At 43.9% G+C, this 40,580-nt stretch carries 31 protein-coding genes and 1 pseudogene (1 of these 32 only partly in view); 19 read left to right on the forward strand and 13 right to left on the reverse strand.

The features are described from left to right. The 5 genes from D3H35_RS25120 to D3H35_RS25140 form a co-directional block, all read left to right on the forward strand. Positions 1–342, forward strand: the final stretch of a protein-coding gene (locus D3H35_RS25120; protein WP_119151874.1) for a LacI family DNA-binding transcriptional regulator. It extends 636 nt beyond the left edge of the window; the window shows 342 of its 978 coding nt (coding positions 637–978); the start codon falls outside the window, past its left edge; it ends in the stop codon at positions 340–342. Positions 343–378: 36 nt separating this feature from the next. Next, the gene (locus D3H35_RS25125; protein WP_119151875.1) at positions 379–2,118 is read left to right on the forward strand and encodes a glycoside hydrolase family 13 protein; all 1,740 of its coding nucleotides are present in this window, start codon (positions 379–381) and stop codon (positions 2,116–2,118) included. Between the two features lie 12 nt (positions 2,119–2,130). Next, complete coding sequence (locus tag D3H35_RS25130; protein ID WP_119151876.1) at positions 2,131–3,423, forward strand: extracellular solute-binding protein; 1,293 nt, start codon at positions 2,131–2,133, stop codon at positions 3,421–3,423. Between the two features lie 64 nt (positions 3,424–3,487). Then, positions 3,488–4,357, forward strand: coding sequence for a carbohydrate ABC transporter permease (locus D3H35_RS25135; RefSeq protein ID WP_119151877.1), 870 nt, complete (start codon positions 3,488–3,490; stop codon positions 4,355–4,357). Positions 4,358–4,371: 14 nt separating this feature from the next. Then, positions 4,372–5,196 (forward strand): carbohydrate ABC transporter permease, encoded by an 825-nt coding sequence (locus D3H35_RS25140; RefSeq protein WP_233568131.1) that lies wholly within the window; start codon positions 4,372–4,374, stop codon positions 5,194–5,196. 698 nt (positions 5,197–5,894) lie between these two features. Here D3H35_RS25140 and rbsK read toward each other — a convergent pair. Further along, the gene (rbsK, locus tag D3H35_RS25150) at positions 5,895–6,824 is read right to left on the reverse strand and encodes a ribokinase (protein ID WP_119151879.1); all 930 of its coding nucleotides are present in this window, start codon (positions 6,822–6,824) and stop codon (positions 5,895–5,897) included. A 14-nt stretch (positions 6,825–6,838) separates the two neighbouring features. After that, positions 6,839–7,504, reverse strand: a complete 666-nt coding sequence (rpe, locus tag D3H35_RS25155; RefSeq protein ID WP_119151880.1) for a ribulose-phosphate 3-epimerase — start codon at positions 7,502–7,504, stop codon at positions 6,839–6,841. Positions 7,505–7,763: 259 nt separating this feature from the next. On the opposite strand from rpe, the gene D3H35_RS25160 reads away from it, so the two are divergent. From D3H35_RS25160 to D3H35_RS25190, 7 genes and pseudogenes are all read left to right on the forward strand, one after another. Then, positions 7,764–9,533, forward strand: coding sequence for a sensor histidine kinase (locus D3H35_RS25160; RefSeq protein WP_119151881.1), 1,770 nt, complete (start codon positions 7,764–7,766; stop codon positions 9,531–9,533). A 5-nt stretch (positions 9,534–9,538) separates the two neighbouring features. Continuing rightward, positions 9,539–10,993: a response regulator transcription factor gene (locus tag D3H35_RS30945; protein WP_158594259.1), complete on the forward strand. Its 1,455-nt coding sequence runs from the start codon at positions 9,539–9,541 to the stop codon at positions 10,991–10,993. 132 nt (positions 10,994–11,125) lie between these two features. Further along, positions 11,126–12,445 carry an ABC transporter substrate-binding protein gene (locus tag D3H35_RS25170; protein WP_233568132.1) on the forward strand — a complete coding sequence of 440 codons (1,320 nt, stop codon included), beginning with the start codon at positions 11,126–11,128 and terminating at the stop codon, positions 12,443–12,445. Positions 12,446–12,510: 65 nt separating this feature from the next. After that, entirely contained in the window at positions 12,511–13,395 is an 885-nt protein-coding gene (locus D3H35_RS25175; protein ID WP_119151883.1) for a carbohydrate ABC transporter permease, read from the forward strand. Positions 13,396–13,408: 13 nt separating this feature from the next. Continuing rightward, positions 13,409–14,221 carry a carbohydrate ABC transporter permease gene (locus D3H35_RS25180; protein WP_119151884.1) on the forward strand — a complete coding sequence of 271 codons (813 nt, stop codon included), beginning with the start codon at positions 13,409–13,411 and terminating at the stop codon, positions 14,219–14,221. A gap of 42 nt (positions 14,222–14,263) precedes the next feature. Beyond that, a pseudogene (locus tag D3H35_RS25185) lies at positions 14,264–16,502 on the forward strand (FAD-dependent oxidoreductase). Positions 16,503–16,525: 23 nt separating this feature from the next. Continuing rightward, complete coding sequence (locus tag D3H35_RS25190) at positions 16,526–17,596, forward strand: NAD(P)-dependent alcohol dehydrogenase (protein ID WP_119151885.1); 1,071 nt, start codon at positions 16,526–16,528, stop codon at positions 17,594–17,596. 389 nt (positions 17,597–17,985) lie between these two features. Here D3H35_RS25190 and D3H35_RS32910 read toward each other — a convergent pair whose 3' ends face one another. From D3H35_RS32910 to D3H35_RS32930, 5 genes are all read right to left on the reverse strand, one after another. Continuing rightward, positions 17,986–20,508 carry a DUF3320 domain-containing protein gene (locus tag D3H35_RS32910; protein WP_233568133.1) on the reverse strand — a complete coding sequence of 841 codons (2,523 nt, stop codon included), beginning with the start codon at positions 20,506–20,508 and terminating at the stop codon, positions 17,986–17,988. 136 nt (positions 20,509–20,644) lie between these two features. Continuing rightward, positions 20,645–21,265, reverse strand: a complete 621-nt coding sequence (locus tag D3H35_RS32915) for a hypothetical protein (RefSeq protein ID WP_233568134.1) — start codon at positions 21,263–21,265, stop codon at positions 20,645–20,647. Next, a complete protein-coding gene (locus tag D3H35_RS32920) occupies positions 21,265–22,113 on the reverse strand; it encodes a hypothetical protein (RefSeq protein WP_233568135.1) in 849 nt (282 codons plus the stop codon). Before D3H35_RS32920 ends, D3H35_RS32915 begins: the two co-directional genes overlap by 1 nt. A gap of 157 nt (positions 22,114–22,270) precedes the next feature. Further along, complete coding sequence (locus D3H35_RS32925; protein WP_233568136.1) at positions 22,271–22,759, reverse strand: AAA domain-containing protein; 489 nt, start codon at positions 22,757–22,759, stop codon at positions 22,271–22,273. A gap of 69 nt (positions 22,760–22,828) precedes the next feature. Next, complete coding sequence (locus tag D3H35_RS32930) at positions 22,829–23,392, reverse strand: DUF4011 domain-containing protein (protein ID WP_233568137.1); 564 nt, start codon at positions 23,390–23,392, stop codon at positions 22,829–22,831. Positions 23,393–23,751: 359 nt separating this feature from the next. Between D3H35_RS32930 and D3H35_RS25200 the strand changes: the two genes are divergently transcribed. After that, entirely contained in the window at positions 23,752–24,183 is a 432-nt protein-coding gene (locus tag D3H35_RS25200) for a GNAT family N-acetyltransferase (RefSeq protein WP_119149761.1), read from the forward strand. Between the two features lie 136 nt (positions 24,184–24,319). Here the strand turns inward: D3H35_RS25200 and D3H35_RS25205 are convergent, their stop codons facing one another. Beyond that, positions 24,320–25,324 carry an efflux RND transporter permease subunit gene (locus tag D3H35_RS25205; protein ID WP_119151886.1) on the reverse strand — a complete coding sequence of 335 codons (1,005 nt, stop codon included), beginning with the start codon at positions 25,322–25,324 and terminating at the stop codon, positions 24,320–24,322. Then, a complete protein-coding gene (locus D3H35_RS25210; RefSeq protein ID WP_119151887.1) occupies positions 25,324–25,680 on the reverse strand; it encodes an efflux RND transporter permease subunit in 357 nt (118 codons plus the stop codon). Before D3H35_RS25210 ends, D3H35_RS25205 begins: the two co-directional genes overlap by 1 nt. A gap of 66 nt (positions 25,681–25,746) precedes the next feature. Between D3H35_RS25210 and D3H35_RS25215 the strand changes: the two genes are divergently transcribed. Continuing rightward, complete coding sequence (locus D3H35_RS25215) at positions 25,747–25,992, forward strand: hypothetical protein (protein ID WP_119151888.1); 246 nt, start codon at positions 25,747–25,749, stop codon at positions 25,990–25,992. Positions 25,993–26,266: 274 nt separating this feature from the next. Then, positions 26,267–27,076, forward strand: a complete 810-nt coding sequence (locus D3H35_RS25220) for an efflux RND transporter permease subunit (RefSeq protein ID WP_158594260.1) — start codon at positions 26,267–26,269, stop codon at positions 27,074–27,076. A gap of 136 nt (positions 27,077–27,212) precedes the next feature. On the opposite strand, the gene D3H35_RS25225 is transcribed toward D3H35_RS25220, so the two are convergent. Next, entirely contained in the window at positions 27,213–27,644 is a 432-nt protein-coding gene (locus D3H35_RS25225; protein WP_119149761.1) for a GNAT family N-acetyltransferase, read from the reverse strand. A gap of 281 nt (positions 27,645–27,925) precedes the next feature. Between D3H35_RS25225 and D3H35_RS25230 the strand changes: the two genes are divergently transcribed. From D3H35_RS25230 to D3H35_RS32940, 3 genes are all read left to right on the forward strand, one after another. Beyond that, on the forward strand, positions 27,926–28,570 hold the full coding sequence (locus D3H35_RS25230; RefSeq protein WP_158594261.1) for a DUF4011 domain-containing protein: 645 nt from the start codon (positions 27,926–27,928) through the stop codon (positions 28,568–28,570). Further along, positions 28,563–31,739, forward strand: coding sequence for an AAA domain-containing protein (locus D3H35_RS25235; protein ID WP_233568139.1), 3,177 nt, complete (start codon positions 28,563–28,565; stop codon positions 31,737–31,739). The genes D3H35_RS25230 and D3H35_RS25235 overlap by 8 nt, the downstream gene beginning before the upstream one ends. Before the next feature lie 202 nt (positions 31,740–31,941). After that, positions 31,942–32,325 (forward strand): AAA domain-containing protein, encoded by a 384-nt coding sequence (locus D3H35_RS32940; RefSeq protein ID WP_233568140.1) that lies wholly within the window; start codon positions 31,942–31,944, stop codon positions 32,323–32,325. Between the two features lie 652 nt (positions 32,326–32,977). On the opposite strand, the gene D3H35_RS25240 is transcribed toward D3H35_RS32940, so the two are convergent. Further along, the gene (locus tag D3H35_RS25240) at positions 32,978–37,303 is read right to left on the reverse strand and encodes a DUF4011 domain-containing protein (protein WP_233568141.1); all 4,326 of its coding nucleotides are present in this window, start codon (positions 37,301–37,303) and stop codon (positions 32,978–32,980) included. A 235-nt stretch (positions 37,304–37,538) separates the two neighbouring features. Between D3H35_RS25240 and D3H35_RS25245 the strand changes: the two genes are divergently transcribed. Beyond that, positions 37,539–37,970, forward strand: coding sequence for a GNAT family N-acetyltransferase (locus D3H35_RS25245; RefSeq protein ID WP_119149761.1), 432 nt, complete (start codon positions 37,539–37,541; stop codon positions 37,968–37,970). 136 nt (positions 37,971–38,106) lie between these two features. Here D3H35_RS25245 and D3H35_RS25250 read toward each other — a convergent pair whose 3' ends face one another. Further along, positions 38,107–40,185 (reverse strand): efflux RND transporter permease subunit, encoded by a 2,079-nt coding sequence (locus D3H35_RS25250; RefSeq protein ID WP_325050155.1) that lies wholly within the window; start codon positions 40,183–40,185, stop codon positions 38,107–38,109. Continuing rightward, entirely contained in the window at positions 40,122–40,391 is a 270-nt protein-coding gene (locus D3H35_RS25255) for an efflux RND transporter permease subunit (RefSeq protein ID WP_119151892.1), read from the reverse strand. The genes D3H35_RS25250 and D3H35_RS25255 overlap by 64 nt, the downstream gene beginning before the upstream one ends. Between the last annotated feature and the right edge of the window lie 189 nt (positions 40,392–40,580).

Genomic DNA, 40,580 nt, shown 5'->3' on the forward strand with positions numbered 1-40,580 from the left:
ATGGCTGGACACGGACTCCCTTCATTCGTAGTATCCAGGCTTGAAAGTTTGCTAACGAAGGAAAGCGGTATCAACGACAATTCTTTGCTCCCCGACGCCGTAATCTGTTGCACGCACGATCAGCTTTTTTCCATTCTCGACGAAGAGAAGAAGGAAGGCTCGCCGGCCGAATTCGAACTGGCCACATTTGACGACAACCCGTTGTTTCAATATCTCAGCAAAACCGTCCATTACATCTCGATCGATCTGGAGCAGATGGGCGAGCAAGCCGCAACGCTTTTATTTAAGAAAATCAATCAAGAAGAGGACATACCGGATATGATCCGGATACCGACTTCCTAACGGTATTCCTTGAGATTAAACCGAAGGACAGATGATATGATATCGAATTTTTATCACGACCCCGCGTTGGATACCCGCTTAAGCTCCAGCAAGGAGCTGGACATTCGTCTTAAATTGCCCAAAGAGGCGACGCAGGCGGAGCTTTGGATCTGGAACAAAGTGAAGTGGGAACAGCTTGGCATCGAACAAATTCCTCTAACCCGTTGGGCGGAAACAGAGGAGCTGGCGTATTATCGGACTGTCTGGATGAGTATGGAACCTCGCGTTCGATACCTTCAGTATACATTCAAGTTCCAGCTAGGGGGTCGAATACAGTGGCTGAATGCCGACGGCTTGCATGATACGCCGGAACGGCCGGTCAAAGGGGCTTTCGAATTTCCTTATGGAGGTGATCGAGACGCGGTTCATGTTCCCGACTGGATAAAGGATCGAGTGTGGTATCAAATTTTCCCCGAACGGTTTTGTAACGGAGATCGCGAGAACGATCCTGTGGATACGGTGCCATGGGGGACGCCCCCTACACGAGACAACACCATGGGCGGGGATCTGCAAGGCATCATCGATAAGCTGGACTACTTGAGTCAGCTTGGGATTAATGCGATCTATTTGAACCCGATTTTCAAGGCGAAATCGAACCACAAGTACGACACGCTGGATTACTTCGCGATCGATCCGCAGTTCGGCTCAATTGAGGATCTTAGGCGCTTGACCGAGCTTTGCCATCGACGCGGGATAAGGGTCGTGCTGGATTTGGTCATCAACCATTGCGGGTATGACCATCCCTATTTTCAAGACGTGGTTCAGAACGGGGAGAAGTCGCCTTACCGAGACTGGTTCTACGTACACGAGTATCCGGTTGCTCTGAGCGACTCGAAGTACGATTCGGTTTGGTATTACCAATGGATGCCCAAAATAAAAACATCGAACCCCCAAGTGAAGCAATACGTCTTTGACATCGTTTCCTTTTGGCAGAAAGAAACGGGCATAGACGGATGGAGGGTCGATGTCGCTGATGAGGTGGAGCTCAGTTTCTTGCGGGAACTGAACTCCCATGTGAAGCAAATCAATCACAACGCTATTATTATTGCAGAAATCTGGCACGATGCCAAGAGCTTGATCATGTCGGGCGGCGTAGACAGCGCGATGAACTACGACATGCGTTCGATCATGTTCGATTACGTGCTGGATCAGTCCATTACGATTGAGCAGTTTCATGCACGCTTAACGCGTTATGCCCATCGGTATGCCGCGGCGGAGCTGAACCAAATGTACAATTTGCTCGGAAGCCACGATACTGAGCGCATTATGACTCGCAGCGGCGACAGGGTGGATCATCTTTTGCTTCTGATTGCCATGCAGTATATGCTGCCCGGCAATCCGGCTCTGTACTATGGGGACGAGCTAGGTTTTGTCGGCGAGAACGATCCCGGTTGCCGCGCCTGCATGAAATGGGATGACCGCTATGAGTATCAGCCTCTGTGGGTCTATCTGCGCAACTGGAATCGCATGAAAACGTCAAACGCCGCTTTGCAAAAAGGACGGTTGGAGCTGCAATTGGCGGCTTCCGAGAATTTGTATGCGATCAAGCGGATTGATGGCGAGCGGCAGGCTGTTGCCGTGTTCAATTTCTCGAATGAAGCGAAAGAGCTTTCACTGATCGGGACCGTATTCGGCCTAAGCATCGAACAATTTCAAAAGGCAAGCTTCCCCTATCAAATCCCGGAAGATCGAATTGCGGCAGGACACTTTGTGCTGCTCCTAAACGATCCCTTATAAGGAGAATGTACCATGAGCGCTAATTCAAAATGGAAACCATTTGCTTTATTGGTTGCTTCAATGATGATCGCATCTTTAGTAGGCTGTGGCAATAATTCGGATGCAACATCAACGCCATCCGCTTCGTCAAGCGCACCCGCCAAAGAAGTGAAGTTGACGTTCTGGCACAACTACAGCACGGCTTCTCCGGAAGAAAAGACGCTGACCGAGACGCTGATTCCGAAATTCGAAGCCGATCACCCCGGTATCAAAGTGAAAGCGGTTGCGTTTCCTTGGGACGAGCTTCACAAGAAAATTCAAATCGGCGGCAATGCGGGCGAGCTCCCGGACGTATCGCGTCTGGACATTATCTGGGTACCGGAATTCCAAAAGTCCGATTTGCTCGTTCCGCTCGATGAGCAATTCCAGGATTTCAACGACGTATCGAAACAATATTTGACCGGACCGCTGTCCACCGCCAAAGTGGGAGATCATTACTACGGGCTTCCGCTCAATACGAATACGAAGGTTCTGTTTTGGAACAAGGACCTGTTCGAGAAAAGCGGCCTGAGCGCTGCGCCGGCCACGACGGACGAATTTTTCGCGAATCTGGACAAGCTGAAAGCATCCAACGCCAAAGGATGGGGCTTCGGCGAGCCTGCGCTGCAAGGCTGGAACATGCTGCCTTGGCTGTGGAGCAATGGCGCTGACGTTCTGTCGCCGAACTTCGATACAGCTCAAGGTTATATCAACTCGTCTGCATCCATCGACATTATTACCAAATACCGCGACGCTTTCAAGAAAGGTCTCTGGTCCGGCTTCAAGCAAGGCGATATTCCGGTAACGGAAGGCCACGCGAACGGCACTTATGCCATGATGGCGGAAGGTCCGTGGGCTTTCGCGCAGTTCCAATCGCAGTTCCCGAACTTTAAAGCGATGTCCGCGCAGTTCCCGGCAGGCTCGACAGGCTCCGTTCAGGTGCTTGGCGGCGAAGATATCGGCGTGTTCAAAGGCGATCATCAGCAAGAAGCTTGGGAGTTCGCCAAGTTCATGACGTCGGAAGAAGTGCAAGTAGAGATGGGGAAAGTCGGCCAAATTCCCGTCAACTTGAAAGCTCTCGACAACGCGGACATTAAGAAGATCGAATATTTTGCACCGTTCCTGGAGCAATTAAAGACGGCAAAAGCACGTCCGCCGATTCCGCAATGGCCGCAAATCGATACGATTCTAAGCGACACCATGAACGCCATCTTCCTGACCGATCGCGACGTGAAAACTCAACTCGACGCAGCGGCGGATAAAATCGATGCTCTCTTAAAACAATAATCATTTCATTCGCAGAGTACCTTGCCTTAAGGTTGAGGTACTCTGTCCTATCATAGGAGGGCCTATGGGACGGCTTAACAAACGGGACGGATATTACTTTGTCTTGCCTGGATTTTTATTCTTCTCCTTATTTCTGGTGTACCCGCTCTGTCGCAATTTCTTTTACAGCTTTTATGATTTCAAGCTTTCGAATCTGAGCGCCAAGCATTTCGTCGGATTCGACAATTATAGTCGCGTTTTTCACGATCCCGTGTTTGGGGTTTCCTTGAAAAACATCTTGATCTACGGCGTTATTTCCGTGCCGGGACAGATGCTTCTCGGCTTTGCCGTCGCGTTCGCGCTGAATAACTCTTCGGCTGTAACAAAGATATTTCGAACGTTATACTTTTTGCCGGTAATTACTTCCTGGGTCGTCGCTTCGCTTGTGTTTAAGTTCATCTTTATCGATCAAGGCTTGCTGAACTACGTCATCAGCGATGTGTTCCATTGGACGAATGCTCCGATCAGTTGGTTAAGCGAACCCAAGAAAGCGATCGGGGTGCTCAGCCTGCTGGGCATATGGAAAGGCGTTGGCTGGACGATGGTTATGTACTTGGCCGCTCTGCAAAACGTACCGAAGGAGCTCTATGAGTCTGCGGAGCTGGATGGCTGCAACGTCTGGAAAAAAATCATCCACATCACGCTCCCCTCGATTCAAAAAACGACGCTTTTCGTTCAGATTATGCTCATTATCGGGGCCTTCAACGTATTTACTTCGGTATTCTTAATCACGAAGGGCGGACCTATTCATCAGACGGAAGTTATGCTCAGTTGGATGTACCAAAAAGCGTTTTCCGACTACGATCTGGGTTATGCCTCGGCACTCTCTTATATGTTTGCGGTTATTATTGCGATGTTTACCTGGATTCAATTCAAAGTTAGCAATCGAGAATAGAAGGGGGAGGGGATGTGTCGAAGTTGAACAAGCTGCTGCTTTTTATTTTGCTGTTGGCAGGAGCTGTCGTCTCCGTTTATCCTTTGTTTTTCATGCTGATGACCGCTTTGCAGCCGGCGACGTTTCTGTTCGAATACCCGCCTAAGCTGATTCCGTCACATATGACCTTAAGCAACTTCGTCCAAGCATGGACGAGTCAGAACTTCTCTGTCTATTTGGGGAATAGCGTGTTTGTCACGATGATGAGCTTTATTGTGATCTTTTTTCTTTCGTCCATGATGGCGTTCGCTTATTCGCGATACCGATTTGCATTCAAGGGAGCCAGCTTCGCGATCCTGATGGGAACGCTTGTCATTCCAAGCTTGACGCTGATCATTCCTCAGTTTCTGCTAATCAATCAGTTGAGGCTGTTCGATTCCTACTGGGGACTCGTTACGGTTTACGCGGCAAGCGGAATCCCGTTTACGACCTTTATGCTAAAAGGGTTTTTCGATTCCATTTCGAGGGACATAGACGAATCCGTTGCGATCGACGGCGGAAGCTCGTTTCGGCTATTTATATCCGTCATATTGCCGCTGTCCAAGCCCGCGTTCGTGCCGGTCACGATCTTTAACGCTTTGACCATTTGGGAGGAGTTCCCTTGGGCGCTGACGATCATCAATAATCCGTTGAAGCGCACGCTTCCGATCGCGTTAGCCAACTTCCAGGGGCAGTATACTACCCAATGGGGCGTTGTTTTTGCAGGGGCGTTCATTGCGGTTATACCCGTAATCCTATTGTTCCTAATTATGCAAAGATACTTTATTTCCGGCATTACGGCGGGGGCTGTAAAAGGATAAAAGGGAACAAGAAAGCCAGCTTCTTTTAGAGAAGCTGGCTTTTTTGTTCTTCTGTCAGCAGCGGGCGCAGACTGTACTAGTTGACGGGTGTTCCCACCTGCTTGATTCACCTTCGCTACGCCGCACTCCACGCCGAATGTATGGGATCTCGTCCTACTGATGCGAGCACGCTCACACTTTTGGACGGAAGCACGGCGGAATAAGGCCCCCACAGTTACTATGACGGGCCAACGGACGGAAGAGCGTCGGAATAAGGCACTCACAGTTACTATGACGGGCAAATGGTCGGAAGCACGTCGGAATAAGGCCCCCACAGTTACTATGACGGGCAAATGGTCGGAAGCACGTCGGAATAAGGCCCCCACAGTTACTATGACGGGCCAACGGACGGAAGAGCGGCGGAATAAGGCCCCCACAGTTACTATGACGGGCCAATGGTCGGAAGCGCGGCGGAATAAGGCACTCACAGTTACTATGGCGGGCCAATGGACGGGAGTGCGGCGAAATAAGGTACCTACAGTTACTATGACGGACGAATGGTCGGAAGAGCGGCGAAATAAGGCACTCACAGTTACTATGACGGGCCGCCGAATGTATGGGATCTCGTCCTACTGATGCGCCCGCGCCCACACTACAAAGAGGCTATCCCGCTGGTCCTTGCAGACCTGCCGGGACAGCCTCTATTCCCGTTAAGGTTATCAATCCGTAGTCAGATTGCGGGCAAGACAGAACGCTTTGACTTCATCCATAGAAGGGATACCGTCTTGGGCGCCGTACTTCGTGACTTTAAGCGCGCTGACTATGGACGCGAATTTAGCGGCATCCGGCAGGGTTTTGCCGTCAGCCAAAGCATATGCCAAGGCTCCCGCATAGCAATCGCCTGCTCCAACTGTATCTACGGCCTGGACAGAAACGGCTTGGATATGCTCATAAGCTCCGTCCTGATACACAAGGGATCCTAGTCCGCCCATCTTGATGATGGATCGGGCTATTCCATATTGCCGATGCAGATAGCTGGCCGCTTCTACGGCGGTAGGGATATCGTGAACTTCAATATCGGTTAGAAACTTTGCCTCTTGTTGGTTCGGGACAATAATATCCGCATATTGAAGAGACGGGATATGGATGCCATCGGCCGGCGCGGGATCCAATATAATCGTAACCCCATGCCTTTTGGCTGCTAACATGGCTTGCGTAGTAACTTCCCCGCTTATTTCCATTTGAACAAGCAAAATTTTACTTTTTCCGATAATCTCCTCACAGGAATGAATATCCTCAACCGTTAGGCTCTCGTTTGCCCCTTTAATGACGAGTATGGTATTCTCCGCGGACGAATCCACCGTTACATGCGCGGTTCCTGTTCGAGCATCGTTTACTGTTTTCATGAAATCAATATTTACGTTGTTGCTTTGCAAATTGAGAAGCATGGTTTGTCCGAAAGAATCGTCGCCGACACAGCCGATCAAGTAGGTTTCGACGCCTAGCTTGGCGCAAGCAGTCGCTTGATTTGCTCCCTTTCCTCCGGGCGAGTACCTAATATCCTTGCCGAACACGGTATCCCCGCGTTTTGGATAATGTTCGGTGGTAAAAACAATATCCATGATGGTGCTCCCGACAACTGTAATCATCACCTTTATACCTCCTACCTCTGGTTAATGAGCTGTTTGACTTGTGCAACCGAATACTCCAGAGGTTCTTTCGGTATAAAAATGCTTGATGTGCCGCATACCAACATATCAGCGCCATTCTTGATGACCTCGGGGATAATAGCGTTACTGATATTTCCGTCCACCTCTATAGAGATGTCCAGACCCTCTTGCTCGAACTTCGCCTTTAAATCTTTGATTTTACGCAGCGTGCGAGGGATGAACTTCTGCCCGGCGAATCCAGGGTTAACGGTCATTAAACAGACGTAATCGAGGGAATCCATAATGTAGTCCAGCTCGCATAATGGAGTCGAGGGATTAAGTGCTACACCGGCTTTAAGGCCATGGCTTCTAATTTGCTGAAGCGCTCTTTCCAGATGAACCTTGGATTCCGCGTGGACGGAAATCATATTCGCTCCTGCTTTGGCAATCGGATCTATGAATCTTTCAGGCTCCTCAACCATTAGATGAGCATCGAACGGTTTGTTGGAATACGGACGCAACGACCTTATGAGATCGGGTCCTAATGTAATATTAGGAACAAAGTTGCCATCCATAATATCGAAATGATAAAAGTCTACTTCCGCCGAATCTAGCTGATGGATATTCTCGATTAATCTGCCCAGATCTGCGCACATTAATGAAGGACCAATGGTAACCACTATGCACTCTCCCCTTCTATATCCAGTTCAAATCACAAAGCATTAATTTATAATTTAACTATATAAATCAACGCACCCAAAAAGAATGAACATATCCAATAAGTCATTTGAACAAAGATAAGCGTGCACAGAAGCCAGCCATCAAGGGGAATCAGTGATTTGTGCTATGAAGAGATAAGGTTTGTTCCATGCAGCAGCGTTCTGAAATCTATAAACTAGGTATAACCCGGATTAAAAGACACAACGGAAGGGAATTCGTATGAACATGAAGACCATCTATCACAGAATGAAGCCGAAGAGATTAAAGGGGAAGCTCTTTTTATCTATGCTCGTATTCATTATTTTTCCTTTGATATTGCTGAATATTTATTTATTCAACGAATTTGAAGTGGCGTTGCAGGACAAAATCGTGGCGCAAAGCTCTAAAGGCTTGGATCAGTTGAAGCAATCGACCGAGGATCTTATGAGCCTGGTCTATAAAACCTTGGTAATGGTTCAGAACGATAACGCGATTCATAATGTATTGACGGAGCCTGAGAAATATACCGTACTGGATCGAATACATCGTACAGAGCATGTACTAAAAAACATTGATAACAGCATTTTTTTATTCAATTCGCAAATCGTCTATTATACGTTGCTTGATTTAAATGGAAACGTTTACACTTCGTTTCAGCCTCAAGAAATGTTGAATTACGATACTCTTAAATCCGAAAGCTGGGCGCAGCAATTAAACGCTGACCGTCCTTATATGTGGATTGCCAACGATCCTAACTATGTTTCGCGAGACATTACGAGCAGCAAGTATCTGCTGACGCTAAGCTCGACGATGAGAGATACCAATAAGACCCCGTTTAGTTTGGCAAGAATCAGTATCGATTATGAAGCATGGTTCAAAGCATCCGTGCAAAGCAATGAGGAGCATCAATATTACATTATCAATCATGCAGGAATGCTGGTCTCTTCATTTAATAGCGAACAAGCGCTTGATTCTCGCATCCTTTCTTTCTTTAGCGAAAATACGGAAAAAAGCGGGTTTTATTTCGATCAAAGCACGGATTCCCTCATTAACTATCGAAGCATTCCTCAGCTTGACTGGTACTTTGTTGATGTTATTCCCAGGAAGGTGCTATTCAATGAAGTACGGCTATTAAAGATTAAGTTTTTTAGCATCTTTTTTGCCTTTATTGTTCTGTTTATAGGCATCAATATGTTTATTTCGTATAAATTCACTAAGCCATTGACGGTGCTGGAGAAGAAAATGAGCAGTATTGTCAATCAAAACTTAAAATTAACCATTTCCGAGAAGAACTACACAGGTGAAATTCTTCAATTAATCCGTTCGTTCAACCAGATGTCGACGGATATGAATAAGATGGTGAAATTATTGAAGGATGAGCAAAAGCAACGGGAAATGGTTCATTTTCAGATGTTATTGTCACAGATCAATCCCCATTTCTTGTTGAATACGCTAAATACGATCAAGTGGCTTGCCATTCGAAAAGGCGATAAGGATATCCCCGATATTTGCGTGTCGCTAGGCCACATTCTGGAGACGAGCTTACATTCAGAGGTGGAGCTCATCTTCCTCAAAGACGAGCTTAAGCTGATCGAGGATTACTTGCTCATTCATGAATTGCGCTTCAACGATCAGTTGAACGTTCAATATGAATATAGCTCGGGAATGGATTACGCGCTGGTGCCTAAGCTGAGCATTCAGCCCTTAATAGAAAATTCGATTATTCATGGGATTGCCCCGCTAAAAGGCCAAGGGATGATTACCGTCCGTATTTTCACTCAAAATAAGCTTCTTTATATTGAAATCGAAGACAATGGGGTCGGAATCAAGGAGCAAAATAGGCAACAAAGAGAGAGAAGCCGCAAAGGCATAGGCTTGCAAAATTTAAAGGAGAGGCTGCATATTTTGTTCAAGGAAGACGGCCTATTGGAAGTGGTACCGTTAGAGCAAGGGACATTAGTTCGTATGCAGCTGCCGTATTTGCTCTCAAGTCCATATGAAAGGGGCTGACATCTATGTGGAAAGTGCTTCTTGTTGAGGATGAGATGTTCGTCAGAGAATCCATAAAGATGATCGTCAATTGGGAGGAGCTGGGCTTCACCATATTAGGAGAAGCGAATAACGGAGAAGAAGCTCTGCAACTGCTGAAAGACAAGCACTTTGATCTCGTCATTACGGATATCAAAATGCCGGTCATGGATGGAGTCGAGTTGCTGAAGCAAGCTAGAGAGCTGGATTTGAATTGCAAATTCATTATGCTAAGCTGCCTGAATGAATTTGAATATGTGAGACAAGCATTGGAGTTTGGTGCTTCGAATTACATTCTGAAGCTCTCCATGAGCATAACCAGCTTGGTGGAGTCATTAACCAAGATTAAAGCGGAGCTTGAGGAGCATTCCCAGTACTCCGACCAGAAGATTAATCTATTCTACCAGCAGATTTGGGGCAAGATAACGGATGCGGATCATGATGAGCATGAGGTTGTACCCTTCATAATACACGAGCTTCAGCATTTTAATCTCACGATTATTTCCGTTATTCGAGGAGAAGAACGTTGGAATTCCAAGGATCATATGAAGAGGCTGCCTTTTATTGATTTTAGCCGTGCAGAAGCGACCCACTTGTATCACGGCGAGGGTCTAACCACCGTGTTTATTTGGCATAAGCCAGAGGTGATCTTAATAGATGTTTTGGCGGACAACCATGAATATTCGGCAGTATATGCAACGAACATTCACTATTCGCAATTGCATATGCAATGGAAAAGAATTATTCAACAGCTGGGCTTTGCTTGGTATGAAGGGATGAAAGGCGCATCTTCGATAGACGAAATCGAATACAAGGAAGCTACGCTTTATTTTGCATGGAGGAAAAAACGGGAGCTTGTTTCAAGCTTTGAAAAGCTGGAAGAGAAACAATGCGATGAACGAATCGATGAGATCTGGAACGATATGCGGAACAGTCATTTATCAATGGTGAAAGTAAAGAAGATAGCGGCGGATATCGATTATACGTTGTATTCGATGGTTCAGAAGGGAAACAGCAACCAAAGCGTGCTGTTCGATGCAAGAAGCCATGAGGAATTAAAGAAAGCGATTACGCATAAATTGCACACTTACTTGAATGAATACAAACAAACTCAGCCTACGATTATGACAGACCATCCGGAAGTGAATAAGGTGATCGCCTATATTAATGATAATTTCCATAAAGATATCTCGGTGAAAAGCATGGCTACTATGATTTCAATGGACGAAAACTATTTCAGCAGCTTATTCAAAGCGAAAACAAAGGAAAGCCTGATTACGTATGTGCATCATCTTCGCATCAACAAGGCGATGTTTTATTTGACGCAGACCGATCTTACCATTAATCAAATTTCAGAGAACGTAGGATTCAAAAACATTAATTATTTTAATCGAATCTTCAAACGGATTACAGGCGCAACACCCTCGCAATGCAGAGAATGAGGGGCAGACGCAGTCTATGATTTCCCGATGGTTTTGTTCTATGCGGTTAATGGATATGTTCATTCTTTTCTTTTTCATTCCTCTATAAGATAGACACCGTAAGACAAAAACACATATGGAGGTCAAATGAAGATGAAAAAGATCGGAATGGTTTTACTTTCTGTTTTGTTTACTTTATCTGTTCTTTCCGCTTGCTCAAGCAACGACAATAATAACAAGGAATCAAGCGGGCAAGCTAGCTCATCGAATGGATCCTCGAAGGATGTCGTTAAACTGACGTTCTGGGGAGGAGTTCCGGCCGAGTCGGGTCCGCAAGAAATTGTGGATACGTGGAACAAAGAGCATCCTAACATTCAAGTGACCTACGTTCGATACGTCAATGATGACAGCGGTAATTTGAAATTAGATACGGCGCTCGCCTCGGGCCAGAGCGTAGACATATTTGCCAACTATACAAAGCCCTTGCTGACGAAGCGGGCATCCTCCGGCTCGGCCCTCGATCTAAGCCAATTCAATGACTATAACATCGACGAGAAGATGGGGCCGGGCGCGAAGGAATGGGCAGTGGACGATAAATACTATGCGCTTCCTACAAAGAGAAACCTGCATTTCGTTTGGTTGAATAAGGATGCGCTCGATAAGGCAGGGCTGCCCGTTCCGACCGATTGGACATTAGCCGACGTTGAGCAATACGCCAAGGCGTTGAAAACCGATACGAGATGGGGGTACTCGACGTTCCCGTTCTGGAGAGACATCGTTACATTCGACGGATCGTTGGCGGTACAGGGATATGTCAAAGAGGACGGTACATCTAACCTTGGCGTTCCTATCGTAAGGGACGCTCTGAAGCTTAATTACGATATGATGCATACCTCCAAAGTGAGCCCTCCAATCAGCTTGATCGAGACGACTAAAATGAATTTGATCGCGGAGTTTCTGGGCAATAAGCTGGCGATGTTGAATGCGGGCGAATGGGTTTTCCGGGACGCCAATAATTTGAAGGATTATCCGCGCGACTTCAAAGTCGCATTTGCTCCGCTGCCAAGAGTTACAAAGGAGCAGGACGATTTCAGATATTTGGGCGGCTTGGGCGATGCAATCGCTATTAACGCTAAATCGGAATACAAGGAAGAAGCATGGGAATTCTTGAAGTGGTACGCTGACGGCGGCATGCTTCCACAGGCATCGGGAGGCCGCATACCGGCATCGAAGGATGCGGATCAAGCAAAGGCGATTGAGCTATTGCTCGGCGATTTGAAGGATAAATACGATGTAGAGTCTTTGGAAAGAATTCTGTCGAACGATCTCCCTACATTCCAGGTTACACTTCCGCAAGAGGTCATTGATTTAAGAGGCGATGAATTCGATAAGTACTACATTAATGCCCAGTCCTTGGACGATACGATTAACAATGTCGTCAAGAGACACAATGAGTATCTGAAGAGACACTGACACTGAATAGCGTACGGGGTGAGAGCATTGGCGAATGCTTCTCACCCTATTAGGAGGGTTGCAATATGAAGCTTAACTGGGCGAGACGGCAACAGCTGATTGGGTATATGTTTATAGCGCCTAATATGATCGGCGTTTCTTGTTTCATTATTATTCCTGCCCTATTTTCTATAGTCCTGGCATTTACGAATTGGGAGTTTCCGCAGTTAACAGCCGATTTCGTTGGATTGAGTAATTTCTCCAGACTTGTTCATGACGATGTTTTCTATCATTCTTTAAAAAATACGTTGATCTTTCTAGGATCAGTTCCTATATCTGTAGGCCTCGGATTTTTAACGGCACTTGTATTAAACAAAAGCGTGTATTTAAAAAATGTCCTTCGTACGATGTTTTTTCTACCGTACATTACAACGGGAATCGCCATTGCTTTCGTGTGGATGTTGATTTTCCAACCTGTTAACGGTCCCGTTAATTCCTTGCTAATGAGTATTGGAATCGATCATCCGCCAGGCTGGCTTTCCTCGACATCATCGGCCATATTCGTATTCGACATCATCTGGATCTGGTTCTTGCTTGGATACAACGTCATTATTTATTTGGCGGCTCTACAGGAGGTATCCGGGGAGCTGCTTGAAGCCTCCAAGATTGATGGCGCTCGCATGCTGCATACGATTAGGTATATTATCTGGCCCTTGGTTAGCCCGACCACGCTATTCTTGCTGATGACGGGATTTATCGTATCGATCAAACAGATGGGAATCTTCCAAGCCATAACGGATGGCGGCCCTGGAGACAGCACGACCGTGTTATCCTTATACATCTATAAGACAGCCTTTAGGTATTACGATATGGGGTACGCTTCCGCGATTTCGGTCTGTCTTCTGCTTATTATTATCATCATTACAGCTATCCAATGGATTGCGCAAAAAAAATGGGTTCATTATTCATGAAAGGATAGAACGTATGCGTAAACTTATATCTACCATCGTCATGTTCATGTTTGCACTGCTCATGATCTATCCGTTTCTTTGGATGATTAGCACGTCCTTTAAGCAACCGTTCGAAGTGTTCCAGTATCCGTTCCAATGGATATCCGATCACCCCACGTTGAAATATCACGAGAATGTGTGGACGGGGCCGGCCAGCTTCATTAAATATTATCTGAATTCATTGAAAATATCGACAATTAGCACGATCGGAGCCGTATTTTTTGCTGCGGTTGCCGCCTATGGATTTTCAAGAATCGAATTTAAAGGCAGAGATACGTTGTTCTTAATCTATCTCGTAGCCATGATGGTTCCGAATCAAATCATTTTTGTTCCCAAATTCATTCTATTTAACGCAATCGGAATCTATAACACGCATTTGGCTTTAATATTGCCCGGTATATTTACCGTGCTTGGCGTGTTCATGCTTCGGCAATTTTTCATTGCCGTACCGAAGGATATTTCAGAATCGGCTATGCTCGACGGTGCGGGCCATATGAGGATCTTTCTCCGAATCATGCTGCCGATGGCCAAGCCTTCGTTAGCTACGCTCGCGATTATCGATTTCTCGTGGCACTGGAACGATTTTGAGAATGCCCTTATTTTCCTGTTGGATGAAAAGCTGTATACGGTCTCGCTCGGCTTACAAAATTTTGTTCTTGAGAACAGCGTAGATTACAACGGAATGATGGCGGCGGCTACAGCCGGGATGCTTCCGATGATTATCGTATTTTTGATCGGCCAGAAATTTATAGTAGAGGGGCTAGCGAGCTCCGCTGTTAAAGGATAACGAGAAACCAGTTCAACCAGATCACGGAAGGGGTAAGTGAAAATGAGATTTGAATCGGTGAAATCGGATGTTACGGTGATCGGCGGCGGGCTGTCGGGAGTGTGTGCCGCCGTGGCGGCTGCAAGAAACGGAAAAACGGTAGCGCTGGTACAGAATAGGCCGATGCTAGGCGGAAATTCAAGCAGTGAAATTAGAGTATGGGTAGTTGGCGCCACAGGGCACGGAGTCAACAGATACGCGCGGGAAACCGGAATTATGGGGGAGATGTTTCTTAAGAATCAATATGTAAACCCGGACGGCAATCCGTATTTGTGGGATATGGTCGTTCTGGAGACGGTTAGAAACGAAGCGAACATTCAATTGTTTCTAAACACGGACGTTCATGAGATCGAAGCCGACGGGCCGCAGAGCGACAGGGTCATCCATTCGGTGACGGGTTGGATGATGGGCTCCGAGCGCAAGATCAGGTTTGAGAGTCCCGTGTTTCTGGATTGCACAGGCGATGGACTTGTCGGCTTCTTGGCCGGAGCGAAATACCGGATCGGACGGGAAGCCCATGCCGAATTTCTGGAGAGGTGGGCGCCGGAAGAAGCGGATGATATTACGCTCGGCAGTACGCTGCTGTTCTATACGAAAGAAGTGGATCATCCCGTAACTTACATCGCGCCAAGCTTTGCGAAGGATATTACCCAAACTCCGATTCCGATCAAAAGAGTGCTTAGAAGCGGTGATTCCGGATGTCATTATTGGTGGATAGAGTGGGGCGGAGAAATCGACACGCTTCACGATAATGAACGTATTCGGGACGAGCTATGGTCCGTTATTTACGGAATTTGGGACTACATTAAAAACTCGGGTAAATTCGACGCAGAGCGGATGACGCTGGAATGGGTGGGCAGTATACCCGGCAAAAGAGAATACCGGCGTTTCATCGGCGATTACGTCCTGAATCAAAATGACCTCGAAGTCCAAACGGTATTCGACGATTGCGTGACTTTCGGAGGCTGGTCTATCGATTTGCATCAGAAGGAAGGCATGTATGCCGTAGATCACTTGTCTATGCACTTCCATAGCGACGGCATATTCCAAATTCCATATCGCTCCTTATATTCGACTAACGTCAGCAATCTGCTTTTTGCAGGCAGAAATATTAGCGCTACTCACATAGCGTTCGGCGCTACCCGAGTAATGGGTACGTGCGCAACCATCGGCGAGGCCGCCGGAACCGCTGCGGCGCTATGCGTTGAGCATGGAGTTACCCCGCGGGTTATATCGGAATCATATCAAGGAGCTTCAGCAAGCCTTATTATGGCAGGACGCTTCGATTATTGGTCTAAAGCATGAGGATGTTAAAGATTTGGCGCAGCAAGCGAGCGTATCCGCATCCAGCTATACCTCGATCATCAACATCGATTCTCCGGACGAGAAGCATCAATTGGTTGCGGATGCAGGCATTCTTATACCGGTTGACCCGAGTATGGCTAACATTGAGATTCTAATGGACGTGACTGAAGCGACTACCGTGGAGGTCGAGCTTTGGAGCACAGGCAGACCGGAAAATTATATTCCCGTCGAGCTGCAGGTTAAGGATGCTGCAGTGGTTCAAGCAGGCGAGCTGCAATGGGTATCGTTCCATCTGCCATGGAGTCCGGCTGCAGCCGAGAACGCATTTATCATTGTAAAAGAGAATGACAGCGTTCATATGCATTTGTCTCACAAGCCTTGGAGCGGCGTTCTTTCCTTCATTAGGGAAAAGACATTGAACGCAGCCAGAGGATTGGAAGGGCTGGATCCGAATCAGTTGGTGGTTCAATGGAACATGAGGCGTTCGGTACGGAAGCCTTTCTGTATCAGGGTGCAAGAGTCGATGGAAGCCTATCATCCATCGAAAGTGACCGACGGCTATATGAGGCCTTATGGCGGTCCGCACATGTGGTCTGCCGAGATGACCGATCGGCCGGAGTGGCTGCACTTGAAGTGGAAGGAACCCGTGACGGCGAACGAGGTGCATATTACTTTTAATGACGACGTGAATGAAGATTTAATCAATCTGCATCATCATCGTACGCCATTCGAGGTCATACCTGAATTGGTAAAGAGCTACAGGATTGAAGTCCGTCGTAATGAGGAATGGACGGCAGTCGCAGAAGTGAATAACAACCGACAACGCAAGCAGGTTCATTATTTTGAGGAATCGCTGTCTATGGAAGAAATGCGGATCGTATGTACGGAGACGAACGGTCATTCGCAATTCGAAATAGCGGGAGTACAAATTCGATAGATGAGGAAGCGGGTGAACGGGGCATGGGGAACGTAATGATGAATGCAGCGATTATGAAGGATAAATTACTCATCGAAGTGGAACAGATCGAACGGCCTGCGCCGGGGCCTAATGAAGCGTTAATAAAGGTACAATGCATTGGCGTCTGCGGCTCGGATATTCATTATTATGAGCATGGCAGAATCGGGAGATACGTGGTTGAAAAACCGCTGATTCTAGGGCATGAAGTAGCGGGTACGGTTGTGGAAGTCGGCTCTAACGTAAGCAACGTGAAAATCGGGGACAGGGTTGCAATCGAACCGGGAGTGCCGTGCGGTCAATGCGATTATTGCAAAGGCGGCAGATATAACCTGTGCGCGGACGTGTTTTTTCTGGCTACCCCGCCCGATAATGGAGCATGGGCCGACTACATTGTCATGCGCAGCGATGCGCTGTTTACGCTGCCGGATACAATGAGCTTCGAGGAAGGAGCCTTGTTGGAGCCCCTGTCGGTTGGATACCATGCCATGAATCGCGCTAATGTTAAACCTAGCGATAAAGTGTTTATTACAGGTCTGGGTCCTATTGGTTTGTTAGCTATTCAAGCCGCTAAGCTGTTCGGCGTCAAAGAGATTTATGCAAGCGATGTGGTTGCGTTTCGCCGGGAATTCGCGCTGAAAATGGGGGCGACGGCGGTCTTTAACCCGCTTGAGGACTCGATTGCCGAGGAGCTCTCCGTACTAACCAACAACACGGGAATTGACGTTGTCATTGAATCCTCGGGCAATCGAAGCTCCATCTCAAGCACGATGAGTTTGGTTAGAAGAGGCGGAAGAGTCGTATTTGTAGGCTTGCCTCCCGAGAATGAAGTTCTGCTCAATGTGGATAAAATCATTGATTCCGAATTAAATCTATATGGAGTCTTTCGATATGCCAACACCTATGCGGCGGCCATTCAGGCCTATGCTAAGAGCGGGCTCAATATTAGCGAAGTGATTACGCATCGATTCGAGCTGCAGGAGATTAACGCGGCTTTGCATCTAGCTAGAACGCAGAAGGATAAAGCGGTAAAAATTATGATTTATCCCGAATCTGAAGCGGCGCCGTCAAGGTAGACAGGATGTTATATTAGGTTATTTGCTAGGCATGAGCTCGGTACTGTACCGGGCTCATGCCTTCTGTTTTTTTCTTAAGCTCGGCTATGGATGATGTGCAAACTCGACGAGGGACTGGAAGCCAAGCTGACGCTGATCCCCGCGTCAGCTTGACTATGGGAAAACGACAGTGCTAAGCGAATGGGCTAAAAAAGGCAAACCCCTCTTTAGGCTGCAAGCACAAATCCTGTGTCGTGATTCGCCTTAATTCACGTTTTGCCAGAAGATAGGTCTTCAACGGAGGTTTTTAAGTCCTCAATATCAGAGTTCATTGAGTAGATACCGTCCCTGATTTCTTGCAATACTTCGATCAATTCTTCCAAAATAAACACTCTAAGATTTGTTTTTTATTATCCGTTCTTACAGACGATCTTACCACTATTATTTTTTACAATTCCCATACCTATAAGATACTCGCATGCTTGCTGCATAGCATTATTGATATTGCCTCCGGCTCTATTGAATCCGAATGCCCTTGCAGTAACCAAACAAAGGTCGGTTGATGTAATTCCAATACTCTTACTGACGATTTGGAACATGGCTTCCGCGATCTCTTCTTTGGGGATGTGAGCAATTGTTCTTATTCCAACATTATTGGACAATGGAATGCGGGCAGATATGTTTTCGGCCCCCTTTATCCACATAAAATCACCTTTTCGATCCAGCCTATCTGCAAGATATGTATCGATAATATAGTTAACGGAATCTCTAACTTTTACTGTAACCTTCTGATTTCCAAGCAATCCTGCTACTCTCTTACATAACAGTTCGAAATGTATGGGGGATTCTTTTTGTACTACATGGCTTATTACATCTTTTAAATATGACGCATCATCGGATAATCGTTTAACCTCATAGACATTCGCTTCTTCGTAATAATCAAATAAATACGGGTTATCGTATGAGTGCTCATTAAAATCTATGAGATTCTCTACAGTCTCGATACCAATTGTTTGCTGTAGTAGTTCATATTGAAGCTTTTGCATCGCTCCAGAATTAACGTTGCTTTCTGTATACCCGCTAATGGCCTTGTTTACAGCATCCAGTAACTTACGACCTTCTGTTAAAGGATCTTTTATCCAGTCGGTGGACCATATGCGATATATTTTCCAACCGATATCCTCTAAGACGGTTTGACGCAGCCTGTCACGTTCTCTAGCCGTTCTAGCTGAGTGGTACGTGGCCCCATCGCACTCTATTCCGAGGACGAATCTACCGTTTAACGTTGGGTGTTTAACGGCAAGATCGATTCGATATCCAGAGCAACCAACTTGAGTAGCAACCATAAACTCATTTTTTACTAAGAAGTCATACACAGACTCTTCAAAGGGGGATTCAACGTTAACCGTATCGGAATATGTTAGTTCATTAAATATTGCGTCAGGCCCATTTATTGCGAATTCAATGTATGACCGCAGCATTTTTACACCGTCAGCATTCGTGCTATCCAACTTGATATCTGTTGGCCGAATCGAGCCTACAAGCTTAACATTATGTTTAGCTCTGGTTATAGCAACATTCAACCTACGATAGCCACCAGATCTGCTTAATGGCCCGAAGTTCATATACATAATGCCATTTGGATCTTTTGCATAACCAATACTGAAGATAATGGTATCGCGTTCGTCGCCCTGTACGTTCTCAAGGTTTTTGATGAAAAAAGCTTCTTCTTTCTTTTCATTGAAGAACTTCTCGTATTCTTGATTTTGTAGACGCAATTGCCGAATCGCTGTTTCCACAGCCTGTTGTTGGGCTTCGCTAAAAGTTACAACCCCTAAGGATCTTTCAGGATAGTTGCGGAAATGCTCGTAAACTAGCTCAGCCACACGAGAGGCCTCTTGTACGTTGCATTTCTTACCGCCACGATCATAAATTCCATTCTCAATATAAATATACTCGACTCCGTGGTTAGGCACCTTATCAATGTGAGAAGGAAACGTGATTAAAGTATGATTGTAAATTTTTGCATTTGAGAAAGCAATCAGATGTTCATGACGACTCCGATAATGCCATCGTAGTGTTCGCTCCGTCAGAACAGTAAGCGATTCATCAAGAATAGACTCAAACGCATCGGCATCATCGAAATCTTCGTCATCTTCCCCATCTACGTCAAAGTCTCCATCTGAAGTACTCGCTGCAAAGAAATTGGTAGGTGGCAATTGTTTATTATCACCAGCAATAATGACTTGCCTTCCTCTCATAATTGCTCCTATAGCATCTTCAGTACAAACCTGTGATGCCTCGTCGAAGATAATCACATCAAAATTGTAGTTCTCTGCATCAAGAAATAAGCTTACGGAGAGGGGAGACATCATCAAACACGGTTTTAGAGTAAGTAATAAATTAGGTATTGCCTTGAATAGTTTCCGTAGAGGAAGTATTTTGCGTTGTTTGCCTAGCTCGCGTTTTAATATTCCAACCTCATCCACAGCCATTGTAGCTATGTTTAAATCCGGCAACCTTGAGACAAGCCGTTCTTTAGTCCTTGTTCGTGCCAATGAAAGTTGAGTTAAATCGAGACGATTAAATTCTTGAATGATCTCATCGTGACTGCGACTACGGAATGAATTAACTGATGGAAACTTTAAGATCACAGAGTCTACCCACAGTCGATAAAAACGCTTAAGGAACGAACCGACTATCTGATCTTTGTCGATTTTGAGTTCCTCAACCTTCTGAACATATTCCGATAGTCCATCTTTATTGCACTCATCCCTGCTGCTACGAAAATCAATCCATTCTTCCAGAGAAAATATGTTATTCAGACAATTGCTAATTTTTAAAGAAACAACTCTTACGTCTGTTCGATGTAACTCCTCTTTATTGTTAAAGAGGCTTGCAAACCATCGCCATTCCTTCTGTATTTGATTCAAGTTGTCCTTAAGAATTTTATTGTAAGAAGAGACCTCTGTGACGTATGAGAAATCGGAACAAATACGAGCAATAAAACTCTGCGGCAATGAATACTTTTCATAATTTTTTTAAAATCTCCAGCCCAAGATAAAGATCCTAAGATGGAGTTCCAATCGTTTGGATACTACCGTTGAAGAAGTTATGATAGTTCTCTTTCAGGTTGTCGCTCTCCATATTGATTGTGCGATCAATAATCTGAATAATCTCTAACTTGGAGAGATCATTCATAACCTCGTCATATGAAAGTTCTTTTTGACTATGCTTTGTTATCTCTGTAAATAATCCGTTCAATACCTGAAGTGATTTCATTACCCCGGCAACCATTTCAAGAAGTACTTGTAGATCCAAAACTCTATAATCGGATGTTGATGGAAAAATCTTTTGAAGAGTAAGAATCAGATCGGAGTCTTTTATGATACCAAGCTTCTGATGTCGTGTTTTAATGTCCTGATAATTCGTTCCTCCTTGAACGAGAAAGTCTTTAACGCTAACAGGAATATTTTCGCCTGAGAAACAGTTGATAATGTTTGAAAATTGTTCGAGCGATTGCTCGAAGAGCCCCCAGTCCGTCATTTTTCCCAAGTAATGGCTCCCGAGTAATTGGGCGAGTATTTGTTCATTTTCAATTAACCACGAATGCTTTTCCCCGAGTTCTTTTAATTCGTTTAATACTGCAATGATGGTTTGGTCATCGAGCTTTAAAGAACTGTCTCTCATCAAAGCACGAATTTGTTTTTTATCTGTTCTATAGCTCTTCTTAATGGTCTTGAACCAAGATGTGTATTCAACTTTAAAACGTTTGAGCATAGACGAGTAATCAATGTCAAAAATCTCATTATCGAAACGGCTGCTAATGAAAGTCGTGAGATCGTTGATCTCGTTGTACTTATTCTTTGCTTCTTCTGACAATTTCTTAATTGCATTATACTTACTGGATCAAACCATGCCTCAGTAGGTCTTGGATTTAGAAGTATGAGGCCCAATAATGTATGAAGAGTTTCTAAACCTGAAATGGATCTCTTATAAGGGATTTTTAATATTTCAAAAATACTCTCTGCTGCAGTTGAAGTATCTTCTATTTTTCCACAAAAAGAAGTCAGTTCATTAATGATTGATTTTGCGAACTTCAAAATATCATTTTCACTTGAAAAACTATCCGCATTTAATGAAGGCTTAATCGAAGTAACACTTGATGAGAGTAGTGATTTCGTATTTTCTGCTGGCAGAATAAAGTATTCTTTGTCATAAATATTGACTAACTCTGACTGGTAAACTTCATATTCCTTTTTCATTGCAAGAAATTTCTCAGCTTGCTGAATCAGTGGAGTAATATTTTCAGTAGTTATCCAATGAATCGGAATTCCCGGCGACTTTTCCGATATGTCGAGAATCTCAATGAATTCCTCTGCAGTAGCTAGCGTTAAATCTCTGTTCAGTTCAAGGTTCGAATAGATTTTATTATAGTTCTCAACAAGTATATGGAAAGCGGGGGTCAGCTTTCTTAAGTTTGTTTCAATATCGTGCCGTAGTTCATGCGAAACATTGGAACTGTGCAGTTCCTCCAAGGGTTGAGCGCGTAATCCTCAGTCATTTTTCCAATGGTTTTGGAGAATTCATTCAAAAGGTAAATATATCTATTCAACTTCTCTGGAGTCGTTTCGCCGATATTGTCAATGGAGAAAATAACATCCGGGGTTTCGTATAACTTAGCTAATTTCCCATTTATTCTGTATAGTGTTTGATTGAGAGCTGAATGGTCGTGTGAAGTTCAGTAATATATTGATTTAGTTTATCCCTTTGCTTTTCAAGTAGTTCTAGTTGGGATATTGCCTCATCATGAACTTTAAATCTATTAAGAGCCAATGTATTACCAAGATCGTTTAGGACTTCCTTCTTATTAGCTCTATGGCTATGTAGGGTTAGACAAAAATCTGATAAGCCTGCTTGTGTCAATCGTTTGTGTACAACCTCAAGTGCTGCCATTTTCTCCGAAACAAATAGCACTCGCTTTCCCTCAGCAAGACTCTCGGCGATAATGTTTGTAATCGTTTGGCTTTTTCCAGTACCAGGAGGCCCTTGCAGCACAAAGCTGACACCTTTCTTTGCGTAAAGAATGGCGTCCTGCTGGCTGGAATCTGCATCAACGATTTGAAATGTATCAATAGCCCGCGTCTTCCGGTCATGATCAAAATGATTGAATTCCTCAGGCAAAGTCTTTATTTGACTTCGGTCTCCGGATAGCCGAGAAGGACAGGATGAGTTTTAATCTTATCCTGATTCTTATCCAAGTCTTCGTACATATTTATTTTCAAGAAGGAGAGCAAGCTTAGGGCCGGTCTCAAATGTAACTTCCCATTTATTTTTAATAACAGATTTGTTGAGGTTGTCGAGATAAGTGGTAATACTATCTTCGTGTGCATCAAACTCAGGTAAAATTACCCCAAATTCATGTTCCATCTTATATTTTAATGTTGGGTTAATTACAATTTCATCTTCATGCATACGTAGAACGAATGGTGACGTTAATGACTCCAGCATGAGCGAAACCGGAGCAAGCACGATGGGAGAAGAGATAATTCGATCAGAGTCGGGGCTCTCCCTCCACTTTAGAAAACCAAATGAAAGATAAAGGATGTTTACGCCTTGCTCTTCTAGGGCTGTTTTTGCTTTATTTCTAAGATTTCTTAATGTCTTCTGTTGCTCCTTAATGGTTTGATTGGTCTGTAAGTCGCCAAGTGAAATATATGATTCAGTTTCGTCGTCATAGTCATTGTCATCATCTTCAAATGGGAATGGAAATTCTAAGGCACTTTCATTAAGTATGAGTAGTCTATACAACTCCACGAGATCAGGGCTACTATTTTTATGTTGGAACGTTTTGTTTCTCGATAGTTGATGAGTCTGTTTTTTTTGCCCAAATCAAGAAGACGCTTCTTCCACTTATCTATACGAACATCAATTGCAGCCATAATAACACCTCAGCCGTTCAGGACTTTATCACTAGATGAAAACAGATATTTATATAAATAAGTTCAACAACTGGCAACAATCTCCTTCTTTCGACTTAAAAATCATAGAATATTCCAACTCAAAATAAGATGTCGAGAATATTTTCGACGATAGAGTGATACGATGATTTTATTCATTGGGAAAGCTCGGGGAATGGTTATGTAATATCTTAAATACATCGTGGAGGCGATCTCATGGAAGTTATGTTTAATGAATTTTGTATCAGCAATGATAAGACAAGAATTGATAAGGATATCGTGATAGATTTTTTGTCGCGAAGCTATTGGGCTAATAAAAGACCTATCGATCGTACCATTAAGGCTATAGAAAATTCTTATTGCTTAGGTGTGTACAAAGACGAAAAACAAGTCGGTTTTGCGAGAGTTATTAGTGACGGTGCGACATTCTTTTATATATGTGATGTATTTGTTTTGGAGGAGTACAGAGGCAAGGGGATAGGGAAGAAATTAGTTGAAATTATTGTAGACTCAGATGAGTTTGAAGGAATGATGGGCCTATTGGGGACACTGGATGCTCACGGGCTGTATGAGAAATATGGATTTATTAAGGATCCGGATCGGTTTCTGAAACGACCTCCCACATGGAGTGTACAACAACAAAGCTAGCATTTCTAAAAAACAAATCGAAGGATTGTTTTCTGGAAGGAAATGAAAGGCGCACGATTACGTCACCGTAACCGTGCGCCTCTCCACTCATCCTGGACAATTTAATGGAATCCGCTTCTCATGGTCGTACCCCCGCTCAGAACGTCTCTGCCTCTTTGGTTTTCCGCTTCCTCCATGCCAATTCATAGACCACCGGAACAACAATCAACGTTAACAGCGTTGAGGTGAATAATCCGCCGATGACCGTAATGGCGAGTCCGCCGGAAATTAGGCTGGTTGAAGAGCCTGATAATGCGAGCGGTACGAGCGCTAACATGGTTGCAAATGCAGTCATCAGAATCGGACGAAGGCGGGTCTTGGATGCTTCCACGATCGCTTCCGTTATCGGCATGCCGGCGGATTTGCGGTTCTTCTCGACCCGATCGAGCAGCACTACTGCATTGGTAACGACAATCCCTATGAGCATAAGCATCCCGATCATTCCGCTCATCGATAAGGACTGTCCGGTAACGAACAGAGCGCCGAGAGCGCCAACCGGAATGAACAATAGCGAGGACAGAATGATCAGCGGCGTAAGCAGCCCGCCGAATGTCATGCTCATCACGAGGAAGACAAGACCGATGGCCACGACCATGGCGATTCCGAGATTAACAAAGCCCTCCGCAATCATCTGTTGACCGCCGCCGATAGTCACTTCAACGCCGCTTGGCAGCGACAAGCTATTGATGTTATCTTCGATTTTTTTCGTGACCGCTGAAACCTCATCGGATTTTTTGACTGTTCCGCTGATTTGAGCATACATCTTGCCATCGTCATGATTGACCTGAATCCAAGCATTCTGCTGCGTAATGTCGGCAACGTCTTTTAGCTTCTTCAAGCCGCCGACAGTCGGGACTTGGACATTCTCAAGCTCCTCCCTGGATGTGATCTGCCGATCGTAGGACAAGGTGATATCCCGATCTTTATTATCAATCGTATACGTTCCGGCATCTACCGGACGCAACTGTTCTCCTACGAGCTGCATGATCAATAAGGGACTCACATTCGCATCGATTCCTTGCTGATTTAGCGTCAGAACCCATTTTGGGGAGACTTCGTTCATATTGTTCGTAATATCCTTGAGGTCGCTGCTTTGTTTCATCAAGCTTTCAATTTGCTGGCTGCTTTCGCCAAATTGTCCGCATTATTTGCAAACACGCTTACGTCGATATTGTTGCCAGTTACCAGGCCTTCCTGCTCGCCCGCCTTGACATTGATCGCCGTTCCTTCTTCCTCGGCCGTCACAATAGCCGGCAGCTCCGTATTCATGCGATCGACAAGCTGATCGATATCTGTCCCGTCAACGAACTGCGCAGTTACCGTTGCTTTGTTCTTGCCTCCGGATGATGCCAACGGGTTACCGCCTGAGCTGCCAATGGATACGCTATAGCTTTCTGTTTCGTTCAATTCTTTCAAATAGCTCTCCACTTTGGCGCTGACTTTGTCGGTTTGCTCCAAGCCGCTCTTAGAGGGCAGAGTGATCCCAATTGACGCTGTCGGACCGAGCCGCGGAAGGAAGCCAAAGTGGAGAGCTATTTGAAAGAATTGAACGAAACAGAAAGCTATAGCGTATCCATTGGCAGCTCAGGCGGTAACCCGTTGGCATCATCCGGAGGCAAGAACAAAGCAACGGTAACTGCGCAGTTCGTTGACGGGACAGATATCGATCAGCTTGTCGATCGCATGAATACGGAGCTGCCGGCTATTGTGACGCCGAGGAAGAAGGAACGGCGATCAATGTCAAGGCGGGCGAGCAGGAAGGCCTGGTAACTGGCAACAATATCGACGTAAGCGTGTTTGCAAATAATGCGGACAATTTGGCGAAAGCAGCCCAGCAAATTGAAAGCTTGATGAAACAAAGCAGCGACCTCAAGGATATTACGAACAATATGAACGAAGTCTCCCCAAAATGGGTTCTGACGCTAAATCAGCAAGGAATCGATGCGAATGTGAGTCCCTTATTGATCATGCAGCTCGTAGGAGAACAGTTGCGTCCGGTAGATGCCGGAACGTATACGATTGATAATAAAGATCGGATATCACCTTGTCCTACGATCGGCAGATCACATCCAGGGAGGAGCTTGAGAATGTCCAAGTCCCGACTGTCGGCGGCTTGAAGAAGCTAAAAGACGTTGCCGACATTACGCAGCAGAATGCTTGGATTCAGGTCAATCATGACGATGGCAAGATGTATGCTCAAATCAGCGGAACAGTCAAAAAATCCGATGAGGTTTCAGCGGTCACGAAAAAAATCGAAGATAACATCAATAGCTTGTCGCTGCCAAGCGGCGTTGAAGTGACTATCGGCGGCGGTCAACAGATGATTGCGGAGGGCTTTGTTAATCTCGGAATCGCCATGGTCGTGGCCATCGGTCTTGTCTTCCTCGTGATGAGCATGACATTCGGCGGGCTGCTTACGCCGCTGATCATTCTGTCCTCGCTATTGTTCATTCCGGTTGGCGCTCTCGGCGCTCTGTTCGTTACCGGACAGTCCTTATCGATGAGCGGAATGATCGGGATGCTTATGCTCATAGGGATTGTCGTTACCAATGCAGTAGTGCTGCTCGATCGGGTCGAGAAGAACCGCAAATCCGCCGGCATGCCGATAACGGAAGCGATCGTGGAAGCATCCAAGACCCGCCTTCGTCCGATTCTGATGACTGCATTTGCAACCATGTTAGCGCTCGTACCGCTCGCATTATCAGGCTCTTCAACCAGCCTAATTTCCGGCGGACTCGCCATTACGGTCATCGGCGGATTATTCACCTCAACGCTGTTAACGTTGATTGTTGTTCCGGTGGTCTATGAATTGGCATGGAGGAAGCGGAAAACCAAAGAGGCAGAGACGTTCTGAGCGGGGGTACGACCATGAGAAGCGGATTCCATTAAATTGTCCAGGATGAGTGGAGAGGCGCACGGTTACGGTGACGTAATCGTGCGCCTTTCATTTCCTTCCAGAAAACAATCCTTCGATTTGTTTTTTAGAAATGCTAGCTTTGTTGTTGTACACTCCATGTGGGAGGTCGTTTCAGAAACCGATCCGGATCCTTAATAAATCCATATTTCTCATACAGCCCGTGAGCATCCAGTGTCCCCAATAGGCCCATCATTCCTTCAAACTCATCTGAGTCTACAATAATTTCAACTAATTTCTTCCCTATCCCCTTGCCTCTGTACTCCTCCAAAACAAATACATCACATATATAAAAGAATGTCGCACCGTCACTAATAACTCTCGCAAAACCGACTTGTTTTTCGTCTTTGTACACACCTAAGCAATAAGAATTTTCTATAGCCTTAATGGTACGATCGATAGGTCTTTTATTAGCCCAATAGCTTCGCGACAAAAAATCTATCACGATATCCTTATCAATTCTTGTCTTATCATTGCTGATACAAAATTCATTAAACATAACTTCCATGAGATCGCCTCCACGATGTATTTAAGATATTACATAACCATTCCCCGAGCTTTCCCAATGAATAAGAATCATCGTATCACTCTATCGTCGAAAATATTCTCGACATCTTATTTTGAGTTGGAATATTCTATGATTTTTAAGTCGAAAGAAGGAGATTGTTGCCAGTTGTTGAACTTATTTATATAAATATCTGTTTTCATCTAGTGATAAAGTCCTGAACGGCTGAGGTGTTATTATGGCTGCAATTGATGTTCGTATAGATAAGTGGAAGAAGCGTCTTCTTGATTTGGGCAAAAAAAAACAGACTCATCAACTATCGAGAAACAAAACGTTCCAACATAAAAATAGTAGCCCCTGATCTCGTGGAGTTGTATAGACTACTCATACTTAATGAAAGTGCCTTAGAATTTCCATTCCCATTTGAAGATGATGACAATGACTATGACGACGAAACTGAATCATATATTTCACTTGGCGACTTACAGACCAATCAAACCATTAAGGAGCAACAGAAGACATTAAGAAATCTTAGAAATAAAGCAAAAACAGCCCTAGAAGAGCAAGGCGTAAACATCCTTTATCTTTCATTTGGTTTTCTAAAGTGGAGGGAGAGCCCCGACTCTGATCGAATTATCTCTTCTCCCATCGTGCTTGCTCCGGTTTCGCTCATGCTGGAGTCATTAACGTCACCATTCGTTCTACGTATGCATGAAGATGAAATTGTAATTAACCCAACATTAAAATATAAGATGGAACATGAATTTGGGGTAATTTTACCTGAGTTTGATGCACACGAAGATAGTATTACCACTTATCTCGACAACCTCAACAAATCTGTTATTAAAAATAAATGGGAAGTTACATTTGAGACCGGGCCTAAGCTTGCTCTCCTTCTTGAAAATAAATATGTACGAAGACTTGGATAAGAATCAGGATAAGATTAAAACTCATCCTGTCCTTCTCGGGCTATCCGGAGACCGAAGTCAAATAAAGACTTTGCCTGAGGAATTCAATCATTTTGATCATGACCGGAAGACGCGGGCTATTGATACATTTCAAATCGTTGATGCAGATTCCAGCCAGCAGGACGCCATTCTTTACGCAAAGAAAGGTGTCAGCTTTGTGCTGCAAGGGCCTCCTGGTACTGGAAAAAGCCAAACGATTACAAACATTATCGCCGAGAGTCTTGCTGAGGGAAAGCGAGTGCTATTTGTTTCGGAGAAAATGGCAGCACTTGAGGTTGTACACAAACGATTGACACAAGCAGGCTTATCAGATTTTTGTCTAACCCTACATAGCCATAGAGCTAATAAGAAGGAAGTCCTAAACGATCTTGGTAATACATTGGCTCTTAATAGATTTAAAGTTCATGATGAGGCAATATCCCAACTAGAACTACTTGAAAAGCAAAGGGATAAACTAAATCAATATATTACTGAACTTCACACGACCATTCAGCCTCTCAATCAAACACTATACAGAATAAATGGGAAATTAGCTAAGTTATACGAAACCCCGGATGTTATTTTCTCCATTGACAATATCGGCGAAACGACTCCAGAGAAGTTGAATAGATATATTTACCTTTTGAATGAATTCTCCAAAACCATTGGAAAAATGACTGAGGATTACGCGCTCAACCCTTGGAGGAACTGCACAGTTCCCAATGTTTCGCATGAACTACGGCACGATATTGAAACAAACTTAAGAAAGCTGACCCCCGCTTTCCATATACTTGTTGAGAACTATAATAAAATCTATTCGAACCTTGAACTGAACAGAGATTTAACGCTAGCTACTGCAGAGGAATTCATTGAGATTCTCGACATATCGGAAAAGTCGCCGGGAATTCCGATTCATTGGATAACTACTGAAAATATTACTCCACTGATTCAGCAAGCTGAGAAATTTCTTGCAATGAAAAAGGAATATGAAGTTTACCAGTCAGAGTTAGTCAATATTTATGACAAAGAATACTTTATTCTGCCAGCAGAAAATACGAAATCACTACTCTCATCAAGTGTTACTTCGATTAAGCCTTCATTAAATGCGGATAGTTTTTCAAGTGAAAATGATATTTTGAAGTTCGCAAAATCAATCATTAATGAACTGACTTCTTTTTGTGGAAAAATAGAAGATACTTCAACTGCAGCAGAGAGTATTTTTGAAATATTAAAAATCCCTTATAAGAGATCCATTTCAGGTTTAGAAACTCTTCATACATTATTGGGCCTCATACTTCTAAATCCAAGACCTACTGAGGCATGGTTTGATCCCAGTAAGTATAATGCAATTAAGAAATTGTCAGAAGAAGCAAAGAATAAGTACAACGAGATCAACGATCTCACGACTTTCATTAGCAGCCGTTTCGATAATGAGATTTTTGACATTGATTACTCGTCTATGCTCAAACGTTTTAAAGTTGAATACACATCTTGGTTCAAGACCATTAAGAAGAGCTATAGAACAGATAAAAAACAAATTCGTGCTTTGATGAGAGACAGTTCTTTAAAGCTCGATGACCAAACCATCATTGCAGTATTAAACGAATTAAAAGAACTCGGGGAAAAGCATTCGTGGTTAATTGAAAATGAACAAATACTCGCCCAATTACTCGGGAGCCATTACTTGGGAAAAATGACGGACTGGGGGCTCTTCGAGCAATCGCTCGAACAATTTTCAAACATTATCAACTGTTTCTCAGGCGAAAATATTCCTGTTAGCGTTAAAGACTTTCTCGTTCAAGGAGGAACGAATTATCAGGACATTAAAACACGACATCAGAAGCTTGGTATCATAAAAGACTCCGATCTGATTCTTACTCTTCAAAAGATTTTTCCATCAACATCCGATTATAGAGTTTTGGATCTACAAGTACTTCTTGAAATGGTTGCCGGGGTAATGAAATCACTTCAGGTATTGAACGGATTATTTACAGAGATAACAAAGCATAGTCAAAAAGAACTTTCATATGACGAGGTTATGAATGATCTCTCCAAGTTAGAGATTATTCAGATTATTGATCGCACAATCAATATGGAGAGCGACAACCTGAAAGAGAACTATCATAACTTCTTCAACGGTAGTATCCAAACCGATTGGAACTCCATCTTAGGATCTTTATCTTGGGCTGGAGATTTTAAAAAATTATATGAAAAGTATTCATTGCCGCAGAGTTTTATTGCTCGTATTTGTTCCGATTTCTCATACGTCACAGAGGTCTCTTCTTACAATAAAATTCTTAAGGACAACTTGAATCAAATACAGAAGGAATGGCGATGGTTTGCAAGCCTCTTTAACAATAAAGAGGAGTTACATCGAACAGACGTAAGAGTTGTTTCTTTAAAAATTAGCAATTGTCTGAATAACATATTTTCTCTGGAAGAATGGATTGATTTTCGTAGCAGCAGGGATGAGTGCAATAAAGATGGACTATCGGAATATGTTCAGAAGGTTGAGGAACTCAAAATCGACAAAGATCAGATAGTCGGTTCGTTCCTTAAGCGTTTTTATCGACTGTGGGTAGACTCTGTGATCTTAAAGTTTCCATCAGTTAATTCATTCCGTAGTCGCAGTCACGATGAGATCATTCAAGAATTTAATCGTCTCGATTTAACTCAACTTTCATTGGCACGAACAAGGACTAAAGAACGGCTTGTCTCAAGGTTGCCGGATTTAAACATAGCTACAATGGCTGTGGATGAGGTTGGAATATTAAAACGCGAGCTAGGCAAACAACGCAAAATACTTCCTCTACGGAAACTATTCAAGGCAATACCTAATTTATTACTTACTCTAAAACCGTGTTTGATGATGTCTCCCCTCTCCGTAAGCTTATTTCTTGATGCAGAGAACTACAATTTTGATGTGATTATCTTCGACGAGGCATCACAGGTTTGTACTGAAGATGCTATAGGAGCAATTATGAGAGGAAGGCAAGTCATTATTGCTGGTGATAATAAACAATTGCCACCTACCATTTTCTTTGCAGCGAGTACTTCAGATGGAGACTTTGACGTAGATGGGGAAGATGACGAAGATTTCGATGATGCGATGCGTTTGAGTCTATTCTTGATGAATCGCTTACTGTTCTGACGGAGCGAACACTACGATGGCATTATCGGAGTCGTCATGAACATCTGATTGCTTTCTCAAATGCAAAAATTTACAATCATACTTTAATCACGTTTCTTCTCACATTGATAAGGTGCCTAACCACGGAGTCGAGTATATTTATATTGAGAATGGAATTTATGATCGTGGCGGTAAGAAATGCAACGTACAAGAGGCCTCTCGTGTGGCTGAGCTAGTTTACGAGCATTTCCGCAACTATCCTGAAAGATCCTTAGGGGTTGTAACTTTTAGCGAAGCCCAACAACAGGCTGTGGAAACAGCGATTCGGCAATTGCGTCTACAAAATCAAGAATACGAGAAGTTCTTCAATGAAAAGAAAGAAGAAGCTTTTTTCATCAAAAACCTTGAGAACGTACAGGGCGACGAACGCGATACCATTATCTTCAGTATTGGTTATGCAAAAGATCCAAATGGCATTATGTATATGAACTTCGGGCCATTAAGCAGATCTGGTGGCTATCGTAGGTTGAATGTTGCTATAACCAGAGCTAAACATAATGTTAAGCTTGTAGGCTCGATTCGGGGCAACAGATATCAAGTTGGATAGCACGAATGCTGACGGTGTAAAAATGCTGCGGTCATACATTGAATTCGCAATAAATGGGCCTGACGCAATATTTAATGAACTAACATATTCCGATACGGTTAACGTTGAATCCCCTTTGAAGAGTCTGTGTATGACTTCTTAGTAAAAAATGAGTTTATGGTTGCTACTCAAGTTGGTTGCTCTGGATATCGATCGATCTTGCCGTTAAACACCCAACGTTAAACGGTGATTCGTCCTCGGAATAGAGTGCGATGGGGCCACGTACCACTCCTAGAACGGCTAGAGAACGTGGACTGGCGTCCAAACCGTCTTTAGAGGATTCGGTTGTTTAGAACGCAAGATCGATTCGATATCGAGCATCAACTTGAGTAGCAACCATAAACTCATTTTTACTAAGAAGTCATACACAGACTCTTCAAAGGGGATTCAACGTTAACCGTATCGGAATATGTTAGTTCATTAAATATTGCGTCAGGCCCATTTATTGCGAATTCAATGTATGACCGCAGCATTTTTACACCGTCAGCATTCGTGCTATCCAACTTGATATCTGTTGGCCGAATCGAGCCTACAAGCTTAACATTATGTTTAGCTCTGGTTATAGCAACATTCAACCTACGATAGCCACCAGATCTGCTTAATGGCCCGAAGTTCATATACATAATGCATTTGGATCTTTTGCATAACCAATACTGAAGATAATGGTATCGCGTTCGTCGCCCTGTACGTTCTCAAGGTTTTTGATGAAAAAAGCTTCTTCTTTCTTTTCATTGAAGAACTTCTCGTATTCTTGATTTTGTAGACGCAATTGCCGAATCGCTGTTTCCACAGCCTGTTGTTGGGCTTCGCTAAAAGTTACAACCCCTAAGGATCTTTCAGGATAGTTGCGGAAATGCTCGTAAACTAGCTCAGCCACACGAGAGGCCTCTTGTACGTTGCATTTCTTACCGCCACGATCATAAATTCCATTCTCAATATAAATATACTCGACTCCGTGGTTAGGCACCTTATCAATGTGAGAAGGAAACGTGATTAAAGTATGATTGTAAATTTTTGCATTTGAGAAAGCAATCAGATGTTCATGACGACTCCGATAATGCCATCGTAGTGTTCGCTCCGTCAGAACAGTAAGCGATTCATCAAGAATAGACTCAAACGCATCGGCATCATCGAAATCTTCGTCATCTTCCCCATCTACGTCAAAGTCTCCATCTGAAGTACTCGCTGCAAAGAAATTGGTAGGTGGCAATTGTTTATTATCACCAGCAATAATGACTTGCCTTCCTCTCATAATTGCTCCTATAGCATCTTCAGTACAAACCTGTGATGCCTCGTCGAAGATAATCACATCAAAATTGTAGTTCTCTGCATCAAGAAATAAGCTTACGGAGAGGGGAGACATCATCAAACACGGTTTTAGAGTAAGTAATAAATTAGGTATTGCCTTGAATAGTTTCCGTAGAGGAAGTATTTTGCGTTGTTTGCCTAGCTCGCGTTTTAATATTCCAACCTCATCCACAGCCATTGTAGCTATGTTTAAATCCGGCAACCTTGAGACAAGCCGTTCTTTAGTCCTTGTTCGTGCCAATGAAAGTTGAGTTAAATCGAGACGATTAAATTCTTGAATGATCTCATCGTGACTGCGACTACGGAATGAATTAACTGATGGAAACTTTAAGATCACAGAGTCTACCCACAGTCGATAAAAACGCTTAAGGAACGAACCGACTATCTGATCTTTGTCGATTTTGAGTTCCTCAACCTTCTGAACATATTCCGATAGTCCATCTTTATTGCACTCATCCCTGCTGCTACGAAAATCAATCCATTCTTCCAGAGAAAATATGTTATTCAGACAATTGCTAATTTTTAAAGAAACAACTCTTACGTCTGTTCGATGTAACTCCTCTTTATTGTTAAAGAGGCTTGCAAACCATCGCCATTCCTTCTGTATTTGATTCAAGTTGTCCTTAAGAATTTTATTGTAAGAAGAGACCTCTGTGACGTATGAGAAATCGGAACAAATACGAGCAATAAAACTCTGCGGCAATGAATACTTTTCATATAATTTTTTAAAATCTCCAGCCCAAGATAAAGATCCTAAGATGGAGTTCCAATCGGTTTGGATACTACCGTTGAAGAAGTTATGATAGTTCTCTTTCAGGTTGTCGCTCTCCATATTGATTGTGCGATCAATAATCTGAATAATCTCTAACTTGGAGAGATCATTCATAACCTCGTCATATGAAAGTTCTTTTTGACTATGCTTTGTTATCTCTGTAAATAATCCGTTCAATACCTGAAGTGATTTCATTACCCCGGCAACCATTTCAAGAAGTACTTGTAGATCCAAAACTCTATAATCGGATGTTGATGGAAAAATCTTTTGAAGAGTAAGAATCAGATCGGAGTCTTTTATGATACCAAGCTTCTGATGTCGTGTTTTAATGTCCTGATAATTCGTTCCTCCTTGAACGAGAAAGTCTTTAACGCTAACAGGAATATTTTCGCCTGAGAAACAGTTGATAATGTTTGAAAATTGTTCGAGCGATTGCTCGAAGAGCCCCCAGTCCGTCATTTTTCCCAAGTAATGGCTCCCGAGTAATTGGGCGAGTATTTGTTCATTTTCAATTAACCACGAATGCTTTTCCCCGAGTTCTTTTAATTCGTTTAATACTGCAATGATGGTTTGGTCATCGAGCTTTAAAGAACTGTCTCTCATCAAAGCACGAATTTGTTTTTTATCTGTTCTATAGCTCTTCTTAATGGTCTTGAACCAAGATGTGTATTCAACTTTAAAACGTTTGAGCATAGACGAGTAATCAATGTCAAAAATCTCATTATCGAAACGGCTGCTAATGAAAGTCGTGAGATCGTTGATCTCGTTGTACTTATTCTTTGCTTCTTCTGACAATTTCTTAATTGCATTATACTTACTGGGATCAAACCATGCCTCAGTAGGTCTTGGATTTAGAAGTATGAGGCCCAATAATGTATGAAGAGTTTCTAAACCTGAAATGGATCTCTTATAAGGGATTTTTAATATTTCAAAAATACTCTCTGCTGCAGTTGAAGTATCTTCTATTTTTCCACAAAAAGAAGTCAGTTCATTAATGATTGATTTTGCGAACTTCAAAATATCATTTTCACTTGAAAAACTATCCGCATTTAATGAAGGCTTAATCGAAGTAACACTTGATGAGAGTAGTGATTTCGTATTTTCTGCTGGCAGAATAAAGTATTCTTTGTCATAAATATTGACTAACTCTGACTGGTAAACTTCATATTCCTTTTTCATTGCAAGAAATTTCTCAGCTTGCTGAATCAGTGGAGTAATATTTTCAGTAGTTATCCAATGAATCGGAATTCCCGGCGACTTTTCCGATATGTCGAGAATCTCAATGAATTCCTCTGCAGTAGCTAGCGTTAAATCTCTGTTCAGTTCAAGGTTCGAATAGATTTTATTATAGTTCTCAACAAGTATATGGAAAGCGGGGGTCAGCTTTCTTAAGTTTGTTTCAATATCGTGCCGTAGTTCATGCGAAACATTGGGAACTGTGCAGTTCCTCCAAGGGTTGAGCGCGTAATCCTCAGTCATTTTTCCAATGGTTTTGGAGAATTCATTCAAAAGGTAAATATATCTATTCAACTTCTCTGGAGTCGTTTCGCCGATATTGTCAATGGAGAAAATAACATCCGGGGTTTCGTATAACTTAGCTAATTTCCCATTTATTCTGTATAGTGTTTGATTGAGAGGCTGAATGGTCGTGTGAAGTTCAGTAATATATTGATTTAGTTTATCCCTTTGCTTTTCAAGTAGTTCTAGTTGGGATATTGCCTCATCATGAACTTTAAATCTATTAAGAGCCAATGTATTACCAAGATCGTTTAGGACTTCCTTCTTATTAGCTCTATGGCTATGTAGGGTTAGACAAAAATCTGATAAGCCTGCTTGTGTCAATCGTTTGTGTACAACCTCAAGTGCTGCCATTTTCTCCGAAACAAATAGCACTCGCTTTCCCTCAGCAAGACTCTCGGCGATAATGTTTGTAATCGTTTGGCTTTTTCCAGTACCAGGAGGCCCTTGCAGCACAAAGCTGACACCTTTCTTTGCGTAAAGAATGGCGTCCTGCTGGCTGGAATCTGCATCAACGATTTGAAATGTATCAATAGCCCGCGTCTTCCGGTCATGATCAAAATGATTGAATTCCTCAGGCAAAGTCTTTATTTGACTTCGGTCTCCGGATAGCCCGAGAAGGACAGGATGAGTTTTAATCTTATCCTGATTCTTATCCAAGTCTTCGTACATATTTATTTTCAAGAAGGAGAGCAAGCTTAGGCCGGTCTCAAATGTAACTTCCCATTTATTTTTAATAACAGATTTGTTGAGGTTGTCGAGATAAGTGGTAATACTATCTTCGTGTGCATCAAACTCAGGTAAAATTACCCCAAATTCATGTTCCATCTTATATTTTAATGTTGGGTTAATTACAATTTCATCTTCATGCATACGTAGAACGAATGGTGACGTTAATGACTCCAGCATGAGCGAAACCGGAGCAAGCACGATGGGAGAAGAGATAATTCGATCAGAGTCGGGGCTCTCCCTCCACTTTAGAAAACCAAATGAAAGATAAAGGATGTTTACGCCTTGCTCTTCTAGGGCTGTTTTTGCTTTATTTCTAAGATTTCTTAATGTCTTCTGTTGCTCCTTAATGGTTTGATTGGTCTGTAAGTCGCCAAGTGAAATATATGATTCAGTTTCGTCGTCATAGTCATTGTCATCATCTTCAAATGGGAATGGAAATTCTAAGGCACTTTCATTAAGTATGAGTAGTCTATACAACTCCACGAGATCAGGGGCTACTATTTTTATGTTGGAACGTTTTGTTTCTCGATAGTTGATGAGTCTGTTTTTTTTGCCCAAATCAAGAAGACGCTTCTTCCACTTATCTATACGAACATCAATTGCAGCCATAATAACACCTCAGCCGTTCAGGACTTTATCACTAGATGAAAACAGATATTTATATAAATAAGTTCAACAACTGGCAACAATCTCCTTCTTTCGACTTAAAAATCATAGAATATTCCAACTCAAAATAAGATGTCGAGAATATTTTCGACGATAGAGTGATACGATGATTCTTATTCATTGGGAAAGCTCGGGGAATGGTTATGTAATATCTTAAATACATCGTGGAGGCGATCTCATGGAAGTTATGTTTAATGAATTTTGTATCAGCAATGATAAGACAAGAATTGATAAGGATATCGTGATAGATTTTTTGTCGCGAAGCTATTGGGCTAATAAAAGACCTATCGATCGTACCATTAAGGCTATAGAAAATTCTTATTGCTTAGGTGTGTACAAAGACGAAAAACAAGTCGGTTTTGCGAGAGTTATTAGTGACGGTGCGACATTCTTTTATATATGTGATGTATTTGTTTTGGAGGAGTACAGAGGCAAGGGGATAGGGAAGAAATTAGTTGAAATTATTGTAGACTCAGATGAGTTTGAAGGAATGATGGGCCTATTGGGGACACTGGATGCTCACGGGCTGTATGAGAAATATGGATTTATTAAGGATCCGGATCGGTTTCTGAAACGACCTCCCACATGGAGTGTACAACAACAAAGCTAGCATTTCTAAAAAACAAATCGAAGGATTGTTTTCTGGAAGGAAATGAAAGGCGCACGATTACGTCACCGTAACCGTGCGCCTCTCCACTCATCCTGGACAATTTAATGGAATCCGCTTCTCATGGTCGTACCCCCGCTCAGAACGTCTCTGCCTCTTTGGTTTTCCGCTTCCTCCATGCCAATTCATAGACCACCGGAACAACAATCAACGTTAACAGCGTTGAGGTGAATAATCCGCCGATGACCGTAATGGCGAGTCCGCCGGAAATTAGGCTGGTTGAAGAGCCTGATAATGCGAGCGGTACGAGCGCTAACATGGTTGCAAATGCAGTCATCAGAATCGGACGAAGGCGGGTCTTGGATGCTTCCACGATCGCTTCCGTTATCGGCATGCCGGCGGATTTGCGGTTCTTCTCGACCCGATCGAGCAGCACTACTGCATTGGTAACGACAATCCCTATGAGCATAAGCATCCCGATCATTCCGCTCATCGATAAGGACTGTCCGGTAACGAACAGAGCGCCGAGAGCGCCAACCGGAATGAACAATAGCGAGGACAGAATGATCAGCGGCGTAAGCAGCCCGCCGAATGTCATGCTCATCACGAGGAAGACAAGACCGATGGCCACGACCATGGCGATTCCGAGATTAACAAAGCCCTCCGCAATCATCTGTTGACCGCCGCCGATAGTCACTTCAACGCCGCTTGGCAGCGACAAGCTATTGATGTTATCTTCGATTTTTTTCGTGACCGCTGAAACCTCATCGGATTTTTTGACTGTTCCGCTGATTTGAGCATACATCTTGCCATCGTCATGATTGACCTGAATCCAAGCATTCTGCTGCGTAATGTCGGCAACGTCTTTTAGCTTCTTCAAGCCGCCGACAGTCGGGACTTGGACATTCTCAAGCTCCTCCCTGGATGTGATCTGCCGATCGTAGGACAAGGTGATATCCCGATCTTTATTATCAATCGTATACGTTCCGGCATCTACCGGACGCAACTGTTCTCCTACGAGCTGCATGATCAATAAGGGACTCACATTCGCATCGATTCCTTGCTGATTTAGCGTCAGAACCCATTTTGGGGAGACTTCGTTCATATTGTTCGTAATATCCTTGAGGTCGCTGCTTTGTTTCATCAAGCTTTCAATTTGCTGGGCTGCTTTCGCCAAATTGTCCGCATTATTTGCAAACACGCTTACGTCGATATTGTTGCCAGTTACCAGGCCTTCCTGCTCGCCCGCCTTGACATTGATCGCCGTTCCTTCTTCCTCGGCCGTCACAATAGCCGGCAGCTCCGTATTCATGCGATCGACAAGCTGATCGATATCTGTCCCGTCAACGAACTGCGCAGTTACCGTTGCTTTGTTCTTGCCTCCGGATGATGCCAACGGGTTACCGCCTGAGCTGCCAATGGATACGCTATAGCTTTCTGTTTCGTTCAATTCTTTCAAATAGCTCTCCACTTTGGCGCTGACTTTGTCGGTTTGCTCCAAGCCGCTCTTAGAGGGCAGAGTGATCCCAATTGACGCTGTCGGGACCGAGCCGGCCGGAAGGAACGCCACACCGAGCAGAGGAATGAGGCTTAGGGAACCGATTAGCAGCAGCACGGATGCGCCGAGTACAATGCCCTTGCGCTTTAATGCGCCGCGGATTACCTTTTCAAATCCGTCCGTCAGCCTCCCACCTTGCTTATGCGGCTTGACGCGTTTGAAAAACTTGCTTCCCAATACCGGAATAAGCATAACAGCCACCAGCAACGAAGTAAGGATCGAGATGACCACCGCTAGCGAGAAAGGCCGGAAAAACTCCCCTATAATCCCGCTGACGAAAGCGAGCGGCGCGAATACGACAATCATTGCGACGGTTGACGATGCGACCGCTCCGATGACTTCCCGGGTCGCCTGGAAAGCAAGCTCCTTGCCTTTGAGCTGTTCACCCTTTTCTTGTTTCCATCTGTAAATGTTCTCGATAACGACGATACTGTCGTCCACGATTCGCCCGATCGATACGGCGATACCGCCAAGCGTCATAATATTGAGCGTATAGCCCATCTGATTCATAACGGCAATCGTAGCGAAAATGGAAATAGGCAGCGAAATGATCGAGATGAGGGTCGCTCTCACATTGCGCAAGAACAGGAAGATGATCAGAACGCAGAACAATGTGCCATACAAGCCTTCGCGAATAAGACCGGATACGGACTCTTTGATCTCCTCCCTTGATCTCTGATGACATGAACGTTCAGCTCGCCTTTATCTTGGTAAGAAGTCAACAGCTCCTTAATTTCATCCGAGACTTCCGCCGTGTTCGCATCCTGATTTTTGACAACTTGTACGACAAAGCTCGGTTCCCCGTTGTAACGAGTAATCTCGTCTTGCGTCGATACCGTCTTGATTTCGGCAATGTCCGACAGCAATGCAACTCCTGACGCCTGTTGCTGCGGGGAAGACGCTGTTCCCGGTTGTGCCGCGGCGGCCCTAATTTCAAGTCTTCGATTTGCTTCAAGGAATCAACTGAACCCGTCAGACGAATCGGAATCGTCGTCTCTTCCTGGGTAACCGTACCGAGCGGAAGGGCATAGTCAAGTGATTGCAGCGCGCTTTGG

This window comes from Cohnella faecalis (assembly GCF_003570905.1).
In the GTDB taxonomy this organism is placed as follows: Bacteria; Bacillota; Bacilli; order Paenibacillales; family Paenibacillaceae; genus Cohnella; species Cohnella faecalis.

Coding starts and splice junctions, on each gene's coding strand:
- D3H35_RS25125 (WP_119151875.1), top strand. CDS start 379: ATGATATCGAATTTTTATCACGACCCCGCGTTGGATACCCGCTTAAGC.
- D3H35_RS25130 (WP_119151876.1), top strand. CDS start 2,131: ATGAGCGCTAATTCAAAATGGAAACCATTTGCTTTATTGGTTGCTTCA.
- D3H35_RS25135 (WP_119151877.1), top strand. CDS start 3,488: ATGGGACGGCTTAACAAACGGGACGGATATTACTTTGTCTTGCCTGGA.
- rbsK (WP_119151879.1), bottom strand. CDS start 6,824: ATGATTACAGTTGTCGGGAGCACCATCATGGATATTGTTTTTACCACC.
- D3H35_RS25160 (WP_119151881.1), top strand. CDS start 7,764: ATGAACATGAAGACCATCTATCACAGAATGAAGCCGAAGAGATTAAAG.
- D3H35_RS30945 (WP_158594259.1), top strand. CDS start 9,539: ATGTGGAAAGTGCTTCTTGTTGAGGATGAGATGTTCGTCAGAGAATCC.
- D3H35_RS25170 (WP_233568132.1), top strand. CDS start 11,126: ATGAAAAAGATCGGAATGGTTTTACTTTCTGTTTTGTTTACTTTATCT.
- D3H35_RS25175 (WP_119151883.1), top strand. CDS start 12,511: ATGAAGCTTAACTGGGCGAGACGGCAACAGCTGATTGGGTATATGTTT.
- D3H35_RS25180 (WP_119151884.1), top strand. CDS start 13,409: ATGCGTAAACTTATATCTACCATCGTCATGTTCATGTTTGCACTGCTC.
- D3H35_RS25190 (WP_119151885.1), top strand. CDS start 16,526: ATGGGGAACGTAATGATGAATGCAGCGATTATGAAGGATAAATTACTC.
- D3H35_RS32915 (WP_233568134.1), bottom strand. CDS start 21,265: ATGAGAGACAGTTCTTTAAAGCTCGATGACCAAACCATCATTGCAGTA.
- D3H35_RS25200 (WP_119149761.1), top strand. CDS start 23,752: ATGGAAGTTATGTTTAATGAATTTTGTATCAGCAATGATAAGACAAGA.
- D3H35_RS25205 (WP_119151886.1), bottom strand. CDS start 25,324: ATGAAACAAAGCAGCGACCTCAAGGATATTACGAACAATATGAACGAA.
- D3H35_RS25225 (WP_119149761.1), bottom strand. CDS start 27,644: ATGGAAGTTATGTTTAATGAATTTTGTATCAGCAATGATAAGACAAGA.
- D3H35_RS25240 (WP_233568141.1), bottom strand. CDS start 37,303: ATGGCTGCAATTGATGTTCGTATAGATAAGTGGAAGAAGCGTCTTCTT.
- D3H35_RS25245 (WP_119149761.1), top strand. CDS start 37,539: ATGGAAGTTATGTTTAATGAATTTTGTATCAGCAATGATAAGACAAGA.